Below are 57,671 nucleotides of genomic sequence, written 5' to 3' on the forward strand. Positions count from 1 at the left end.
ATAATAGAAAGATGACTTGCTCATTTGAAGCTAGCGAGATTTTGCAATCTCTTTTATAGTCGATTACTCGACTGTGCTTACTCACTCGTTGTTCAGTTTTCAAAGATCAATCGGCTTGTCCTATCTGCCTTCTTTCAAAAGCAGGAAGTTCAATATACCATAGTTACTTTTGTTTTGCAACTTGTTTTTTTCGAGTTACTTTTGTTATTCCGCATGTCTCAGCGGCAACTTTTATAAGATAACACAGATGCTGTAGCCGAGTCAACCCAATTTCAGATGTATTATATTTACATCTACAGTAACATCATTTTTACACCAATCAACAGAAGAACGCCAGGCACTCCCAATACTGTAGCAGTACCTAAGGTAACAGTATTAATAGGCAGGTCTATATGAGTGTACGTACTCAGTAGACTCAGTACATATAGTAGGAAAGCGGCAACTACTACGTTTAGACCTAGCGAAGCTGCTAACCTACTAGCTCCACGGCTGCGAAATACGATTAACACCAACAGAAGAGAGGAGAGTATCAACACCCCCCAAATTGTATATTTGAGTATCACGTTCTACACCTCCATTAAACGGTCGCTGTCAATTAGACTTACCCCAAGCTTCTTAGCTTGTTTAATAAGCATTTCAAATCGCTTCTCTGCCGCTTCCATTGCATAAATCGTATAATCAATCTGATCCTTGTCCACAGCGAAGTCAAAGTGAGCTTGTGCCGCCACCCAAGTCTGGTGCGCTGAACGTATCTCTTGAATCAACATAATCTTGTCCAATTTTAATTCTTCCTTAACAGTCTTCGCTCGCGGACTCTTAAATCCACGCATGCCTAATAGAGCCGGTTTCATAGGCAAACCTCCATTCCTCCCACAACTGGGTTGATCTATACATATGGGAATTAGGGGATTTTCAGAACTATTACCATGCTTTTGGACAGAAAAAAAGAGAGCTTCTCAGCTCTCCTTACAATTTATGCTTTTATAATTCCCTACGGCCTTCCATCGCTTTCGATAAGGTTACCTCATCCGCATATTCCAAATCGCCGCCAACCGGCAGACCATGAGCAATACGAGTAACGCGTAAGCCGAAGGGTTTGATCAATCTAGATAAGTACATCGCAGTCGCTTCACCCTCAATGTTCGGGTTGGTCGCTAGAATCAATTCCTGCACCGTTTCGTCACCTAATCTCTTGAGCAGCTCCGCGATATGAATTTGATCGGGACCAATGCCCTCCATAGGAGATATAGCGCCATGCAGCACATGGTAGTAGCCTTCAAACTCTTTGGTTCGCTCAAGCGCAACCAAATCCTTGGGCTCCTGCACGACACAGATGACAGAATTATCACGACTTTTATCCTGACAAATTCGGCAAGGATCCACATCGGTAATATTGCAACAGACGGAGCAATAATGCAGGTTCCGCTTTACATTAACAAGCGATTTGGCAAAATCGATCACGTCTTCTTCTTTCATACGAAGAACGTGAAAGGCTAAGCGTCCCGCTGTCTTAGGACCTACTCCCGGCAAGCGGGAGAAGGCATCGATTAACTTCGCTATCGGTTCGGGGTAATACAAAGGAAGTACTCCTTCATGGTACAGAGTCGTTGATTCTACGTTGTCTTAGAACAATCCAGGGATATTCATACCGCCCGTGAATTTGCCCATATCTTTGTTCGCAATTTCTTCTGCTTTGGACATTGCATCGTTAACTGCAGTCAACACAAGATCTTGCAGCATTTCAACATCATCTGGATCTACTGCTTCTGGTTTAATTGTGATGCTTTGAACTTTCTTGTGTCCATTGATGATACACGTTACCACACCGCCGCCAGCTGTTCCTTCAATCATTTTTGTTCCTAGTTCTTCTTGCGCCTTCATCATTTGCTCTTGCATTTTCTTCACTTGCTTCATCATTTGGTTCATGTTATTCATTATAGATCGCTCCCTTATGGTTAGTCTTCTTTGATTGTTACTAGGTCTTCACCAAACAATTGGATGGCTTCAGATATCCATTCTTCTTTGATCACGTTCCCGCGACCATCCTCTGCCACTAATTCCATCTCTTCAGGAGGGGCTTGCGTCGATTCACTCTTCGCATCATCCCATTCCTTACGCATTATGGTTAACAAACGCATCGGTTTCCCAAAAACAGAAGAAAGAACTTGTTCAATAATCACTTTATTCTCTGGCTTCTCGGTCGTATTGCGATGCATCTCATTCTTAAATGCAACGAGTACAACATCATCTAGCATCGCTACCAGATCACCATTAACAAACCAAGCATGAACGGTAATTTTCTTCTCTTTGACATCACCTAATACTTGACTCCACTTTAGAAGCGCGGTCTTCGTCTCGGGACCCTCAGAGGCTTTCAAATAAGGACCCAGCTTAAGCCCCGATTTCTTAGATGGTGCAGAGGCAACGGCCACTCTCGCCGCAGGCGCTTGCTTCGCGCTATCGCCAGAAGCAACTGTCACTCCCGATTTTACCAGTTGTGCTAGTTGATCTTCAAGTTGTTTCATTCTTTGGCTCATCTGAGCAATAAGATCACCTTGTGGGGCGCGCCCGCCTGCCTCCTCCAAAGAACGAACAACCGGACTGCCTTCTGTTCCACGATGGCCGCCGCTTATTTTCATAATGGCGATTTCAAGCAAGGTTTGCGGCTGTACGGAGTATTTCATCTCACTCTGATAATGATTGAGCGTTTCAATCATGCTCATCATTTCGGCTGGAGAGAAGTGACTCGCAATTCCCTTAAGCTCTGCCATATCAAACACGCGTTCCGAAATCACAGGTGAATTCGGTACCATACGCACCATTAGCAAATCGCGGAAATAGTGAATTAAATTTTCGATACACTTATCTGCGCTTTTCCCCTCTTGCATGAAGGTATCAATTAACTCTAGGGCTGCCCCCAGATTCTGTTCCTTAATAAACGTAACGAGTCTCTTAAATTGATCCGAAGCGATACCGCCAGTAATCGACAAAATATCAGTGAGCTGTATCTCCCCTGTCGCAAAAGACGCTGCTTGATCAAGTAGACTTAACGCATCTCGCATCCCGCCATCTGATAGTCTTGCTATATAGTGAAGAGCTTCTTTATCAATGGAAATCTGCTCTTGATCACAAACATACTGTAGACGCCCTACCTCATCCTCCATGGAAACACGACGAAAATCGAAGCGTTGACAGCGCGAAATAATGGTTGCAGGAATTTTGTGAGGCTCCGTTGTCGCCAAAATAAACATCACGTGCGCAGGCGGCTCTTCCAGCGTCTTCAATAAGGCATTGAATGCTTCTGTCGTCAGCATGTGCACTTCATCGATAATGTACACTTTTTGCCTTACTTCCGTCGGCGCATATTTGACCTTATCTCGGATATCTCGAATTTCCTCCACACCGCGATTGGAAGCCGCATCGATCTCTACAACATCCATAACAGCGCCTTCCGTGATGCGCTCACAGGCAGAGCATTGATTACAAGGCTCTTCGGAGGGGCCATTTAAGCAATTGATAGCTTTGGCTAATATTTTGGCTGTACTTGTTTTACCCGTACCTCGGGGTCCGTTAAACAAATAAGCATGGGTTAGACGATTTTCCCGCAAAGAATTCTGCAGCGTTTGTGTGATATGCCTCTGTCCAACAACTTCACGAAACGTCTGCGACCTCCACGTACGATACAAAGCAATGTGTGCCATAGTGTTCCTCTCCAATAATCCCTGGGTGGATTGACTATACCCATTATACTATAACGCTTCGAGGGATGAAATAGAGGATCAGGTATAGGGAATCGTTATGGTGAAGGTCGTCCCGAAACCTTTGGAAGCAACACGAATGGTCCCGCCCATATCATGGATGATACGTTGGCACACGGAAAGCCCGAGCCCAGTACCCGTATCCTTCGTCGTAAAGAAGGGATCAAATATTTTATCAACCACGAACATCGGTATCCCTGAGCCTGTGTCATGAATATCCACACACACATTGCGTTCAATCGTATCTACACGCTCCGAAATCGTCAACAACCCACCATCGGGCATGGCTTCGATTCCATTTTTGCATACATTCAGAAAAACTTGCTTCAAGAGTTCATTATCCGCAATCACTTCGGGGAGATGAGGTGAAGCCTCGTGGTGGAGTTGAACGTTATAGAGGATCGCTTCATTATGAATGACCGGTACAATCTCATGCAGGACCTCCGTAACATGAATACGCTCATACGCGACATGCTTGGGCTTACTTAACATAAGAAATTCATTCACTAGCGCGTTAATCCGATCAATTTCCCCCAGCATCACATCAGTAAAGCTCTGTTCCTTGTCCATGCCACGCTCACCAAAGGTGCGTCGCAGCATCTGTAAGAATCCTTTGATAGATGTTAGAGGGTTGCGTATTTCATGTGCTGTGCCTGCGGCAATCTGTCCGATCATCGCCAGTCGATCACTTCGCCAGACCATTTGTTCCAGTGATCGCATGTTGGTAACATCTTTGAAAATAACATAAGCACCCACTATGTTCCCGTGACCATCTTTCAGAACATTCGAATCGAGGAGTAACTCAAAGCGTTCTTGATTATTCGTCCAGGAAACGGCATGATTGCGGACAATCGCACCATTCAAAATCGTTCTTTGCACGAGTTGATGCTGGCTAGGTACCGAAGCAAAAATCTCATCCAACGACTTATTGCGTACAAGCTCTTTCTCCATCGCCAGCATTTGGCAAGCTCGATCACTTATGTCGGCAAGCCGATAATCCATATCAATTAATAAGACGCCTAAGTTGATATCTTTTAAAAAAGCATCCGAAAAACGCTGCAATAAGTTTAATGGCTGGCTTTCTTCTTTATTTTTAAATGACAATAAATAGATGGTTCTATCCTCTTGTGTGAGCTTGAGCATAGAAAATTGAAAGTAAATCATTCCCCCATTCTTCCCCTTCAGGAAACCATGAGGCCACTCGCCCACATCCATCTCATTGTTAAAATGAAATTCGTATAACTCACGCAAGGATGATCTCACTTTGAAAAATTGAGAGAACGCTACACCCGTAATTTCGTCCACTGCATAACCTGAAACTTTCAAGAGCTGATCCGTAGCAAGTAAGAGCTTCTCCTCTTCATCAACCATGAGCATGCCAGTTTGTATACTATGATTGAACAGTTTCCGTAGTTCGTTCATCGATACCGAGTACATCTGAGGCGAATGAATGGGCATGTCAACAGCTCCTTTAGAATAGCGGTCGCACATCTTTGAATAGCCTCGATAGAGGTTTGCTCATCAAACTACTTCGAGCGGCATCCGTTGGTAGCTATGATGTAAATATTCTCTGTAAAGTCATATTCTTCCTGCAAATAGCAAAAGAAAAAACGCCCTAATTGCTGGCGTTTTGGTTATGTGTTCTTACATATACGGTATGATTACACCGTGCACCTGTTATTGATAAAGGGATACAAGCGAACTCTTATCGTTAGCTCAAATCAGGCAACCCCTCGGCACATGAAACATCTCACTTACGGCTGCTTCCTTCCAGACCTGACCGGGTTCATGAGCATCCATTGCGAAGGACCCGACTCTCAACACCACGTGTAAAAGCCAGACCTCACATCACAGTACCGCTAACAGGAATTCAACCTCGCTACAGCGGATTGCGAGTTACAGGGCACCGCTACCTCCCCGTCTAGCACAGTAAAAATAGTATAGCTGATTCAATGCCAAATAGCAACCTAGGGGGAAAAAGTAACATATATAGGGATCTTTAACGCTAGCTAAAGTCTCTATGCTTACTGCACCATTCGCACGAGTATTTTGTACCGCGGCATATTCGTTTCTAAAGCCATCTGCGCTTGCGAGCGCAGCTCCTCTACTTGCGCCGCCGTCAAGGAGGCCTGAGGTTTGATTTTCACATTGGCCGAAGGACCATTTATCGCAATATTGGTTTTCTCTATGCCTGGCAGCTGAGCAAGCACTGCCTTCATCAAATTCGTGTCATCCTCATAATGATGGTATGTCGGGTTCATCGGATTATTGGGGTTCACATCTGTGATTCCCAACATGCCGTCTTGCTTGTAGTTCTGAACCTTATACGTATCATTCTTCGGTTTCTTATTGTTTCCCGTCCACATTCCACAACCTACTAAACTCGCTACAAGTAAAGCAGTCCCTGTAAGCTTAATTAGACCCTTAAACATAAAAACACCTCCCAATGGACTCTAAGCCTAAGCTTAGGATGACCAAGGGAGGATGTCTTATGCTGATTGGCAATCAAGCAAATGATGCCAATTAGATTCCGTATTTCTTTTTGAACTTGTCGACACGGCCGCCTACATCGATAAACTTTTGTTTACCAGTGTAGAAAGGATGGCAATTGGAGCAAATCTCAACACGAAGATTTGGCTTGATTGAACCCGTTTCGAACACATTACCACAAGCGCAAGTCACTGTGGTTGCATGATAAGTAGGATGAATTCCTGCTTTCATTTGGTTCACCTCTTTCCGCCCTGAATCATTTGCTGAAACAGAGTTAATGGACGTACTACTGCATTGTAGCATACTCGTAAGTCTGGATGCAATCCAAAATCACTCGGTTAATACTTCCACTCACTTGGCTTAAAGCACCGTTGTGAGCGTGCGATCACTGGTGTAGAATTTCGGCGTATGAGAATACGAACCAATAACCACATCCGGTAATTCTTGCTCGAAAATCTCGATCATTTGCTTCATGCCTAACAGTTCTCCCTGAGCCTTAGGGATAATACCCAGGTAGCTCTCGGGGTCGATATTTAGGTTGCGCATCTGAATCAATTTCAATCCGGTTCTGCGGACAAATTCAATCATCGCTTCCACTTCTTCTTCCCGATCCGTGACACCCGGGAACACAAGATAGTTAATGGATGTGATGACCCCTTTGTCTGTTGCATAACGAAGTGATTTCTCAACATTCTTGAGTGTATAAGCTCTTGGCTTGTAATAAGCGTTGTAGTGATCATCCAAAGCGCTGATCGTACTTACACGCATAAGATCAAGACCTGCATCGACAATGCCGCGGATATGGTCCGTAAGGCCAGCATTCGTATTGATATTGATGTAACCCATTTTCGTTTGCTCACGCACGCGCTTAATGGCATCAATAATAATGACAGCCTGTGTGCTCGGCTCCCCTTCACAGCCTTGGCCGAAGGAAATAATGCTGTCCGGTGTCCGCAGATGCTCTAACATGATCTCTGTAATCTCTTCGACCTTCGGCTTGAAGTTCATCCGTGTTTGCGGAGCGACAAAGCCACTTTCATCTGGCTGCTCAGAAATACATCCGAAGCACCCTGCGTTACAGGAGTAAGAGACAGGAACTGCCCCTTCCCAGCGCTGTAGGAACGTGTTCGATGCCGTCAAACACTCGTAACCTAGCGCACAATTCGACAAATGCGCATACAGGCGATTCTCTGGGTATTTGGCTGTTAGCCGTTTTACTTCAACTTCAAGTTCATCCGGGTCACAGTGGATTGGATTCCAGAAGTAAGGATTATCCGTAAGACGCGCGGCAACGTAGAAGCCGTCTTCCTTCCATACCACTGCCGTATAACCGAACAAAGGTAATGCCTTTGTTTTATCGGACTTCACATACCCTGGAAGGAGTAATCTTGTGAAGCCCTGCGGAAGCAAGGCACCAACAGCGTGATAATCACCCTCTACGAGCTTCATATCACCTGTTGCAGCATCAATACCAACCGGGCGTGTGAAGGGCAGACTAACGAGTGTTGAGCCCTCTGGTAATGGGATCAGTTCTTCATCTAATATTTCAGTAATCATTTCTGCATTTCGACCTAAAGCCAAATAATCAGGATGATCAAATACATTTCCTTGTGAATCTGAATAAACCAAGTTCATAACGGTACTCCTCTTTGTACGTTAAAGTAAACGACCACACCGTCTTTCTTGGGTGGATGTCGTTTATCTTAAGCTTAAGATGCTGAGTTTTTGACTTTGCCTTTGCTAGGCCCTGATGACGATCCCGCAGACGGGGATGCCAATGAGTCCAAAAACTCTTGATTCGTCTTCGTATCCGCAAGCTTCTTAATGAAGGCTTCGGTGTACTCATGTGAATCATTCATGCCTTTGCGAAGTGCCCAAATTTTCTCGAGCTCATCCTTGCTGAGTAATGCTTCTTCACGACGCGTCCCTGAGCGACGAATATCGATAGCAGGGAAGATACGGCGTTCTGCCATTTTGCGATCAAGATGAAGTTCCAAATTACCCGTACCTTTAAATTCTTCATAAATGACGTCATCCATACGCGAACCTGTTTCAACGAGTGCTGTAGCAAGGATAGTTAAGCTGCCGCCCTCTTCAATATTACGAGCAGCTCCGAAGAAACGCTTAGGACGATGGAAAGCAGCGGGGTCAACACCACCGGACAACGTCCGGCCTGAAGGCGGAACGACGAGGTTGTAAGCTCTAGCTAACCGAGTGATACTATCGAGCAGAATGACAACGTCTTTCTTATGTTCAACTAGACGCATAGCGCGTTCTAGTACAAGTTCAGCAACTTTAATGTGATTTTCCGGAAGCTCATCAAAAGTGGAAGCTACGACTTCGCCTTTGACCGAGCGCTGCATATCGGTAACTTCCTCAGGACGCTCATCAATCAGTAGAACGAATAGCTCAATCTCCGGGTAATTCGTAGAGATACTGTTGGCGATTTCTTTGAGCAGTAACGTTTTACCCGCTTTCGGAGGTGCAACGACAAGCCCACGCTGACCAAGACCTACAGGAGCAAGCAAATCCATAATTCGCATGGAAATCTTGTTCGGTTCCGTCTCCAGTGTAATCCTAGTATCCGGATACAGCGGCGTTAATGCTGGGAAATGCAAGCGCTCCGCAGCCGTCTCTGGTTTCTCACCATTGACCGCTTCAACTTGAAGCAGTCCGAAATAACGTTCATTCTCCTTCGGTGGACGACACTTCCCAGAAACGATGTCCCCCGATCGCAAATCAAACTTCCGAATTTGAGAGGCTGAAATATAAATATCCTCAGAGCTAGGAAGATAGTTGATGGGACGCAAGAATCCAAATCCTTCTTGCAAAATTTCTAGGACACCTTGCATGAACAGGAATCCGCTCTCTGCTGCTTGTGCACGTAAAATGGCAAAAATAAGTTCTCTTTTTTTCAGCGTACCATAATAGGGAATCTGATATTTCTTAGCTAGTTTATATAATTCAGTAAGCTTGAGTACTTCAAGCTCAGCAAGCTGCATGCTCATGTTTCAACCACCAAACTATTAAATTTTCAATTGGATTCTAGCATTGCCTGTTGTCTGGTACTTTATTCCTCGTTCTCACGCCAAACTTCCGCACCTAGGGAAGATAGATTAAACACTAAATTCTCATAACCGCGATCGATGTACTCCACACCGGACACTTCGGTAACTCCGCCTGTCATTACACTGAGGCCGGCAATGACCAAAGCTGCTCCTGCGCGCAAATCTGTCGCTCTTACTTTCGCTGAACTCAGTTGCGACCCTTCAATGATGGCCGATCGTCCTTCAACTCTTATCTTAGCTCCCATGCGTACAAGCTCTGGAATATGCTTAAACCGATTGCTATAAACATGATCTGTTAATACGCTAACTCCCTTGGCTTGGCAAAGCAGGCTAGACATTGGAGATTGTAAGTCCGTTGCAAACCCTGGGTAAATTAATGCTTTCACGTCTACACTTTCGTAGATCGGCTGACCAACAATACGAATGGATTCATCCATTTCATAAACGTGGACACCCATTTCTTGCAACTTTGCTGTCAATGCTTCCAAATGCTTCGGAATCACGTTGTCTACCGTTACGTCGCCGCGCGTCGCCGCTGCAGCAATCATGTACGTTCCCGCTTGGATACGGTCAGGGATAATGGAGTGACGGCAGCCATGAAGTTCAGAAACGCCATCAATACGAATCGTATCCGTACCAGCTCCCTTGATTTTCGCACCCATCGAATTTAAAAGTGTTGCCACATCTATAATTTCAGGCTCTTTCGCCGCATTTTCAATTGTAGTCAAACCCTTAGCACGTGAAGCAGCTAACATAATATTAATCGTAGCACCTACACTCGCCATGTCTAAATAAATCTTAGCTCCGCGCAATTCCTTCGCACGAATATGAAGCGCACCGTTTTCATTACTTACCACAGCACCAAGTGCTTCAAAACCTTTGATATGAAGATCAATCGGACGCGGTTCGAAGTTACACCCGCCTGGAAGACCTATCGTCGCCTCACCAAATCTCCCCAAAAGTGCACCCATTAAATAATACGAAGCGCGCAGCTTCTTCACTTTGCCATTGGGCATTGCAAGAGGCTTCATCTGGCTTGGATCAATGGTCATACGATCCTCGTTCCAATCGATCGTCGCGCCTAAATCCGTCAAAATTTCTGTATATATAGCCACATCGCTTAAATGTGGAAGATTATCCAACGTTACTGGTGTTTCTGCAAGCACTGCGGCAGGAATAAGTGCAATCGCACTATTCTTTGCTCCACTAATTTGAACCGTTCCCCGTAGTGGGCGTCCACCGACGACCATCAATTTCTCCAACATACTTCTCCCCCTAAACCAGGTGCCTTCTCACTAACCACAAACCCATGAACGACAATCAACAAATCCTACGTATTTCCACAATTATTCGACGAAAAACCACAAAAAAAGGAATTAAATAAATAAGTGCGAGGTAAAACAAACGACTCCGCTTTCCCCTTAGGGTTAAGCACGTTTGTCATCGTTATTTCGAAGCAAAAGAAGGTCGCTTTTACTTGATATCAACAAATAGAAGAAGGAAACGCCCGCAATAACACAGACAGATGGCAACGATTGTCGACCATCCATCTGTGTATTGCTGCATTTCCTATCCTGTCTATACAATTTGGAATTAAGCTTGGTTGCTGCTTCCGAACAATTGAATTTTGGATTTTACTACTTCGATCATAGCGTTACGAGCTGGGGTTAGATATTTACGAGGATCATAAATTTTAGCATCTTTGTTCAGAGCTGCGCGGATGCTTTCTGTGCAAGCCACTTGGTTCTCTGTGTTCACGTTGATTTTGCCAACGCCTGCTGCAATAGATTTACGGATCATTTCGTCTGGAACGCCAGATCCACCGTGCAATACAACTGGAACTGGGATCGCTTTGGAAACTGCTTCAATGATATCAAAGTGAATGTTCGGCTCGCCTGCGTACATACCGTGTGCAGTACCTACTGCAATTGCCAAACAATCCACGCCTGTTTCTTCGTAGAAGCGAATTGCTTCTTCTGGTTTTGCAAGGTTAGCGTGCTCTTCATCAACGGAGATGTCATCCTCAACGCCACCAATTGTTCCAAGCTCACCCTCAACGGATACGCCCATAGCACGAGCTGCTTTAACAACTTCTTTCGTCAAACGAATGTTTTCTTCGAAAGAATAGTGGGAACCGTCGAACATAACAGAGCTGAATCCTGCACGGATACATTTCATTGCTACTTCAAACGAACTACCGTGATCTAAATGCAATGCGATCGGAAGACCGGATTTCTTAGCTGCTGCTTCTGCAAGAGCTACAGTAAACTCGATACCCATATATTTCAGTGCGCCTTCGCTAACACCATAAATGAACGGGGAGTTCAGTTCAATTGCTGCGTCCACAATTGCTTGAGCAAACTCAAGATTGTTCATGTTAAATTGACCAACCGCATATTTCCCTGCTTTTGCCTTAGGTAAAAATTCATTCATTGAAACCAATGCCATGTTTCTCTTCCTCCTAGAACCTCTTTAGTAGATGCGCATACCGCTCTCTGTTCATACCTGAGTTATTATAGCACATAACTTTTCAAATGATAACCAAGCCTTCATTTTTCCACAAACAAAAAAAGACCCTATAACTAGGATCCTACAGCAAAACCACTGCTCGACTCATTATTCAATTGCATATTAACGGCTAGACGCAGCTCATCAATATCAAATGGCTTCGTAAAATGCATAATCGCGCCTAAATCCGTCGCTTCTTTGATCATGTCCAGCTCACCATAGGCCGTCATCATGATTACTTTAATCGACACATCGATCTCTTTCACATGCTTCAAGATATCAAGTCCATCCATACCAGGGATCTTCATGTCGAGAAGTATGAGATCAGGCGAAACATTTCTTACAATTTCCAAGGCCAACTTGCCATTGGAGGCTTGATAGGTATCGTACCCTTCGTTACTAAACACTTCCATGAGGAGTACACGAATTCCATTTTGATCATCGACTACCAATACTTTTTTCTTCATCAGCCAAGTCCCCTCCCGAAAACGAATAACAAGTTCCAATCCTATGAGTCAAGGTATTCGCTATTCATTTTCGTTTTCCTTCCGAGGAGAGCGGTTTTTTGAAAAGTTTTACATAAAAGTTGATTATCAGGAGAGAACCTCCTGCATATCAAGGGAAACTTTTAGCGAGCGATCAATTGAGCAGCCTTTACAAATTCACGGAAAAGCGGCTGAGGACGGTTCGGACGCGATGTAAATTCCGGGTGGAATTGCACTGCTAAGAACCATGGGTGACCTGGAAGCTCTACCATTTCAACCAGACGACCATCTGGTGATGTCCCTGAAATACGCAAGCCAGCGGATTCAATCAATTCACGGTACTCGTTATTAAATTCATACCGGTGACGATGTCTTTCGTAGACAAGCTCATCGTTGTATGTCGTCGCAGCAAGTGAACCTGGCGTCAATTTACAAGGATATAGACCTAAACGCATAGTTCCACCTAGATTCTCGATATCCTTTTGCTCTGGCAATAGGTCGATTACTGGATACGCTGTTGTTGGATTGATCTCAGAACTATTCGCGCCATCCAAGCCACAAACGGAACGAGCGTATTCGATAACAGCAACTTGCATCCCCAAACAAATACCGAAGAAAGGAATTTCTTTCTCACGTGCATAACGAATCGCCGCGACTTTACCTTCGATCCCACGATCCCCAAAACCGCCCGGCACAAGAATACCTTGAACGCCAGAAAGAAGGGAATGTACGTTATGATCATAGATATCCTCTGCGTTGACCCAACGAATGTCAATTTCGGAATCGTTATCGATACCTGCGTGTCCTAAAGCTTCAACAATACTTAGATACGCATCATGAAGAGCAACGTACTTCCCTACGATGGCGATCTCGGTTTTCTTCGTTAAGGATTTGACTTTGCGAACAAGACTTTCCCACTCTGTCATATCCGGTTGGTTCGTTTGAAGCTTCAAGTGATTAACGACATAATCATCTAAACCTTGCTCACGAAGCATCATCGGAACTTCATACAGGGTTTCTGCATCTTTACATTCAATGACAGCAGCAGGATCAATGTCACAGAACAAGGCAAGTTTGCGCTTCATATCTTCTGTCAAAGAGTGCTCTGTACGGCATACAATCACATGCGGTTGAATACCTAAGCCGCGTAGTTCTTTAACGCTATGTTGAGTTGGCTTGGTTTTCACTTCACCAGCTGCTTTGATATAAGGAATCAACGTAACGTGAATGTACATCACATTCTCGCGGCCGATATCATTTTTCATTTGACGAATCGCTTCAAGGAACGGCAAGCTCTCGATATCCCCTACAGTACCACCGATTTCAGTGATAACCACATCGGACCCAGCTTCACGACCTGCGCGAATCACACGCTCTTTGATTTCATTGGTAATATGCGGGATGACTTGAACCGTTCCGCCCAAATACTCACCACGACGCTCTTTGGTAATAACCGAAGAGTACACTTTACCTGAAGTCACGTTCGAGCTTTTGGACAAGTTAATGTCAATAAAACGCTCATAATGACCTAAATCCAGATCCGTTTCTGCACCATCATCAGTTACGAAAACTTCGCCGTGCTGGTAAGGACTCATTGTTCCTGGGTCCACGTTAATATAAGGATCGAACTTCTGAATCGTAACTTTCAAACCTCTGTTCTTGAGCAATCTTCCTAAGGAAGCTGCGGTAATTCCTTTGCCAAGGGATGAAACTACGCCTCCCGTAACGAAAATGTATTTTGTCACTATGTACGCCTCCTTAAAGTTATAAGCTTCCGCTTTAGATTTTGCCAGACTACTGGCATCGTTATAAACATGAAAATAAGTGTGAAAAGGTGCTAGAAAAGCAGGGTGCTTGCTTTCATATCAAACTGACTTCCTAAGCATGAGCTAAACGTTTTCGCTAGAAAACTGGCCTCGTAAGCATAAGCTCTTCGGTGTCGCCAGAACAAAGGTGTAATAGCATTAGCTTCTGCTAAATAAGTGTTTTCATGAACAAATTACAAAAAAAAAGCGCAAAAAAACAAAAAAAAGTGACACCCGTAGTGACGGGGCACTTTTTGAACGCATGCGCGAATTGTTAAGATTCTTTTAAAGCCCATGCAATAGTTTACTCTGAACGCGTAGTGACTGTCAAGACAAGTTATTTGTCGTCTTCATCATCATCCAAATCGTCTTCATCATCTTCGGATTCTTCGTCCAAGTCATCTTCTTCGTCGTCAGCATCGTCGGTCTCTTCGATACCCGCTTCACCAAGATCCTCTTCAATTTCTTCGTCTTCGAAGAATTCAGTATCCTCTTCCGCTTCTTCTTCCTCTTCGGTTTCGGTACCAAATGCATCGTACTCGTCTTCTTCTGCGTATGTATCTTCTTCTTCCGCGTACACGTCTTCATCCAAATCATCATCTTCGTCGTTGATAATTCTAGGACGCTTCGCATTTCCAACCGCATCGTCGGACTTCTCAACTGGATACCAACGCTTCAAGCCCCATAGATTCGTTCCTACGCAAGCAAAACGTCCATCGATGTTGATTTCCGTATATAGTTGGGCAATCACATTCATGACATTATCTTCAGAAAGCCCTTTTATTTTAGCAATTTCAGCCATAAGTTCACGATAGTAAAACGGCGTATTCGCCGACTTCAGCAATTCGAACGCCAAATCCACCATGGGCATTTCGCGTGCTTGCTCTGTGGTGATTTTGAGTGTGTATTCGCTGCTCATCTAAGGCACATCCTTTTCGATCATTTCTTGACTACGTTATCTACCATAACCAATATCTTCATTAAGTAAAACCTATTTTTTCTAAAATTGCAACTACCCCTAGATAAACGACTGCAACGTCTTTCGCGGACAGGTGCATTTAGCAACAAATTTAGCCCATTTCACGTAACCCTCTCGCTAAAAACATCCCATAAAAAGGAATACAGGCGAAGGTCCCCCCCCGCCTGCGACTGTACCCAAAGGAACCGCCAGTTATTGAGCAGCTGTCGTTTCCACTACCTGAGAAAGAGACACTCCTGCCCGCGCCTCTCTATGTATCCTATGTTGAACCTACGCATCTGACACGGCTTTGCACCCATTTATTTCTATAAAGGCGATGACACGGTCAAGTGTGATGACCTGTACATAGGATAGGGGAGATACGAACATACGCTGTAACGGGGGGATGGCACGATGGATACAGCCACCTTTCTTCATCTGCTTCATGAAGATTTAGGTCTTACTAAACAACCAGCAAGAAAGCACCTTATCCATTTCACCTCAAAGACGGATTACTTTGCCTGTAAGTCAGAACTCCTTCGCAAGACGTCTGAACTCCCCAAACTATCCCAGGTTCAAGCTTTGGACATTATACAAGCCTTCTCTTGCATGCTGTGTCCAAATACCAAAATCAGAAGCTTTTCCAGCACGACACGTATCGAAGCGGATACGAAAATATTGATAAATAAAATTAAGGGTAAAAAGACGGTACCCAAACGAGCTAGTATTTTATCCAGCTCACGTACGCGCACGATTCCATGGGGGGTTGATCAAATCGGTGCTCCAGAAATCTGGAGTAAATCTATGGGGCAAAATATTCACGTCGGTGTCATCGATACCGGCATTGACTTTAAGCATCCTGATTTGCGAAACTCCATTTCGCAAGGCATCAACTTATTAAATCGCAGATTGATGCCCCATGATGATAACGGTCATGGTACACATATCGCGGGTACTATTGCGGCAACTGGCCGTAATTCAGGTATTATAGGCGTAGCACCGCGAGCGATCATTCATCCCGTTAAAGCTTTTGACCAAAATGGAAGCGCCTATGTATCCGATATCATCGCGGGTATTGATTGGTGCGTCCAAAACGACCTCGATATTATTAATATGAGCTTCGGCATGAAGACATACAACCCATCATTGGAGCAAGCGGTACTCAATGCTTATTACAGAGGGAAGATTATCGTAGCTTCTTCCGGCAATGACGGCAGAAAGAAAACGGTGGATTATCCCGCTCGCTTTTCCCAAGTCGTCTCCGTTGGCGCGACAACACGAACGGGCCGGATTGCACCCTTCAGCAATCAAGGCGCACAAATCGACATCTACGCACCTGGCGAGCGTGTGTATTCAGCTTGGCTCGGCGGCAAATATAACGAGCTCAGCGGCACATCTATGGCAACAGCGCATGTAAGCGGCGTTATCGCTTTAATGCTGTCGCAGCGATCCATGTCGCCGCAGCAAATCAAGAATGCGCTGCGCCGCTGCGCATTCCCGCTGAACAAGCGCGCCAACGCTAAGTGGCAGCCTGGACAATTGAACGCACCGCGAGCGATCCGCGCAGCGGGGCAAGAGTAATGGCGCTGATGGAACCCCAGCGCATAAACAACGAATAAGCTCCCTCTGACCCATGGTCAAGGGGAGCTTATTCTTGTTGAGCGGGGATTACATCCGCTCAGGGGCAGATACGCCAACCACGCGAAGCGTGTTGGCTAGGGTCGTGCGCAGTGCGCCGAGCAACGCGAGGCGCGCTTGGGTTAAGGCTGCGTCATCGGTGATGACGTAGTGGCCTCTGTAGTAGCTATGGAACTGGCTTGCCAGTTCGTAGACATAGCGGATCATGCGGTGCGGCGTGTACTGCTCAGCCGCAATGGCGATCTCTTCCGGAAGCTCGCCGATCTTGCGCAGCAAGTCGAACTCGGCTTCCGACGTGAGCTGGGACAGGTCAACCTGCTCCAGCGGCAGCACTTGAACCCCCTGCTCTTCCGCCTGGCGGAAGATGCTGCAGATCCGTGCATGGGCATATTGCACATAGAACACAGGGTTCTCATTGGACTGAGATACCGCCAAATCCATGTCAAAATCCAAATGCGAGTCCATACTCCGCATTGCAAAGAAATAACGAATCGGATCTACCCCGACTTCGTCCATCAGGTCCTCCATCGTAACGGCTTTGCCGGTACGTTTGGACATTTTCACCTTTTCGCCATTCTGGAAAAGGCTCACCATTTGGGCGATCAGCACGACAAGTCGATCTGCTTCAAAGCCAAGGGCTGTCATGGCTGCTTTCATCCGTGGGATGTAGCCATGGTGGTCAGCGCCCCAAATATTAATTAAGCGGTCATAGCCGCGTCCAAATTTATTGCGGTGATAAGCGATATCTGGCGTGAGGTAAGTAAAGGAACCGTCGTTTTTGATTAACACACGATTCTTGTCATCCCCTAGCGGTGTCGTGTTCAACCAAGTTGCGCCCTCTTCTTCATAGATATGTCCATTATCGCGAAGCTCTTGAAGCACAGGTGGGATTAAGTTATTGTCATAAATCGACGTTTCGGAGAACCAGTTGTCGAAATGAACACCAAAGCGACCCAAGTCGCGTTTGATTTTGTCGAGTTCTTTCTCAAGTCCGTAAGTACGGAAGTAGGTACGACGCTCTTCGTCCGACAAGCTTAGCAGACGATCTCCTTCAGCTGCCGCAAGATCCGTTGCGAAGCCTTTAATATCTTCACCAAAATAGCCATCTTCTGGCATTTCCGCGTCTTGACCAAGCGCTTGCAAATAGCGTGCCTCGATGGATTTGGCTAAGTTAATGACCTGATTCCCCGCATCATTAATGTAGTACTCACGAGAAACATCATAGCCCGCAAGATCCAATACGTTGCAAAGCACATCACCAACCGCTGCGCCACGCGCATGACCCAAGTGGAGGGAACCTGTAGGATTCGCGCTAACGAACTCTACTTGCACTTTGAGCCCTTGACCCACGTTAGATGCACCATAACGATCACCCAGCTTAGCTACATCAGCAATCACCGGATAGAGGTAGACTTGATTCATTTTAAAATTGATAAAGCCCGGGCCCGCAATTTCCGCTTGCGCAATACTCGCTGCATCCTTGTTCAGGTTAGCGATGATTTGCTCAGCAATTTGTCTAGGATTCAGCTTCGCTATTCGCGTCAACTGCATCGCCACATTCGTCGCGAAGTCACCATGCGTCTTCTCTTTTGGCACTTCGAGAATAATTTCTGGCAGCTGCTCCTCGGAGACGATACCTGCGGTAATAACTGCTTCTTTGATCGCTTGCTTCACTTTTGCTTTCACTTCGTTAAGAACATCCATTTCGTCTTACTCCTCCTGAATTAACAACTTGATTCGATAGGCCCCCGCATGCGTGCCTGATGCATATAGATCATAGCTCCATCTCGTAATTCCGATCCCATGGATCGCCTCCGAGGATAGCTGATGTGTCTCAATTTCCAGTTCCATTCGGAGCTGTGGTGTGTGATAATAGCCCGTCCGCTTCTCTCCGGGAACGAAGGTTTGCTCCGCTTGTACATCTCCTTGGCGAAGAATACGGATCTGATTGTCTTCGAGCTTAATGATCGTCACGGTCCGTCCAAGCTCATTCGGCTCTTCTTCGTAGCGGATATAGGTATGATCGCCTTTGCGGTAAAGATCACCGCGCGCTTTCTGCACGGTGGTTTCGCTCCCGCTTCGACTCTCAATTCGAATCCGCACCCGCTGCTTATCCGTCATGATTCGATAATCCCCTCTTCTTCTGCTACATCCGGACATTGGATATCCGAACGTAGACATGTTAGCTAATAGTTTATATGAAAGGATAAGTAAATTCAATGGATAGGAGCTCAGGCGGATGGCTTGGGCTTGTTTCTGTGGTGGCAAAAGGGATTGAAAAAGCCCCCATGTCCGTCAGGCAACGGAAATGGAGGCTTCTACTGTAGCTTATAGGGTTGGGACAGGCCTTCCCAATTGAACCCACTGCTCTTTGGACGGGCCGTAAGCACCGATAACCGGCAAGCCTGCCAAACGCATCAGAATCGTCAACTGACCACGATGGTGGATTTCATGCTTCAAGAAGCTATACAATGTGGTGCTGATCGTCCACGATTGTCCAAACATCGGAACAACCTCCTGCAGCTTCTCATCCGTCAGTTGCGTCCTGACCGCGTTAAGGATGTTCTCTGTTGTTGATCTGAAGGCATCTGCAATCACAGCAGCTTGCGCAGGTGGCTCACTTACAATGGGCGCTGACTCGAATGCTAAGCCAGTTCCGTACAACATGCCGCGTTCCGCATGCACAAGATGCCAAGCAATATACCCTAGTGGACGGTAGCCATCCGCTTGTGTTTGTTTGAGGGATTCATCCGTTAACGTATCTAATAGCTGCTGAGTTTTGGCGGACTCCATTTGGTATTCGTTGATAAAGCTTTCAATTGTCGTAAACATATATAAAACCTCCTAGGAATGGTGGTACAGGCTCGCTGGAGCTTGATGCTCGTGCTGGTGCTAATGCGATTCATGTCCTGTCCTTGTGTTTATAGTATAGCTAGGAGCTACTGACAGCTGTATGGCAGTGATTGAAATTTGTTTATGGGAGATTAACGTAAGCGAGTTGGGTCGGGTTGGCGGTTGTTGGACCCGTGGCCAAAACGCAAAAAAGGAAGCCGAATAATCGACTCCCTCTTCTATTCAAATCCTATTTATCCGCGATTCCGCAGCTTATTTAATCAAATCTTCAACAAATTTAGGCAATACGAATGCTGCTTTGTGCAAGCGAGGTGTGTAGTATTTCGTTGGGAATTCTGGGATTGCTGATTCTTCCACTTGCAGTGGATCGTGCTTTTTGCTGCCCATTGTGAATGTCCACAGACCACTTGGATATGTCGGGATGTTCGCACTGTACACACGAACGATAGGGAAGATTTCTTTCACGTCGCGATTTACCGTTTGGATCAGATCCGCTTTGAACCATGGGTTATCGGTTTGAGCAACGAAGATCCCGTCTTCTTTTAGCGCATCAAAAATACCTTGGTAGAAGCCTTTGGAAAATAGCTCCACAGCTGGACCTACAGGCTCAGTGGAATCAACCATGATAACATCGTACGTATTTTTGTGATCGTGAATGTGCATGTAGCCATCGTTAACGATAACTTCAACACGCGGGTTGTCCAATTCGCCAGCGATCGTTGGTAGATACTTCTTGGAGTACTCGATAACTTTGCCATCGATATCAACAAGAACTGCTTTTTTCACTTTCGGGTGCTTCATGATCTCACGAATAACGCCGCCATCTCCGCCACCTACAACAAGTACGTACTCTGGGTTCGGGTGAGTAACAAGCGCTGGATGAGCAACCATTTCATGATAGACGAACTCGTCTTTCACCGTTGTCATAACCATACCATCTAGTGTAAGCATTGTGCCCCACTCTTCGGTTTCGATCATGGATAGATCTTGGAAATCTGTTTGCTCTCTTACATATGTTTCTGTAACCTTCGCAGTGATCCCGAAGCTATCCGTTTGTTTCTCCGTGTACCATAATTCCATGAATAACCCTTCTTTCGTTTCTATATTTGGATGAATAATTCCTGATATTCGTCATCTCTAACAGTGTTCCACCAGCCCAAAAAGTCATACGATTTCGGACGTTAATTTCCAGTCCTTTGACATGCACAAATTGTATTATAGTTCATTACCCCCAAAATGCAATAATTTCCTCACCTTTTTGCCTATTAAACAAAAAATATTTACAATTCATTGAATACGGACTGCCATGCTTTTCCATACTGGATAGTAGCGCCTTTGGGCACAGAGAAAGGAGGCATAGCATATGTCCGAGAACGAGAAACCTCGCCAACAACCATCCGAAACACAACCCGCTAGACAAAAAGATGATATTCCTGCTTCTATGCGGTGGATGCGGCGAATCAAGAAGACATTCTCCTTCTTCTTCACCTGCAGCCTGCTGTTACTCATTGGGGCAGCCGTTTTCCTGGTCTATTTGCGCTCCCAAACACTGCCCGTCACCAAAACGATGCAAACCTCTCAAATGTATGATGTCCATGGCGAAGTAATTGACACCTTTTATTCTGGCCAAAATCGGCAGGTCGTTTCCTTAAATGACATCTCGCCTTACTTAATACATGCTACGCTTGCCGTGGAGGATCAACAATTCTACAAACATTTCGGTGTCGACGTCAAAGCGGTAGCACGCGCAGCCATTGTGAATGTCCAAGCCATGGCGAAGGTGCAAGGTGCTGGCACGATCACACAGCAGTTAGCTCGGAATTTATACTTAACGCACGATCGTACGTGGACGCGTAAAATCAAAGAAACGGTATATGCCGTTCAAATGGAAATGCAACTGAGCAAAGACGATATTCTGGCTGACTATTTGAATCAAATCTATTATGGGCACTCCACGTATGGAATTGAGACCGCATCTGAGCTATTCTTCGGCAAGCACGCCAGTGAGCTAACTTTAGCTGAAAGTGCCATGATTGCTGGGGTCCCGAAAGGACCTCGCTACTATTCCCCTTATTATGATCTGCAAAATGCCATGGACCGGCAAAAGATCGTCCTCCAGACGATGGTAAACAGCGGCTTCATTACGCAAAGCGCTGCTGACGCCGCAGCCAAAGAGAAGCTGACGATTCAGCCACTTACCAAAAAGAAGCCTTCTGCAGCGCCCTATTTCAGGGATTATGTACGCAACCTCGCGACGGAGAAGCTTGGCATTACGGAAGAACAATTCGATGAGGGCGGCATCCGTATCTATACCACACTGGATAAGAATGACCAGCAAATTGCTGAGAATGTCATAACGAAGCAGCTCGAAGGCAAGCCCGATCTGCAGGCGGCTCTTGTCGCGGTTGACCCACGGACTGGTGAAATCAAGGCTATGGTCGGCGGACGCGACTATACCGAGAATCAGTTCAACCGTGCGTTATCGAACACGCGACAGCCGGGGTCATCTTTTAAACCTTTCGTCTATATGGTTGCCCTCATGAATGGCTTTACACCTGTCTCCATGGTTAAAAGTGAACCGACGGTGTTTACCTATGATGAAGGGCGGCAGCAATACACGCCACGAAACTTCAATGACCAGTATACCAATGGGAATATCGATATGCGTCAGGCGATTTCAAAATCGGACAACATCTATGCTGTGCACACAATTCTTCAGGTAGGGCCGCAAAAAGTTATCGACTTCGCACGCAAGCTGGGCATTGCTTCGCCAATGAAGCCGCTGCCTTCTCTTGCGCTTGGTTCCTTCCCCGTAAGTCCGTTGGAAATGGCGTCTGCCTTTTCTTCCATTGCCAATCAAGGGTTACACCATGAGCCCACGGCTATTCTACGTATAGAGGATGCGAACGGGCGTATCTTGTATGAAGCGACACCTGCGGAGGAGCAAGTCATTCCCCCTGCGGTTGCGTATGTGATGACCAACTTAATGGAGAGTGTGTTCGAAGAAGGCGGTACGGGCAATCGTGTTGCAAGTACAATCAAACGGCCGATTGCAGGCAAAACGGGCACGACCGATACAGATGCGTGGCTCGTCGGCTTCACGCCTGAGCTATCTACTGCGGTGTGGGTGGGCTATGATAAGAGCCGAGATATTTCAACGGTGGAATCACACCTCGCCTCGCCGATCTTTGCGGATTTCACCGAACAGACTTTGGATGCGATTCCTCCGAAGCTGTTCCCAATTCCTGAGGGTGTAGCGACGGTTTACATTGATCCTGTGAGCGGCAAATTGTCCAATGAAGACTGTCCGAACGCCAAGGTGGAAGCTTTCCTCGCTGGTACGGAGCCTACGACTTATTGTACAGGCAAGCCTGCAAAGCCAGATGCAGCGGGCGGTCAAAAAGACGGCTCCAAAGGCGCTAACGGCTCTTGGTGGAACGATCTGAAACGCTGGTGGAATGATTAATTTACGCCTAAATGAAAACACAAAAAGGCAGTACTAAGCGCGTCTTAGTCCTGCCTTTTTGCTGTCCTAGTATATGAGGTAACATACACTAGGGTCTAGTATACCCGCTTCGACATTGTGTAACAATGGATGACACATAATGTTCATATTCTCCAGATTCGCTACAGAAAGCTTAGGAGAGCGCGTCCTTGAGGCTCTGATCTGAGCGGTTCCACCAGTCTTCGTTATGCTCAATTAGTCTATTGCGAAGCGCTGCGCGCTCACTGTCAGACAATCCTTCTAGAATGAATTTGCGTTTCATAGCGCCATCCATTTTGTTCACATGCTCCGCAAGAATCTTCCATCCGCGGCGAGCTTCCGTATCGATTAACATCTCACAAGCAGACATTCCCGCGTAATAGGCACCTTCTTCTGTGCGATCAACTGCTACCCACACGATCCACGCTTTACGACCATTCGGGACATCCTCTTTGTTCGTGGAGAATTTAATCCCCTTCTCAATCTTACTCTTGGCATGCAGGGTTCCTTCATCCAGATAAGCCTCATCCCCATCAATAATAATACCGGAGACGTTGCTTAGATCAATTGCTCCTGCGCCGAAGCCTTTGTGATTCACTTTTGAACTTACTATATTTAAGGCCAGCTTCTTCTTATCCGCTTCCATAAGGGCACCTTCCACTCTACATAAAGTTAAAATGACGACTTGCTTTCATTGTAGCGAAAGTCATCCCTTAGAACAAGGGGCGGAGTCTTCCATGGCCCTTTCTAACATTTCTTTCACCTCGCAGAAATATTCCCTAGGTTGTCTACATATACATGCTGTAGATGCTTGTTTAGGCGGGGTGAATCTCATGGATATGAATGCTCTATTCAATAGTCGCAAGGTACAGTGGTTTGCTGTCATGCTCCTTGCTGCCGGCGCAGTGTTAATAACGAACACCTTGCTCCCCTCCACATCAAGAGGGACTGTTCCTGTCGTCTCTAAAGAGGTACCTATTGCGAAGACACCGGACATGCAGCCTGCAGATAATGGCAAACCGTTAGAAACCTCAACACCACTTAGTTATCGTATTGCTGAATATCACATGAACGTTGCGTACACACCAGAAACGAGGCAGCTCCAAGGACAACAAACGCTCACGTGGGAAAATCCAGGCAATGTTCCTGTTCAAGAACTGTATTTCCACCTTTATCCGAATGCGTTCGCATCGAAGAAAACGACATTCATGCGAGAATCCGGCGGGAAGCTGCGGGACGATGAAGCGAAGGCAGATAGCGGCGGAAGTATGGAACTGCTCTCGGTAAAATCGGATACGGGTGATGATCTCACTAAGCGGATGACTTTTGTACAGCCTGATGACGGCAATAAGGACGACCATACGCTGCTCAAAATCCCATTATCTAAACCCGTGGGACCTGGTGAAACGGTCACCGTGAAAACCGATTTCCTAGTAAAACTGCCTGCAGCCTTTGCCAGAATGGGGTACGTCGATGACTTCATTATGGCAGGGCAATGGTTTCCGAAAGTTGCCGCCTATGAACGCAAGGGTACAAGAGGCCGCACTGAAGCTGGCTGGAATCTCCATCAATATCATGGCAATTCCGAATTCTATGCGGATTTCGGTATGTATGATGTGAAAATTCAAGTACCCGCCAATTACACTGTGGCGGCTACAGGATTTCCTGTGAAGCCTGCTGTGACGGAAAAAGGAATAAAGACCTATCAATTCTACGCTGAGGATGTCCACGATTTCGCTTGGTCGGCTTCGCCTCATTTCGTCTACGCCGAACAATCTTTCTCTGCTCCACAAGTTCCTGGTGTCAAAATTAAACTGTATCTCGATCCCAATCATCAAGATTTAAAGGATCGTTACATGTATGCGGCCAAAAAAGCACTCTCCCGTTATAGTCAGTGGTACGGAACGTACCCTTACTCTACCCTTTCTATCGTGGTACCGCCTCCAGGTGGAAATGGCGCGGGCGGCATGGAATACCCGACTTTAGTTACGGCTTGGGGTGCTAGTGACAAGGATCCCGACTTAGAACTAGAACGTGTCGTCGTGCATGAAATCGGCCACCAATTTTTCTACGGGCTCGTCGCCAGCAACGAATTCGAAGAAGCCTGGCTGGATGAAGGCTTTACCTCTTATGCAGAGGATAAGGTCATGGAAGCCGAATATGGCGAGGTGCCTAATTTACCTGTCGAATCCAGCTATATAACCTCTCCTAATGGGTTGCAGAAGGATGCATGGGCTTATAAAGGTCATGACCAGTATGCTGAAAATGTGTACACGCGTGGCAAGCTAGTGCTGAAAGCGATTGAGCAACAGGTCGGCACCAAAATGATGGATCGTATCATGCAAACCTATTTCCAACGGTGGCAGTTCAAGCACCCTTCTACGAAGGACTTCCAGCAAGTTGTGGAGGATGTCAGCAAAACAAAGTGGGACGATTTCTTCAATCAATATGTCTATGGTGAGATGATGATGGACTATTCTGTTGAGAGTGTTCAAGTCCGGCCTCAGGGCAATAAAGGTTCCGAAACTTACGAAAGCACAGTCCGCATCGTTAAACTTGGTGGCAACTCACCAGAAGTTCCCGTCCAGTTCCACTTCGCAGATGGGACAACATTAGATAAAACGTGGGATGGCAAGGAAGGCAGTATTGAGTTCAAATTAACACATGCTTCTCCTGTCGACTGGGTGCGCATTGATCCGAAGTACACACTCATTCTCGAAAATAAGCATATCAACAATTTTTATCAGACCCAATTAGATACAAAGTGGCAAATTCGATGGAATCTCGGCATTATTCAGTTCCTGCAAGCCATCTTCGGCTCAGTCGCCTGGTAAGGACTTGGCTTACCCCTCATGACAAACGCTGAGGGTATGCTTACGATGCTGGTTTTCTAAAGAAAACGTTAAGGAGGGACCTCGTTGGCTACCTATATCAAATCAGGCTTCAGGGCAGCTATGGCACAGCCTTTTGCCACAATCATTTTGTTCCTATATCAAATGGGCTGGGGTATTCTCCTGTATAAACTTGTTCAGGGCATACTTGTCCCCCTCATGCATCGCTTCCCTGGCGCCGAGCAGCCGAAGCAGGCATTGCAAATCTTCCTGGCTGAAGGCCAGTTTCAGTTAATAAAAACTGATCTTAGCTATTCCTATTTATGGTGGCTAGCTGCTCTCTTATGTGCTCGCATGCTGCTGACGCCACTCCTAAATGGCGGTGTATATTATTCACTTACGCACGCTCATCAGAATGCAGGCTATCGATTCTTTCGCGGGATGAAAAAACTTATGCTACCGTTTCTGCTCGTGTATCTCGTCCGGATTGCACTTACCCTGTTTCCACTCATCTGGCTGCTACCGAAAGCCTCATATATTCTTGGGCATAGCGGATCCTATGAGCAAGTCATTATCAAGCTTCTGCCTTGGATACTTAGTCTGTTGGTCTACGGCTTTGTCTTGCAGCTTCTCTTTATGTATGTGCAATTCGCCATCGCGGCTAAGCTAGGCATCCTATCTACGGTCATCTCCTTTTTTCGACATTCGCTGCCGATTGTCGGACTGTCCATCATTCTACTGGTGATTACAGGACTTTTAGCAGGGGTAACTGTCACAGCTACCTACATATGGGCTGGACTGATAGCACTAATCATTTATCAGCTGTATCCCCTATTCCACATTTTCATCCAGATTTGGGGGATTTCCTCCCAATATCAACTTCTTTCTGCCAAAATATCCAATTAATATTCAAAAAAACAGCCAATAGGCAAACATTCTCCCCCTCTCGTTGAGATAGGGGCTTTTTTTTGTCTTTTTTCCGAACAATCCGCCTTATTTTTAGCCTTTTTTCAAATGAAAAAAGAGGAATTTCATTGTTTATGACGAATTAAAAGGACTAGCATCAAAAAACCAAATATTTCATGCCGAATTCCTCAGTTTATGGGGAAACGGGGGAACCACTCCGGGTGAATTGATCTTGCAAGACAGGGATCATAGGGAACCTTCAACCGAACCCTCCAGCTAACCTCGTAGGCACCGGAAGGAGACAAGCAGTTGAAGAAAGTTGTTGGTCTTATTTTTAGCCTTGTTTTGTTTTTGAGTGTAAGTGTAGGAAGCGTTTTCGCGTCATCCTCCATGGACAACGCAGTCGAAGATCTCGTAGGAACTCCCTACAAATGGGCAGGAACGACAACCAAAGGGTTTGATTGCTCTGGTTTCACATCCTACTTGTTCAATGGGTTCGGCATCGACCTTCCACACAGCTCCAAATCACAAAACAGCGAAGGCTACTGGGTTGACAAAAAAGATCTTCGTAAGGGCGATCTTGTATTTTTCAACACGGATGGCAGCGGCATATCTCATGTAGGCATGTACCTTGGAGATGGTGAATTCGTTCACTCCGCTACAAATCAAGGTGTTGTGAAGAATAAGTTGAGCGAATCCTATTATGCGAAGCGGTATGTATCAGCCAGACGAGTTCTATGGGATGATATCTACAATCAACTAACTGCTGAATCCAAGTAATATTCTCGGCACAGAATGAAGCCCTGCAAGCGTTGCTCGTAAGAGCGGTTTGTAGGGCTTCATTCATTTGAACGAGAAGATAAGCGTATACTACAATGAATACATATAGGCTTTCGGCCTCCAGGAAGGATAGGAATACATGGACAGAATAAAAGATCTTACGCCCCCACCGTTCCCCGGCATCATTCAATCCATTGATGACATTCGCACAGATATCGGAGAGGCGCATCCGGCAGTCCAAAAGAAAGTAATCAACCAAGTCGACGCGCATGCTAGAGCGTTTATCGCCAAATCACCCTTATTCTACTTATCTACGTCGCATGCGAATGGACTGTGCGATGTTTCACCTCGCGGTGATAGCGCAGGCTTCGTTCGCGTGCTGGATGAACATCGCCTCATCTATCCAGAAAGACTGGGAAACCGTCGACTGGACTCTATGCAAAATATGTTAACCAACCCGCAAGTGGGTCTCTTATTCATCATTCCTGGCGTAGACATGGTGCTCCGCGTCAATGGCCGCGCTTGGCTGACGAAAGATGAGGAGCTACTGTCCACGATGCAGTTGAACGGGAAGTCCCCCATCGCCGCTGTCGGCGTTGAAGTGCAAGAATGCTTCATACATTGCAGCCGTGCCCTCAAGCTGTCAAAGATTTGGGATTCCACTACGTGGGTGCCTGAGAAAGAGCATCCGGACAGCATGGAAATGTTCCGCGCCCATCTAGCATTGAACGGAGTTCCACTAGAAGAATAGGAACAAACAGCCTTCTAACCATAATGTGTAACTTGACATCACATGTTACCCATCCTATAATAACGGCATGTCGTTTTCTAGGGTTCCGCGGTGCACATCGCCGGCTGGTCCGAGAGAAAACACACAGCGGATACGCTGTGGTCACGGAGGGAGAAAAGCCCGGGAGTCTTATCGCGCAAGCGATATTACTTCCGGGCTTTTCTCTGTTTTTTGGTCACACTAACAACGTGTATCCCTAGTTGAAAGGAGTGTAAGTTCATGGCCTGGTTATACTTAGTCATTGCTGGTGTTTTTGAGGTGGTGTGGGCGATCTCATTGAAATTTTCCAATGGATTCACGCGACTCGTCCCCTCCATCGTTACGATTCTTGGCATGATAGTTAGCTTCTATTTCTTAGCCGTAGCGACCAAAACGCTTCCGATCGGAACAGCTTATGCAGCTTGGACTGGAATCGGCGCAGTCGGTGCTATTATCATTGGCACGATGTTTCTCGATGAACCAATCAGTTTGCTTCGTATCTTGTTCATGGTTCTGATCCTGGTCGGTGTGCTCGGGTTGAAATTCACGTCAGGGCACTAATAAGTGTAGAGCACTTAGCCCCCGCTCAATCGTGTAACAACGTTGATGTCTAGAGGTACGGTGATTTCTATTTGATCGTATAACTTACGTACCACAAGCTGCCACCTACAAAGATACGCAAATGCTGGGACAAAGGACGAAAAATATCATTCAACTCTTCGTAGCTATAATAATTTTTGAGAATATCATGCTTGGAACCGTCGGCTAGCTCACGCCTTTTGTAAGTATCCTCACTATCCGCATGGGTTATGAGCTCGCCGCCTCTTCCAGGTACATACACGTTATCCGCAATAAACACCTGTGCCCCGCTGCCCAACCGTTCATGTAAGCCCTGCAAAAAGCTGTCGATACGATTGCGTGGAATATGCGAGAACCAGAAGTTCGCCAGCCCGTAATCAAACTCCCCTCGTACCTCAGAGAGTTTGTACGCATCTCCTTCTATAAAGGTGGCATTCCCCTTAGGCCATGTCTTCGACTCCGCGATGCGCAACACTTCAGGGCGTATGTCTACTCCAACAAGCTGGGCCGCAGTTTCAGATGCTATGTGTGTCCAATAGCCCGTGCCGCAGGCGATTTCCAACACACGGCGTCCTACTACCTGTTTCTTAATCATATCGGACAGAACGCCCAACTCTTCTTGGTACTCCGCATCCTCGCGGTGATAAATCCGTTCATACTCCTCTGCTCGTGCGCCATAATAGGCTTGCATGCTCAGCTTTTCTTGGTCCAAAAGCGTCTGCTTCTCCTTCACGTCATGAAGGATACGATGTCTCGCCGATAGCAAATCCGCAAAAATCGCGCCGCCTTGCGCAGCGTAATTCGCTAGCAGCCCCTGCGTCGCCATGACGATCAACTGTGTCATCGATAAGCCCGTGTCTTCGGCCATTCGTTCCAGGTCGGACTTTACTTTCTCAGGCAAATAAACGGAGAGTCGCTTCGTCTTGTCTTGTTTGTCTTCCATGGTTATCCGCCTCCTTTTTGAATATAATAACACATAATATGTGTCATGTTAACATTTATTATGTTGTATTAAAACCACTTCCACTCAAATACGAAAAAAGCCGAGCCCCATCCACAGGATGAAAGCTCGACTCTATTACATCAACTGGCGCTCCTCGCCATAGCGGCGCTTGAGCTGGTTCAAGAAAAATTGCAGCGAAAGGAATAATAACGCAAAGCTTGTGCCCGCGCTGAGAATAATCCACGGGTGCAGTCGAATATAGCGTGCGCCGTAAGCGATTAGCGACAACCATTCACCGGAGGTACTGATCGTGATCTGGAAGCCAGCTTCCTCGTCCCCAATCGTTTCGGTACCACCGAGTACGATATTGAATACGGCTAGCTGCCCCAGCAGGAACAGCACCTGCATGAACTCGCTTAAGAAGATGAACATCATTTCATTCCGCATCGAGGGGAAAATATGCCGAAGCGTCCGATGCCAGAACGAACCGCCCATGAGTCGGGATGCTTCGATAAACATTTTGCCACTATAATAGCGTGTGCGATCTGCGATCTGATGTGCCAACGGGAATATACCGATCAGTGTAATTAAGGTTATAAAGGTGATGCTGAACAATAGCTTATTGTGAGGATCCGCTTTGGCCCCAAGATCGAGCCTTAACCCATAATACATCCCCGCTAGCGGTGGGTACAGGAATATAAAGGCCGGCACCGCCGCAACTGCCCACTGTAAGGACCGAAGAAGGCCGCGCCCTCGGCCCGTCATCCCACTCCACAATCCCCATGGCAGCGCCACTGCAAGACGTAGCAGAGTTAACGCAAGAGCCGTGCCTAGCGTGTATTTCAACCCATTTAATAACAAGCTGAGCATATCGAAGCCACGATGATCCGTGCCGAGCAGGAAGTTGCTATTGGGCGCATAAGGTGGGATGGCGTATCTAGTTTTACCATCCTCTTGATATTGGATCATGTTGATCTTGTCCTCTGGTGATATCCCATGCGGCTTCAACCAGGACCCGAACACCATCACAATCAGAAATAACGCCAAGAAAGCGATGGAGATATAAAAAGCAGTAGAAGGACGCTTTCTCATGGTCTAGCCACCTCCTCAGCTTGTACCACGAAACGTTTTCGCAGCAGCGCATAGAGAACATGGAAAGCCATCGCAACAATACCAAGCACAACACAGATTGCAGACATAGACGTGATTCCCTGGTAAATCGGCAAAATGATGAAGCCCCCCAAGCCCCCAATGCCACAAATCGCCTCGGCGACGGCCATACTGGCTAGGGCTAGTGTCGTTGCTCTAGGCAATATAGCCAGCACATCCTCCATCACATTCCGCAGCACATGAGAGAAGAGTACCTCGCGGCGCGTCAATCCTTTGGCCAAGGCGGTAACGACGTAATCCTGCCCTAGCTCCCGTGCAATGGCAACACGAAGTGTCCCATAAATCGTCACCGACGGAATCAACGCAATTGTCAAAAACGGAATGAGGAACGGTGTTCTATCTCCCACCTGAACGATCAGCAGCACATAGTGACCGAGAAGCTTCGTTGCGTAAATAGCCCCTAATTGAATAAGCACAATCAAGAAAAAGTCCGGTAATCCCACTAACAGTGCATGCAGGCCATCTAGCAGAACACCGATTCGTCTTGAGATCGAAGCCCACAGCGCAAATAGCATACTAAGTAGAATAGCGAGCAATAAGCCTGGTATGAAATAGGTGCAGGTTTTTAGAAGCATTTTAGGAATGGCTTGCGTGACAGCAACCTCTTTGCGTGTATACGGATCTCGATATTTACCAAAATCACCATGCAGGAATCCCTTAAGCTGGTCTTTGACGGTGTAGCCATAATAGCGCCACGATATGATCGGCTGTTCTAACGGAACGACCGAAGATCTTAACACACCTTTGATCGTCATAGCTGTTCCCTGATACTCCCAGAACTTGCCATAGGGGACCTCGATTAGCCCCGCTTTCTCATTCAAAACCTTACTGCCTGGCAGCATCTCACTGACCTTTTGCATGTTTATGCTAGAATTGACTGCCACTTTGATCTGGTCAGGTTGAACGGACAGAAACATCTGCCGAATGTTACTCAGCAAGAAAATACCGATTAGCGTAATTACACCCAGCAATAGCCATCGTCCTATTACCTTCAATCCGTGCCACCTCATTTATTATTTACCTTAGGTAAAATAGTCATCGTATTGTCATAGTTTATCATGAAGGTTTTGGACAGGACTAGTCTAATCTATTGAAAAAGAAAAAGCCCCCACCTCCCCAAACGAATAGGAAGGTGAAAGCTTCTACAAACTTACGAGCTGAACTGCGCCTGATGCAAGCGGCTATACACACCGCCTACGGCGATAAGCTCCTCATGCGCGCCTTGCTCGGTGATGCCCTCTTCGGTCACAACGACAATCCGATCCGCGTTCTTGATCGTCGCGAGTCGATGCGCAATGACGAGCGTCGTGCGGCCCTTCGACAGCTCCGCCAAGGACTGCTGGATCGCCGCTTCGGTCTCGGTATCTAGCGCTGATGTCGCCTCATCTAAGATGAGAATCGGCGGATTCTTCAAGAACATGCGCGCGATCGCGAGGCGCTGCTTCTGCCCCCCGGAGAGCTTGACGCCGCGCTCTCCGATCACGGTATCCAGTCCCTTCGGCTGGGACTGAATGTAGTTCTGCAGCTGCGCGCGACGCGCAGCATCCCAGATCTCCTCATCCGTCGCGCCCAGCTTGCCGTACGCAATGTTCTCCCGCATCGTGCCGGAGAACAGGAACACATCCTGCTGCACGATGCCGATTTGGCGGCGCAGCGATTCCAGCTCGATATTGCGAATATCGAGTCCGTCAATGGCGATGCTGCCCTCGCTGACATCGTAAAAGCGCGGCAGCAAGGAGCAGATCGTCGTTTTGCCTGCGCCGGATGGACCGACGAATGCGATAGTTTCACCTGCTTTGATCGACAAGTTGATGTTGTTCAACACACGATCTTCATCCCCGTAACCGAAGGATACGCTATTAAACTTAATTTGACCCTCGAGGTGGTCGACTTTAATTGCATTCGGATGATTCGCTACCTCTGGCTCGGTGTCGATAACCTCAACATAGCGTTTGAAGCCAGCAATTCCCTTCGGATAGCTCTCAATAACGTTATTGATTTTTTGAATTGGGCCTAAGAATACGTTCGTTAACAGAACAAACGCAATGAACTCCCCATAAGAGATTTGCTTGTCGATAACGAACCACGTGCCACAGATAAGCACGAATACCGTCACGGAACGCATTAAGATGTAGCTTAATGAAATGTTCCACGCCATGATTTTATAAGAAGCCAGCTTCGTCAATCGGAATCGCCCGTTGTTCACTTCGAACAATTTCTTCTCATGTGCTTCATTGGCGAAAGCCTGTACCACACGAATACCACCGATGTTGTCTTCCACTCTTGCATTAATATCAGCCAGATCGCCCATCATGCGACGGAACGTTTTTGTCATTTTCTGATTAAAATACACCGCAATCCACAGCAGGAACGGCACAATGACGAACGTTAGCAGCGCAAGCTTTACATTAATTTGCAGCATCAGCAACAGCGCCCCAATGAGTGTCATCACGGCAATAAACAAATCCTCTGGACCATGATGCGCCACTTCGCCGATCTCAAGCAAATCATTCGACATTCGCGACATGAGCTGCCCCGTTTTGTTATTATCATAGAACCGGAAGCTCAATTTCTGCAGATGGGTGAATAGCTTTTTCCGCATATCCGTTTCAATGTTAATCCCCAGCATATGTCCCCAGTAGGTAACGACAAAATTCAGCAGTGTATTCAGTGCATAGACGGCCAATAATCCGACGCACGCCCAAATAATCCATGTCCAATTTCCTGCAGGAAGCAATTTATCGATCACCTGGTTGACGGCTAGCGGGAAGCCTAGCTCCAACAACCCAGCCACCACTGCACAAGTAAAATCCAAGATGAATAAGTGCTTATAGGGCCGATAGTACGAAAAAAACCTTTTCAACATGTGTCTACTCCACCTTTCCTTTACATATTATACCTGAAATCCTCCACAAATAGGCAATTGCCAGAGGACATGTATCCACTATTTTCATATGAATAGGTATAACTTATTCTGGCTGTGGAGGCATGGAATCATGTTCAGCAACGCGATGGATACGCGAACTGCCATTCGCCTTTCAGCGATGTGCGGTCAAAGCTATACCCAACTGGAACAAGGAACGGAAGCTGTCATCTTACCTGCTGCCTATCGAATCGTTTCTCCTATCACAGCGAATGCCGCTTTTGGCGGGCGTGAGCTATTTGGTTTTATTGCAGAATCCGACAGTCAAATTGTGATTGTATTTCGGGGTACTTCCACCACTTCAGATTGGATCTCGGATGCTATTGCTAGACAGACCGATTTCCCCTATGCCAAAGATGGCGGTCTTGTGCACCAAGGGTTTCTAGATATTTACGAATCTGCACGGAAACCTATTCTAACGTCAATGAGCAAACTTTCTGCACACAAACAACTTTACCTGACAGGGCACAGTCTCGGTGGCTCGCTCTCTACGCTATGTGCTGCTGATTTGGCAACGAACACCAAGTTCAAGGACCCAGCTGTGTATACCTTCGGTTCACCAAGGGTCGGCAATACGACTTTCGCCAAGCAATTCAATCGCAAAACAGGACCTCACTATCGCGTATACAATCGCAACGATATGGTGCCCTCCCTGCCGCCTCTTGTTTATAAATCGCCTCGTACGGGTGATCTCTATCACTATATCCATGTAAAAAGAGGCGTCGAGCTAGCCTTTCCAACGGGTTCGTTCGCGGGAAATCATGCAGTTAGCAGCTATTATACAGAGCTCGCTAAGCTTGATCCAAAATATGCGAAGCTGATCTGCACCAAAACATCGGGCTTCTGCCCGAACTGAAAGAGACTATGGGAACTGGCCCATAGTCTCTTTTTTAATGAAAAAGCTTATACGGCATCCTCTTTCACAGCGAAATGCTTCTGTATCAAAGCAATTTGACCTGAATGAATCCCTGTGTGGTACATTAATCTTCCCACTGCTTCTAGCGGTGTCGAAGGTCTCATCGGCGAATCTACTGGCACGGTCCAAGCTTCTTCAGGCAAGGCGCGCATCGCTTCAATGAGGTGGTTGTTCGAAGCTGTAAGATCATCAACTAGCTCCTGCAGGTTCGTGAAGGCAGCCTTGCCCTTCGCGCCGCCAGGGCCGCCACTTGTAGATAATTGGATGCCTTCTGGCATTTTCACACCGAAAAACCAGTTCGCAAACATATACTCAACTTCAGCATTGTGACGAAGCATATATCCAATCGAGGCTGAACCCAATTCGAGGGTCAAGTCCGCTTCCGGGAGCTTCTGGACTGTTTTATGAAAACGACCTTGAATCGCATTCCAAATCGGCAATACCGTTTCAAAACTCATAGTAAACGCTCCTTCAGGATTCTATTAGGATGATTTTGCAGGTTGGTGGCCATCTCTGGCTACGTGTTCGAATCTAGTTGCTGCCAAGTCGAGGTCAAAGGCTTGACCGAAGCCAGCTACATAGCGTCCCTCTAGCGTTGAGAGCTCGAACAAGGAGAAGTCCAGCGTTTTCAACACGTTAATCATTTGCTTGCCAAAACGCTCACCGAACAAGTCGAAAATATCTTCTTTTTCTTCATTTCCAATATTAATAGCTGTACATACGAACCGAGCACGTTGTCTAGCAAAAAGATTCTCTGTGGAGTTTTCGTCTTCAATTAGCATCACATCAACGGAAGGATTCGTCTCCATATAGCGGAAATGATTTGCGATTCTACTAATATAGATGTACAGCTTACCGTCCTTCTTTACAAACGGGGCATAGGAAATGAACGGCTTACCGTTCTCATCCACCGTGCTCAACATTAGCGTTTTCAAACTATCTGCGAATTTCAAATACTGGAGTTTGCTGATTTCTTGATCCAATTGTTTCATTCGGAAGCACCCCTGCTTTCTTCAAAATATGTACGCGGGGACCCAGACCAGGAGCCCCCTGTTGAATATCGGATTCTACATCGTAGACCTGTCGGAGCAGTTCGCTCGTTAACACATCTTGCGGCTTGCCGTATTGATAACGTTCCCCGTTCTTCAGCACACAAATGTAATCGCTGTACGCGCTCGCATGGTTCAAATCGTGCAGAACCATGACCACGGTGAGATTCAGTTCGCGATTTAATTTACGAACCAGCTCTAGTACATCCAATTGATGCGCTATGTCCAAATAAGTGGTTGGCTCATCAAGCAGCAATACCTTAGGCCGCTGTGCCAATGCCATCGCGATCCATGCACGCTGCGCTTCCCCACCGGATAAAGAGTTTACGATGCGATCCTTGTAAGGAAGCAATCCCGTTTGCTCTAGTGCCCAGTGAATGATCTCGTAATCTTCCCCATTAAAACGTTCGAACCACTTCTTGTGGGGCATTCGCCCGTAGCCAACAAGTTCTTCAATTGTCATGTCCGCAGGACTTGTGTTCGATTGACACAGCATGCACATGATACGCGATACCTGCTTCGTACTGAGCGATTGCAGCTCTTGCTGCGCAATACAGACACGACCGCTATCGCATGGGATGAGTCGTGAAACGGCTTTGAGTATGGTTGATTTCCCTGATCCGTTGGGCCCGATGATCGAGACCACTTCCCCCTCTTTTACATCTAAAGAGAAGTCATTCACAATCGTTTTTTCCCCATATCGAATGGTTAAGGATTGTACATCAAGCACGGGCTGCCTCCCCCTTTCGCATCAGATACAGGAAGTAAGGTCCCCCAACCATCGCCATCACAATGCCTGAAGGTATTTCTAATGGAGCAAATACAGTGCGTCCGAGCGTATCAGCTACTAGGAGTATGAACGCTCCAAGCACGACACTTAAAGGCAGTATAAAACGATAATTAGAGCCGACTAGCATGCGTGAGATGTGTGGAACGACGAGTCCTACAAACCCGACAAGTCCTACCGTGGAGACAGAGATAGCTGCCAGATAGACTGCGACGAAGGATAGGGTGAACCGGATACGCGTCAGGTTCTGCCCTAAGTTATGCGCAGCCTGTTCTCCTAATCGCAAGATGTTTGCTTGGCGAATACATAAGAAGGCTATCACCCAGCCCACGACTGAATAGGGTACAATCGTCTCCACACTGCCCATTCCCTTACCGGAAAGGCTGCCGTTTAGCCATTGTAGTGCAGCCGGCAGCTTATCACTATAGAGAATAGAGAGAAGTCCAATGACGCCGCCGAAGACAGCATTGACCGCAACACCAGATAGGATAACTCTGATGGGTGCAAAGCCGCTTCTTTTACTCCACGCCCACACATAGACCATAAATGCTGCGAAGGATCCTCCAATAATGGCACCTAACGGGATCAAGTAAGATAGGGATGGAAAAACAAGAATAATGAGCAGTACAGCAACCGCTGCACCACTCGATACGCCTGTCAGCCCAGGATCAGCAAGTGGATTAAGCAGCACAGCCTGGAGCAAAGCGCCAGATGCCGCTAAGTTAGCTCCAATAATTAAAGCAAGAAAAACGCGTGGGATACGGATATCCCATAGAATCGTATGATTGGAGCTATCACCGGATCCGAATACGGTTAGAATCGTATCCATAGGTGAAATACGGACGCTGCCAAAGCCGATAGATAGCAACGTGCCTACGAGAAGCAGAACACACGCAATCCCTATATAAGTGATGTTTCTTTTCTGCTTCTCGACCACGACGGCATTCCCCCGGCTTTATTTATACAGAATTTGCGCTAAATCTTTGAACGCTGCAGGTGCATTAACGATAGATGCGATACCGAATAAGTTGTAATCTAGTGGTTTGAATTTACCGTTCTTGAACGCATTCAACTTCTCCCAAGCGCCGTTCTTCTTCAAGTCCTCTTCTAATTTCTTCGATACTGCCGCAGGATCACCATGGGCTACCAACAAAATCGCATCCGGATTTGCCGTTACGATACTCTCCATGTTCAGTGGAACGTAAGCTTCTTTCAATTTCAGAACATCCGACACCACGTTGGAAGCTCCTAGTTGTTTCACCAAGCTGCCAGTGAACGTATTTTCGTTCATGAACATCAGGGATTCAGCGGATCCGAAGAGGATTAGTACTTTCGGTGCTGTTTTACCTTTACCCAGCTCACGCGCTGCGTTTTCTTCTGTCGTTGTTTTCTCAAGAAGAGCTGTAGCTTTCGCTTCTTGCTTGAACAATCTTCCTAGTACAACTGTAGAAAGTTTGAGCTCATCTAAGGAATCTACAGGAATGTAAGCTGTTGGCAGCTTTGCCGGCTGGAACTTTTTCTCTAGACTATCTTTAAGGGAGGATGGTGAAAGAATGACATCAGGCGTTAGTTTGGCAATTTGCTCTAAATCAGGGGCATGGGAGCTACCGATTTTCGTTACATTCGCATAAGCTGCTGGCATTTTGCTCGTTGTCGTTGGCACACCAACCGGCATAACACCAAGCTCATTGAGAATTTCGGAGATGCCCACGGAGACAGTAATGAGTTTGGAAGGGTTTTGCGTTTTGAACTGCGCGAGAAGCTCAGCAGCTTTCGCTTCATCAATGGCAACCTTCGGTGCTGCTGTTGGTGCCACAGTTGGAGCTTGTGTTGCGGCTGCTTTGGCTGCAGCAGTCGCTGCTGGCGTTGCAGCTGGTTGCGTTGAAGTTCCTTGGCCGCAAGCGACTGTCAACGAGAGTAAAAGTACGGCCATACCTATCTTTATAGATGCCTGTTTCATCATTTTTAAATCCCCCTATGTAATTGATAATGATTTTCATTCTTATTATAGTGATAATGATAATTGTTTTCAATAAGAATTTTTATATCATATTTTCATCTGTGATCTTTCGCTAGATTTCAACATGCAAAAAACCGCGAAGGTGCGATTTCGCTACCCTTCACGGTCTATTTGGGATTCTTATTTTCCTTATTCGAGCTCTGTAAAAAGTGCCGACGACAAATATCGCTCACCTGTATCAGGGAGGATAACGACGATCGTCTTCCCTTTATTCTCAGGTCGTTTCGCCAGTTGAACAGCGGCATAAGCTGCAGCACCTGACGAAATCCCGACGAGCAGCCCTTCGCTTTTGGCTAACTGGCGAGCCGTCTCCATTGCTTTCTCATTGCTCACAGAGAGGATTTCATCGACAATAGCCCGGTTAAAATTATCCGGTACAAAACCAGCACCGATCCCTTGAATCTGGTGCACACCCCGAGTGCCGCCGGACAGCACAGGGGAGTCCGCAGGCTCCACAGCCACAATTTGAACATCAGAATGGCGCTGTTTTAGAATCTCTCCTACCCCAGTAATCGTGCCTCCTGAACCTACACCTGCCACAAAAATATCAACCTGCCCGCCCGTATCTCGCCAAATTTCTTCTGCCGTTGTGGTCCGATGGATTTCAGGGTTAGCTGGATTGCTGAACTGCTGAGGGATGTAGGCACTTGGCAGTTCAGCAGCTAATTCCTTAGCTTTACGAATAGCACCTTGCATACCTTCAGCAGCTGGCGTGAGTACAAGTTCTGCGCCTAGGGCTCTAATGATTTTGCGGCGTTCCTCGCTGAACGAGTCCGGTAATACAATAATCAAGCGGTAGCCTAAAGCAGCCGCTGCAAAAGCGAGACCAATACCCGTATTTCCACTCGTCGGCTCAATAATGACCGTATCTTGATTGATCTTCCCCCTGCGTTCCGCATCCTTCAGCATGCCATAACCGATACGATCTTTCACACTTCCCGCAGGGTTAAAATACTCCAGCTTCGCGATAATTCGCGCTTCAAGTTCTTGTCGTTTATTGAAATTCCAGAGCTCAAGCAGCGGTGTATTCCCGATGAGTTCTGTTAAATTATTATATATGTTAGGCATGTGAGACCTCGCTTTCACGGGTTTGTAATTAAACCTATACGTTTAGTTGGATAAATAAAGTATAACACCTGCTGAAAGGGATATTAAATCAATAATCCTGATGAATGGGTGCGGTATTCTCTTATATTCGGTTCGTAGATTTGATATACTACCAATTAGAGACGAGGAACGTCCTTTTGCCCATATGGCGAGAGGGCGTTTTTTTATTTTAATCAGAATGGGAGGTCGAAGGGCATGGCATTTGATTTAGATCATCAAGCTTTTATGGAGAAGCATACTGCACTTCGTAGCGGTGAAAGAAGAGGACGTCTTCTGCGGGGACATAACTATGCGGAGAAACTTTTTCTTCAGCATGTGTGGTATCCTTTGTTTCAACATTTTGACCATTTGCATCCTGAGTATGAGATCTACGATTGGAATCGAAAATCGCAATTTATCGATTTTGCGTATTTGACTCCTTTCGGTCGTTTTGGGATTGAATGTGATGGTTATCAAAGTCATGTGAAGGACATGGACCGAGAGAAATTTAGCTACTCGTTGAATCGAGAAACTTTCTTGACCGGCATGGGTTGGAAAATGATCCATTTCTCCTTTGACGATATTCAGCATCGTCCTGACGTTTGTCGGATGCTACTGCATATGGTGATCGGCCCACGGATGATTCGGCATGGAGCGACGAGCTTGACTACGCTTTTGGAAAAAGAAGTGCTCAGACTGGTCTGGCAGTTAAGCGGTCGGGTGAGGCCGAAGGATGTCGTCGAACAGTTCGATGTTGATTTCCGAACCGCACGCAAGCGGCTCCAAGCATTAGTGGACAAAGGATATTTAACACCTATAGTCCGAGGATCGAATATTCGCTATTACGAGCTAAAAGATGTTTCGCTGGAACATTTGTAAGGAAAGGTAAGGCCGTGTATCTACGCCATTTTTCTCAGCCAAGCCAATTATAGCTATTCAAGTCACCACGACATTCTAGCCAGTCGACTTCTTCCTAGCTCGTACAGACTCCGGTAACTTCTTCTAGTTTCTTCTAGATTTCTACAAGTCCCTACTAACTCCTACTAAAACCTACTTATCCCTACTCCCCTCCCCGCTCCATTGGATTTATACAGTTAAATGCTATATTTGATAGCTAAATTTGTTGTTTCATTGGATTAATACAATAGTCGGCCCTAAAATCGAGTGATTCTATGCTCTTTTTGAGTATTTGAGTGGATTAATCCATTCAAGGTTGGTTTTTGGAGATCAAAAAAGGGATTCTACTGGATTTATCCAGTGGGGGGGGGCGAGAGAGAGGCTAAGGAAAGCGATCATGTTGGGCTTGCTCGAGAAAGCTACTAGGGAAAGGGGGCTTGTCAGGCTTGAGAGTGAAGGCTGCTAAGGAAAAAGGTTCTTATCGGGCCGCGCGAAAGCAGCTAAGAAAAGGGTGTTGTCGAACTTGCTGAAGAAAGCAGCTAACAGATACTCTAATGTAGGTGGCTAGTTGTAAGTTGGGAAGATCGGCATATTAGGACGACCCTGGCGTGAACATATGGTACACTGATTTGAGATGATGACCATCTTAAATAGAGCGCAAGGAGTACCGATAATGAAACTAGTATCTTGGAATGTTAACGGCTTAAGAGCCTGTGTGAATAAGGGGTTTTTGGATTATTTTAAAGAGGTGGATGCAGATCTCTTCTGCTTGCAGGAAACAAAGCTACAAGAGGGGCAGATTGACCTCGATCTAGGAGAGGGCTATAAGCAATATTGGAACTATGCAGAGAAAAAAGGATATTCCGGCACGGCTGTCTTCTCGAAAGTGGAGCCCCTTTCTGTCCGGTACGGAATTGAAGAAGATTCCGAGCCTGAGGGTCGCATCCTGACACTAGAATTCGAGAACTTCTATCTCGTAACAGTGTATACCCCGAATGCGAAGCGCGATTTATCCAGGCTGCCTTACCGGCTAGAGTGGGAAGATCGCTTTCGCGACTATTTAGCCGGACTTGACGCAGCGAAGCCTGTCTTGGTTTGCGGTGATTTGAATGTGGCCCATAATGAAATAGATTTAAAAAATGCCAAAGGGAACCATAACAACTCCGGATTTACCCTCGAAGAGCGTGGCAAAATGACGGATTTATTAGCAGCAGGCTTCCTCGATACGTTCCGGCACTTGTATCCAGAGAGAACAGATGTGTACTCATGGTGGTCCAATATGCCTGGCGTTCGTGCTCGGAATGTGGGCTGGCGGATTGACTATTTCCTCGCATCTGTTCGATTAGCACCTCAGATTACTGAGGCATCTATTGCCTGTGATATTCTAGGGAGCGATCATTGTCCTGTGGTTTTGGAGTTGGATTTAGCCTAGAGAGTTGGCTGATCTAATCCCCGACTTAAGGAGGAGCACACGTTCCGACCTTGGTCGCTTCTGGGAATAACCTCCTAAGTGGTAAGATCGAATTAACAAGAATTCGATGTGCTGCGAGGGATGCAAAGTGAAGAGAAACCGAAGAAGAAGAAGACGGAATTGGGTGTTTGGCATTCTAGCTTTTCTAGCCGTTGGGATCGCGGCTTATGCCTTGTTACTGTATGGCAACCCAGACGATATCAAAGATCAAGGCTTCGTTACCCAAAAAGGTAACATGCCTGATCTCTGGTATACCGTGCTATGGTTCCACGCGGTTTCTGGTGGTATTGCGCTCGGCATTGGTTGGCTGCAATTCATGAAGAGAATTCGACTCCAAACACCGAGTGTCCATCGCGCGATTGGCTATGCCTATGCAACGTTGATTACAGTAGCAGGTTCGACAGGTCTCTACATGGCTTATTACACTAGCGGTGGCTTGAGTGCTCAGCTTGGCTTCGGAGCCCTATCTCTCATGTGGTTGTACACACTTTACCAAAGCCTAAGGAGCATCATTGCTGATCGCAACCCACGCGCGCACGGTCAATGGATGTTACGCAATTACGCGTTGTCCTGCGCAGCGATCTCGCTTCGTATCATGATACCGTTAGCCGCTGTATTCTGGGGTCTTACGGATACGAATGATACCTTCGGCGTCATTGCTTGGATTTGTTGGCTGCCAAATTTACTCATCGCGGAAATGATCATTCGCGCTGGGATTCGCAAGTATAATAGGAGTAAAGGAGTGATGTTGTTATAAAAGTAAAAATGAGCCACGATACTCTTCCGCTTATAGAAGACACGGCACTTATAACAGCCTGTTTTCAACCGCTCATCCTCGCCTATAAAGAAATTCAAACCCGAGGCGAAGATTTCACCTCTGGGCTATTTCAAGAGCTTACGCCAGGCCAACAAGCCCTGTTTGCTTTCTGGACCTATTATACCCATGCCATCAAATCACAGGCTGATTTCTATTGGTGGAGTGCCTACTTCCTAGCTCAGCCGGCAAAATGGGCAGGTGTTCAAAGCGCGCTGCGCTTTTTCGAAGACAGCTGCACGTTGCCTCTTGTCGAGCGCATGGAGACGCTCCTGAAACAAAGAAATCACCCGAGGAATATCACGAATTTTGATATTTCTGCAAGTGATCTCGACCATGATTCGGATCTGTTATCAGAGGTCAGTCCGTTGTATGCGGCCTTACTAGAAGCTTCGGAGATCACTCAGCAAGGTATCGCAACCTACATCCGAAGCCATTCTGATGCGTTTGTAGCCTTAAGTTGATTCAGGATTAACCGCAAAAAGCGAATGAATATTCCCATCCGGATCAGCAAAAAAGGCTGTTACGTGTCCCCATGACTTTGCTTTTGGCTCCATAATCGCAGTAGCCCCTTTCGAAACATACTCCCGATATAGTGCTCCCACTTCTTCTGGTGAGTCACATTGAAAATTGAACTCGTAGGCTTGCCCTCTGCGCTCTTCCAGAAATGAAGGATGATCATTCGTATTATCGGCCATAAGCGGAGTCGAGCAGATCGCTAAACGGACGCCGTTATTTTCAAATTCAACATACGCCGCTTCTTCCACCACAATTCGAAAGCCAAGCACATCATGATAAAAACGAGCTAGTCGTGCAACATCTGTCGATAACATGGTGATACCTTCTAATTGAATTTTCATATTGCGTGCCCACCGTCCCTCATCTATTTCCTAAAATTGTATCACGCACATATAGATGGGATCAAGTGTTCCTATTCAATAAATCCTACTCAGCCAACAATCCCTTAATAACTGTCCGCATCTGATCTTCCGTTAATGTGCCTACTCGGTTGTAGGCAACTCTTCCCTGCTTATCTACAAAAATAGAAACCGGAATGGATCGAAGTTTGTAGGCTTGTGTGACCTTTTTATCAGGATCGAGCAACACACGGAAGGAATACGGATGTTCTTTCAGATAATCGCTTACCTTTTCATGACTTTCTCCGACATCAATAGCCAGCATGACGATATTGTCATCTTTGTAATCGTGATAGACCTTCTCCATGTCCGGCATTTCCTTGATACACCATTTGCACCAAGTCGCCCAGAAGTTGATATACACGTTCTTGCCTTTCAGATTGCTTAAGGTTACCCGCTGCCCATGTAAATCCGTTACGGTGAAATCAATCGCATTCTCCCGCTCCTGAGCATCGAGTAATAGCGTATTGGGCGCTGTTGCCCCCTCTGTGCTCTCCGTATTTGCATCCACCATCTGCAAGCTGGAAGTTTGCACCACCGCCTCTTCACTAATGCTATATGCGCTGGTTAAAAAGGAAAGGGATTGATTAATCGTCTCCATCCGATTCGTGAAAACAAGAACGCCCATAAAGATCATAATGATGCCGCTGATAACGGAGAAAATGGGCAAGTACTTGGAAACCTTTTTCAACAATCGGGATAAATGTTCCACTAAAAAGGCCGAAAGCACAAAAGGCACCGCCATACCTAGTGAATAGGCTGTGAGCAGTAGGACTCCCTTTTGGATGGTTTCCATGCTGCCCGCATAGATGAGAATCGTAGAGAGCATCGGACCGATACACGGTGTCCATCCGATAGCGAAGGCCATCCCTACCAGGAACGGACCGGTTTTTTTCACAGATGGGCCGCTAGTTAAGAACCTTTTTTCGGAATACAACCATTTAATCTTAAATATCCCTGTCATATGTAGCCCAAAAAGGATGATAACCACGCCGCCAATCTGCCTGAAAATCGATAAATTGGACGTAAATAATTTGCTGATCGAGCTTACGGAAATACCTAAACCTATAAACACGAGGGAGAATCCCAATATAAAGAATAAGGATTTATAGACAACATGACTCTTCCCTTTATTTGTAACCATATCAGGTATAGAAGAGCCTACAATATAGCTGAAATACACAGGAATGAGCGGAAGAACACATGGGGATATGAATGAAAGCAGCCCCGCTGAAAATGCCAAGATGAAATCCAAATCGCCTCTCCTCCCCTGTTCGTTTTAACCAAAATGGGCAGCCTTGCGGCTACCCATTTCACCTCTTATTTAAGTAAGTTGTATAACACTTGAGCGGCTTCAGCTCTTGTGGATAGGTTTTGCGGGTTAAGCTTAGCGTTATCCCCTGTTAGGATTCCGCTCTCAACAAGTGATTTGAACGCTTCTTGTGCGAATCCTGCGATTTGGCCCGCATCCGAGAAACTAGACAATGTAGCTGCCCCATTCCCTTTTGGAAGCTTATTCAGTACACCTAACGAGCGATGTAAAAGCGTGAACAGCTCCTCACGAGAGATGCTTTGATTCGGCGCGAATTGGTTGTCGCCAACACCACCTGCGATGTTCAGACGTTTAGCAGCCGCCAAATATGGCGTGTAATACGTGTTACCTGCATCTGCGAAATTGTCTTTCGCGTTCTCTTCCGGCGCTATGCCGTATGCTTTTAATAGAAGCGTAATGAACTGTCCTCTTGTCAGCTTGTCATTCGGACTGAAATGAGTCTCGTCTGTGCCGCCAGCAATCTTATTGGCTGCTAGGAAGTTAATCGCTTGATGGTGCCACGCTGACTCTGGCACATCTACAAAGGCAGATTTCGTGTAAGTAATAGCAACATCCGTTGCTGGACTTGGGTTATACCCATATTTGGCTGCATATCTAACTTGATATTTACCGGTGGATAATCCTGTCGTTTCTGTGGCTTTGGCTGCTGTGTATTTGGTTGTTCCCGCAAGTTTATATTCCAACTGCGCAGTTGTGCCTGTTATTTTTCCATCAAGACTCAACGAAGTCGTTGCTGCTGCAGTGCCAAGACCTGTAGGTGCTGCTGCTTGTTCCAAATTCAAGTCAATGATCGTGGATGGACTTGGCTTGAAGCCAGCTTTAGCTGCAGTCCTCACGTAATAAGTACCTTGCGTAAGTCCTGTAAGGGACGTACCCGTTACTGGTGCATAAGCTTTGTCTTCTGCACGTTTGTACTCAAGAGCTGTAGACGTACCGCTGATTTGGCCATCTTTGCTCGTATCTGACTTCGGAGCTTTTCCTGTCAGTCCTGTTGGAGCTGCTTGATCAGCTGCACCTTGCAGTTCTGAGAAGGCACGATCTAGCGCCTCAATGTAGTTGTTGTAATTGACACCTTTTTTACCATTCAGTTCATAGTCAGGTTGAATATCTTTCCATGTATACATTAACTCAACATGATCAAGAATTGGGGCTGGTTTGCCTTGCGCATCTTTATGATCCTTATTGTAAATAAAGAAGTAAGGCACTTGCAGCTTGTTAGCTACATGATCAACGCCATTCGCGTCCTTGTAGCTGACGTTATTGCTTGCTTTTGCATAAAGAGTTTCGATATTCGTTAAGTAGGTATTAACCAGATCTACGTAACGATCGGAAAATAAAGCACCCGTTGCACGGATTTGAAGGAAATTGCTGCTATCCGTTCCTACAGGCACATCTGGCGTACCGCCAATGCCTCCGTCCAGCTTCGTATCCCAGTTATACACTTTGGTTACATTGTATTTCTTCGCATATTCATTGACATACTTCGCAACTGCCCGTGTATTAGGGCACCAAGAGCATCCGAATAGGAAAACATAGTTCCCTTCGCTTTTCAACACTCCATTAAGCTCGTCATAGGTTACTGGATCAAGCACGATGTCTTTATCTGCTTCACCAAAAATCGTTTCTCCAGCGAATTCGTTATAAGAGGAGGCAATATAGTTGTTGTTATTTTGATCGGCTTGCAAGCCAGCTTTGAGATTAGCTGGAACAGCATCAAATGCCGCGCTAACTTTGGCTTTATACGCATCCACTTTGGCTTTATCCACAACACCATTGGTTAAAAGTGCGTCAATTCCCTCTACCGAAGAAATGATCGGTGCGTTGGCAGCGCCATTTTTGTTATTTTTGTTGTACACGAACAAGTACGGGGTTTGAATCTTTTGAGCTGTACCTGTCAGGGTTTTGGTAACGAGGTTAGGCGCTTTGCCTGACGTCACATCATTGCTGTAAGTGACACTTTCCGAACCCTCGATTTGTGTGCTGAGATTCGTTAAATACTTATTAACCAGATCGACATAACGTCTCGAGATTGGATTGTTGGCGGAGTCTGCGATATCTGTAGCAGGGTTTGCACCATCTAACCGCGTATCAAAGTTATAGACGGACTTGATTCCCTTCGCTTGTGCCACCTCGTTTATGTATCCAACAACAGCTTGTGTATCTTTACTCCAGGCACCACCGAATAGGAATACATAAGTTCCTTCGGAGTCTAGCAAATAATCAAGTTCATGATAGGTTGTTGTTTTAAAAACGTTCTTATCGTCAACGAGATTATCATATTTTTGATTGAAATAACTTGTATAAGTGCTGTTGAGTGGTGCTGATGGCGTTGATGATGCTGCGGCACTTGCTTGGTTCGTATGTAAAAAAGGTAAAACTAGCGTAGCAGCCAGAAGCAGCGTTAAGGCTTTATTCGTAGTCGATGATTTAGTCATGGTATTCTCCTCTGTGTTAGTTTCGTTAGTGTATGGCTCCGATTAGCAACCCTCTTCTTCGATGTCGCAGTTCTCTTCATCTTGGGCAGCAGGCGCAGGAGTTGCAGCCGCTTTAGCAGGCGCCGGTGTAGCTGCTGGCTTCACTTGAGCAGGCTGTGGAGTCTCAGCCACGGCAGCTTTAGGCTCTTCTTTCTTCACAGGTTCAGCCGTTGGTTTAGGCTCTTCCGCTTTTGTGGCGACTTCTGCTTTTTTCGTTTCAGTCGCTGTGGATACGGCTGCTGTTTTTACTTCAGGCGCTTTCGTATTCACGGCAGTAGTTGCCGCAGTGTTTGTTGTAGGTGCAGTTGTGGCTGCCGGTGTTGCAGCAGCAGCTTGCGTCTGTGTCGCTTCCACAGCTGGTGTTGCGGCTGCTTGCGGCTTAGCTTCAGCAACTGCGGCTACCGCAGCTTGAGACGGGATCTCCACTTTCGGTGTTGCCGAAGGAGCTTGTGTTGTTGTCACAACAGCCGTTGTTCCATTATTATCTGTGCTCTTCGAAGCGGATACGGTGACCGCATAGATGACAATAAGTACAGCAATCGCTGCGAGTATTGCCAATAATTTAAATTTTGATAGTCCAATGTTAGCCATGTTTGAACATCCCTCTCCTTCTTAGGTTTAATGAGTAAAGTTGCCATCATGCCGAATTGCCTCTTGGCTGTCATCCTCCTTCTGGTTGTTGAGAAGATAAAAAAAAGAGACACAACAAAGAGCGATTACATCTGCTCCCGTTGAATCTCTGGCTGTCCAGTAGATCACATTCGATATTCAGTTGAGATACATACGACATGCGTGAATCTCAATGTAAACATATCTTAAATGGCATTGATAGTTATGTCAATCATTTTTTAATTAATTCCTATCGGTTTTGTTGGAATTAAAGAATTCACCCGTAATTGAGGCTTTTTTGTCTCCCTGTCGACAAACAGAAAGTCAGCATGTCGGTGGTAGAATAACAATGTATATCAGCCGCACTATCACTTCTCATTAGCCAATAACTGGAAAATATCCATCTATTTTGACATAAATCAGCTATTTATTTTGAATAGATGGAAAACGTACAGTTAATTCTTCGCATTCTTCCGTTTTTGACAGCTAGCCTTACAATTAACTACGTTTTTTACAGCTAAGTTGAACAAAAGTGCGTATTCGAGCAAAAATAACTGTATGTTATCCAGCTAATGACTCCAAACTCCAGAGACTGAGGCTCACGCTTTCTAATATGGCAATTCATGCCCCTCCAAGTAAGCTTTCAAATTGTCCAATGACATCGCATACCCTTCTTCGGTCGGCTTCGCCTGCTCTTGGGTCTCATACCCCGTCTCGGTGATCGTTACACGTGTGCCATCGCCTTCCGCCGCGGTGAGAAATGTCGTGATCATCTCATAATCCGGCACACTGAACTCCCAACGCAACGCGAAGCGTTGCTGCAGTTCAACTGCCTCGATGATCGCTCGCAAAGTGACAACCTCCGTCCCTTCGTGGTACTCATTCGGTACATGGTGAAAGTAGACCTCAGCTCCCGGCGAAAGCTCGGCAACGTCCCATGGCGAGCCTGGCGAGTACCACTCCGTTAGTTGCTCGCCTTCCGTCACTGCTTGCCATGCACGCTCCAGCGGAGCTTGAATCCAAATGCTTTGGACGACTGTAAACTGTTCCATACCAACTTTTCCTCCCTATAAATTCTGCTGAGTGACGCCCGTTGCTGGATCAAAGGTCAGCATTTTCGTGCCGATTTTATCAATAAAGAACCGATCGTGGCTAACCGTAATGACTGCACCAGGGAAATGAATCAACGCCTGCTCCATAACTTGAATACTCATGAGATCAAGATGATTCGTCGGCTCATCCAAGATGATGACCGCGGCGCCGGAGAGAAGACACTTCGCAAGCGCGACCCGTGCCTTCTGACCACCGGACAAGTTGCCAATAAACTTGCTGAGGTCCATCTCCGAAAATTGCAGCATGGCGAGGAATTTGTTCACCTTTTTCCGCGGCGCATCTAGTCCAAGGCCGTACGTATTCACCGCATGGCTAACGGTATCCTTAGGATTGAGCTCCTCCCACATCCGGTTAAAATACGCGTAGCTGACGCCTTTTTCCCAGATCACCTCGCCGGACTCCGGCTTCTCCTGTCCCGTAAGCACCTTAATGAGCGTGGATTTCCCGCTTCCGTTAGGGCCTACGACGACTAGGCGGTCTTCCTTTTGAATATCGAAGCTGACGTTCTCAAAAATGGTCCGACCCTCGTAGGTCTGCCCGATATCTTTCACCTCGCACAGCTTGTCCGGAAACCGCAGACGCTCATAAATATCCGTGATCAGCACGTTGACGGGGTGAGGCTCGATCCGTTTCTTGTTATCTGCTAGCTGGCGCGATAGACGGTCCTTGGACATTTTCTTACTGGCACGGCTATCAATAGCCTCCGCCTCCATAAGGAGCAGCTCTTCTTCCCACTCAAATTGGCGGTCGAGCTCCTTTTTGCGCATCTTCTTTTTGCGAATATAATCCGTGTAATTGCCCTCGTACTCTTGAAAACGATAGTTCTCGATTTCGATCACTTGCGTAACCACTTTGTCGATAAATTCCCGATCATGGGAAATCAGTACCATCGCACCTTTGAACCGATACAGCCATTGCTCCAGCCAAGCAATCCCTTCAATATCCAAGTAATTCGTCGGCTCGTCCAGCAGGACCACATCAGGTTGCTCTATGAGCATTTTGGCAAGCGCCGCACGGTTTCTCCAGCCGCCGGACAACTCATCAACAGGTTGATGTCGTGACCGCTCATTAAATCCAAGCTTCGTAAGAACGGTGTTGATTTCAACAGATACGTTCCACCCATCCAAATGCTCCATTTGCTCAAACAGCTCCGCCTGCCGCGTTAACAGCTTATCCATCTCGCCGTCATCTGTGACAGTACCCAGCTTTTCTCCAACTTCCTGCAATTCGCGTTCAATCAGCGCAACCTGCTCGAAGCACATTTCCAACTCTTGCTGCACGGACAAGCTGCCCGTCATTTCCGAGAATTGCGAGAAGTACCCTATTTTAACCTGAGGATCTATCTCAACCTTGCCTGACGTTGGCTCTTCTTTTCCCATGATTAGTCTAAAAACCGTCGATTTTCCGGCACCATTCCGTCCGATCAGTCCGATTCGTTCACCTTGACTCACCTTCCAATAAATATCGCGAAAAATCATCGCGTCCTCATATTTCTTCGTCACGTTCTCCAAACGTATTACACTCATAGCTATCCCCTTTGACCTGCATCATTCATTCTAGGCTGATTATATCACGTTTAGCTTCACGACATTTTTTAATAAATGGTGTATTGTATAATTGACTTCATGTATAGTATAAGTTACATTGTGTATAGATCATTTTACTAATGGTAAAATTAAACATACAGGAGGCACGGAAGAATGTCTTATCAGGAGAAAAAGCATATCGTCTCATTCATGAGCACGCTATTCATTTTTGGTTTCTATTGTTGGTATGTCTTTCAAAAGGTTCAGGACACTAGCATGGATACGACGGAAACCTTTCACTTTTGGGCCGCAGCCATCTTAATCTTAATTCCAATAACCATTGTTGCCAAAATCATCATTACGATCATTTTTAATATTGTCTATCGCCTTACGACCAAAGAAGTGGAACCCTCCTTCACCGATGAACTTGATAAACTCATTGATTTGAAAGCAACTAGAAATTCGCATTATGTCTTTACGCTTGGTTTTCTCTTAGCCATGGTATCGCTGGTGCTAGATATGACGCCTACTACGATGTTTACTATTCTTATCTTCTCCGGTTTCTTCTCCGAAATGGCCGGTGTATCCACACAGCTCTACCTCTATCGGAAAGGAGTTTAAGATGGGCAAAAGTCTGTTCAGCAATCACATACGGAAATTGCGATTTAACCATGATGAAATGACACAACAACAACTGGCAGATAAAGTTGGGGTAACAAGGCAAACGATCGTCGCCCTCGAACAGGGTAAATACTCCCCTTCCTTGGAGTTGGCTTTTCGGATTTCCCGTGTCTTTCAATTAACACTAGAAGATGTTTTCTTTATTGAGGATGAGCAGGTGTGAAAACGATCTTACGATAATCGAGCCAGGAGGGATACGAATGAAAGCCATCGTATGTACCAAGTACGGAGCACCTGAGGTTCTTCTGCTGAGGCAGGTTGATAAGCCAGAACCTAAGGACAATGAAGTGCGCATTAAATTGCACGCGGCCATAGTCACTCCTTCGGATTGTGCTTTTCGCAAGGCTGACCCTTTTATCATCCGATTGATGTATGGTCTGCGCAGGCCCAAACATACGATACTCGGCGTGGAATTCGCTGGTGAAATTGATGCCACGGGTAAAAGCGTCACGTCCTTCCGAGCTGGCGACCGCGTATCTGGCATAAGTCCTACTACTTTCGGTGCCTACGCGGAGTACGTTTGTTTGCCTGAAGCTGGCACACTGGCTAGTCTCCCAGTTAATGCGAGCTTTGAAGAGGCTGCAGGCCTCTGTGACGGTGCCTTAACAGCATTGGTATTCCTCCGTGATACGGCACGGCTTCAGCAGGGACAAAAGATCTTGATCAACGGAGCATCCGGAGCCGTAGGGGCTTACGCCGTACAACTAGCGAAGTATTTCGGAGCAGAGGTGACAGGGGTGTGCAGTTCCACGAATGCAGCATTCGTGAAATCGTTGGGGGCTGATCAGGTTATTGACTATACGCAGGAGGATTTTACAAAAAGCGGTCAGTCGTATGATGTTATTTTCGATGCGATAGGCAAACGTTCATTCACACAATGTAAAGACTCGCTTTCTGCCAAAGGCGTCTATCTCATTACCGTTCCATCACTGGGCATCATGCTTCAGATGTTATGGACATCCAAGCTTAGCAGCAAAAAAGCCAAGTTCACAGCCGCGGGCTTACAGCAAAAGAAAGAGAATCTGGCTTTTCTCGGGAAGCTTTTTGAGGCAGGTCACGTGAAAGCCGTAATTGATAGACGCTATCCACTCGAAATGATGGCTGAAGCTCATAGCTATGTGGATACAGGGCGTAAGAAGGGGAATGTGGTGATTACGTTTGGGGAGCATCCCCTCACTCCAAATTAGCAAACAACTGCTGCGTATACTCCTTAATTACCGCGGACACTTCAACATCCTTCTTCGTAATGCGCCACAGGTAGTTCGGGTATTTTTTATATGTGCCAATCGGTATCGAGACGACCCCGTTCTTGAATTTCTCTGGCATCGTATTCACGATGTAATCCGTCGCAATGGTAATCGCATTGCCGCGGCTAACCATTTGCATGATGGCTTGCGTGTTGTTCGTTGTCAGGGCAATTCGATTGCCTGAATCTCCGGAAATCAATTCCGCTGCAATTCTTTCTATATAAGCATCTTTATAAATAACGAATACTTCATTATGTAACTCGGAGCCAGTTATGGCAGTTAAAAATCGCAGAGGGGATTGTTTATTCACGACAATGACCGCTTCCCCGCGAATCACTGGCTCCCAAGTGAACGAATCGTCCTGACTCTCCCGTGACAAAGAAACGAACCCCATATCCGCTTCCCCTTTCATCACCTGATTCATCACCGCTGTATTATCGCCCTCCAAAAGTTGAACATTAATATGCGGGTAGATCCCCATAAAGGTAATCGTGGTGTCCGTCACTAATGAAACCATGCCAGGTATCGTGGCAATCACAATATTCCCTGTATTGATGGATTTGTATTGGGAGAGCTCATTTCTCATATTTCGCACATTCGTCAGTATGGTACGTGCATATTGCCTAGCTTTAAAGCCATCCTGTGTAAGTGCAATGCCTTTTTTGGAACGAGTAAACAACGTAACTCCTAATTCAATTTCTAGCTGGCTAATGGATTGACTTACGGCTGGAACAGTAATCCCATGCTTCTTGGCCGTTTCTGTGAACGAACCCGACTCCGCCGAATCAATGAAATATTGAAGTTGTATAATATTCAAAAAAACATCATCCTTAACTTTTTGTTTAGTCAAATAAATTAAACTTAAATATATTTTATCATTTGACAGTGGTATTATACAGTAACCATCTCAACCTTGCCGAAACCACTTAGATGAAACTTAGTCTTTCGAATAATTGTTTGGATTAAGGGAACATCATTAACGACGATTATCACTCACAATAAACGACCGCACCGTCTTTCTATGACGATTGTGTTTATTTATTCTATATTGCAAAGGAGAATTACCATTGAAAAAAACCAACATTTTTCAAGTATTCGCAGGTGAATTTCGCCGCTTTATTAAGAACCCCATGATGATCATTACCTTTATCGCTGTCGCATTAGTTCCTATTTTATATAGCGGATTCTTACTGAAGGGCACTTGGGACCCTTACGGCCAATTGGAGAAACTTCCAATCGCTGTGGTCAATATGGATCAGGGCGCTGATTTTGAAGGCGAATCCCGCAATGTGGGCAATGAATTTATCGATGAATTGAAGAAAAACAGCTCATTTGCGTGGGGATTCATGAGTGCAGAGGAAGCCGCACTTGGGATGAGAAATAACCATTATTATGCCACGATTACCGTTCCACCTTCATTTTCAACAGATGCCGCTTCAATAACAAGCTCGACACCGAAGCAGGCAGAGATTATTTTCGAATCCAACAGTTATTACAACTTTGTTGCCGGTCAGATTGGGGAAAGCGCGACGAAGGAATTAAAAAACAAGCTATCTCACACATTGACGGAAGCTTACTCTACAAGCATTCTTTCTGAGTTCGAAACGATTTCAAATGGGCTCAGTGAAGCAGGAAAAGGAGCCTCCGAGCTCCAGGCTGGGGCACAAACCTTAAGTGACGGGATTCATCAAGTCAAATCCAACTTAGTCATCCTAGCAGATGGCACCAAACAATTAGACGACAGTGCTGGTTTACTTCAAAAAGGAGCCACTAGCCTTAGCTCAGGTGCATCGGAAGTTAGCAAAGGCGCCGCTTCTCTGGCGAGCGGAGCCAACCAATTGCAAGACGCAGGCGCTCAGTTAGAGCAAGGCGCTCAGAAAGCAGCAGCAGGCACCTCTTCCTTGGTAACAGGGCTACAAGCCTCTCAAACCGGAGCCGAACAATTGGCTTCTGGGCTTGCCGCCTCTGCCAAAGGCAGCACGCAAGTAGTCGATGGGCTTACATCAGCCGTAAGTGCCAGCAATAAGCTGGAAGACGGCTCCGCACAGGTCGCCTCGGGTCTTGAAGCCTTCGTCGCAGCGCATCCTGATTTGGCTTCGAATGCAACAATGACGAAGCTCATCGCAGCCAGCAAAGAAGTCGCAGAAGGCAACAAAAAGTTGCATGATGCGGAGTCGAAGCTTCTCACAGGCAGCCAGTCAGTGGCATCTGGCACAGAAAAGCTCGTCACTGGCGCTGAGAAGCTCCGTGACAGCCAAAAACAATTAGTTGCTGGAGCAACGCAGCTACAAACGGGTGGGCAGCAGCTTGCAGATGGCCTGCACACCTTTAATGCCAACTTGCCGCAGCTAGCTGCGGGCGCCACCAAGCTGCAAAGCGGCGCGGCGCAAGTCAGCACAGGAGCCGGAGATCTGGCAAGCGGCATGACGCAAATGACAGCAGGCATTCATAAAGTGGCAAGTGGCGCCGCGCAGTTGAATGAGGGTGCGACTGCGCTTGACACAGGTGCACCGAAATTAGTCGATGGCAGCGGCCAGCTAGCGTCGAAATTAAACGATGCCGCGGCGCAGACAGCTGCTGTCAAAGCCGATGACAACACGATCAAAATGCTGGCAGAACCCGTTAAGATTACAGCCAATGACGATCGTAAGGTATCGATCTATGCGAACGGCATTGCCCCTTACTTCATTTCTATGGCGTTATTTGCAGGCTCGCTCGTGTTCACAACGATCTACGCAGCTAGAAGCACGTTCACCCCAGGTGCTCACGGGTTCCGGTTGCTGGTTAGCAAGCTTTTAACCTTTAGTTTGATGAGTATTTTCCAAGCTTTGATTGCAACGACTGTTCTCACTTATGTCTTAGACCTGAAGGTACAGAGCATTCCCTTGTTTTATATCTTTACCTTCGTCGTTGGCCTAACTTTCATGCTGATCATTCAAATGCTCGTCACATGGCTCGATCAACCCGGTCGATTCGTCGTATTGCTGCTGATGATCTTACAGTTAGCTTCAAGTGCGGGGACTTATCCACTAGAGCTATTGCCTGATTGGGCACAAGCTCTGCATCCTTGGCTGCCGATGACTTATGCTATTCAAGGTTTCCGGTACGTCATTTCCAGTGGTCAGTATGCGGAGATGTGGCATCAAGTGGGCTACTTGAGTATCTACTTGGTAGCTGCTTTGATACTAACCAGCGTTTATTTTCTCACTCGAAAAAAGAAAGATAATAACGATGAGGAACAATTGATGCCTGTTACGGTCTAATAAATTAGAAAAGGCTAGAAGCCACCTTCGAGGTGATTTCTAGCCTTTTTTTGTAACCTTTACCGGATATCCTGCTTCATACGAGCCTGTTTCCTAACTAACTTGCTGTTGTTGGCCCGGGGGCTTGCGCACAGCTCTTCTACGTACTGATCAAATATCTCTGCGAGTACTTCATACTGGAACCCAGTCTTCGCACGTTTATAGCCAGCTGCTATTAGGCGATCTCTAAGCGGCTGATCCTTGGACAATTGGAGAACGCTTTCTACAATTTCCGCATGTGAATCTGGATTAACGAGCAGCCCCGTCACCCCGTCAAGCACCGCCTCCAGAGCTCCACCTGACCTTCCAGCTATAACGGGTACTCCTGCCGAGGCTGCTTCCAAGTAGACGATCCCGAAACCTTCGGCATCCCCCTTATCCAGCTCTCGACACACCATAATAAACTGGTCTGCCACGTTATAATATTCGTTCAAACTTTCACTTCCGCTGATACTTCCAATGAAAATAACCGCATCTTCGACGCCATTCACCTGTACAATCTGTTCAAGTCGTGCTCGATCGGGACCATCTCCGATAATGACATATACAGCATTGGGAATCTGCTTCAGTATTTCGGGCATGGCCTCAATGACACGATCCTGTCCCTTCCTAGTGACAAGCCGACCGACAGATAAAATAACGTACTTATCTTCAAGTCCATGACGTCGGATCAGCTCCGCATTGGCAGCTTTTTGATCAAAAACAGCCTCCACACCAGGATGCACAAGACGAATACGTGAAGGATCGACGCCATAATCTTCTACCAGTTTTCTGGTAAATATACTATTCGTCAACACGCCGTCTGCATGAACCAATATTAGCTTCACAATTTGATTTAGGCCGATAAATCGACGAAACATCAGCATATCCATGCCATGCGTGGAAATGACATACCGGCGTTTGCCAAAAATCCGAAACAACAGACCAATGAAACCGATTAGCACATATCCGTAGACCGTAACATCAGGCTCTTCCACCATCATCATTCTCCTCACATGACGAAAAAGTCGCCCCCAGCTCAGAATGTGTGCACGCTCATTACGCATGAATGCTCCACGCACTGTCCGAAAGGATTGTTGACCATCGAAAGCATCGCTGCCCGGATACGCTGGAGCGAGAACTGTAATCTCATGTTTCGTATGCTTAGAAAGGTTATAGTAATAACTTTGCATGCCACCAATTCCAGGAGGGAACACACCAGCAACAAGTACGACTTTTTTACGATTCATAGCTTCTCACCTTTCGAACTAGTCTGTTGGCCACTTGAATGACGGCCCAGAATGTAATTTCAGCCATCACATTCCATAACCGTGCTAGGACCGAAATGTTCAGTGCGGCCTCCGCACCTAGCTTATGTGATAAAAAATAAACCAAGAAGCCCTCCCTAACACCAAGCCCGCCAGGAAGTGGACTTAACAATCCGAGCAGCCAAGAAGTGGCGAACGTACCTGCCGCATAGAATACGCTAATTCGGCCAGCTC

The 57,671-nt window shown here is 46.4% G+C and carries 55 protein-coding genes, 1 other RNA gene and 2 riboswitches (1 of these 58 running past the window's edge); of the genes, 16 read left to right on the top strand and 40 right to left on the bottom strand.

Annotated features, from left to right (window positions below; all coding sequences use genetic code 11):
* Positions 1-293: 293 nt before the first annotated feature.
* From AC58QM_RS22535 to rpoE, 16 genes are all read right to left on the bottom strand, one after another.
* Positions 294-563, bottom strand: a complete 270-nt coding sequence (locus tag AC58QM_RS22535) for a pro-sigmaK processing inhibitor BofA family protein (RefSeq protein ID WP_497287115.1) — start codon at positions 561-563, stop codon at positions 294-296.
* 3 nt (positions 564-566) lie between these two features.
* On the bottom strand, positions 567-851 hold the full coding sequence (locus AC58QM_RS22540; RefSeq protein ID WP_497287116.1) for a DUF2508 family protein: 285 nt from the start codon (positions 849-851) through the stop codon (positions 567-569).
* 130 nt (positions 852-981) lie between these two features.
* On the bottom strand, positions 982-1,578 hold the full coding sequence (recR, locus tag AC58QM_RS22545) for a recombination mediator RecR (protein WP_056621953.1): 597 nt from the start codon (positions 1,576-1,578) through the stop codon (positions 982-984).
* A gap of 45 nt (positions 1,579-1,623) precedes the next feature.
* Complete coding sequence (locus AC58QM_RS22550; protein ID WP_028555044.1) at positions 1,624-1,935, bottom strand: YbaB/EbfC family nucleoid-associated protein; 312 nt, start codon at positions 1,933-1,935, stop codon at positions 1,624-1,626.
* A 20-nt stretch (positions 1,936-1,955) separates the two neighbouring features.
* Positions 1,956-3,701, bottom strand: coding sequence for a DNA polymerase III subunit gamma/tau (gene dnaX / locus AC58QM_RS22555; RefSeq protein WP_497287117.1), 1,746 nt, complete (start codon positions 3,699-3,701; stop codon positions 1,956-1,958).
* Between the two features lie 78 nt (positions 3,702-3,779).
* Entirely contained in the window at positions 3,780-5,216 is a 1,437-nt protein-coding gene (locus tag AC58QM_RS22560) for an ATP-binding protein (RefSeq protein ID WP_497287118.1), read from the bottom strand.
* A gap of 208 nt (positions 5,217-5,424) precedes the next feature.
* Positions 5,425-5,688, bottom strand: an RNA gene (gene ffs, locus AC58QM_RS22565) — signal recognition particle sRNA large type.
* A gap of 94 nt (positions 5,689-5,782) precedes the next feature.
* A complete protein-coding gene (locus AC58QM_RS22570) occupies positions 5,783-6,190 on the bottom strand; it encodes a hypothetical protein (RefSeq protein ID WP_497287119.1) in 408 nt (135 codons plus the stop codon).
* A gap of 91 nt (positions 6,191-6,281) precedes the next feature.
* Positions 6,282-6,479, bottom strand: a complete 198-nt coding sequence (gene rpmE / locus AC58QM_RS22575) for a 50S ribosomal protein L31 (RefSeq protein ID WP_056621960.1) — start codon at positions 6,477-6,479, stop codon at positions 6,282-6,284.
* Between the two features lie 129 nt (positions 6,480-6,608).
* Entirely contained in the window at positions 6,609-7,883 is a 1,275-nt protein-coding gene (locus AC58QM_RS22580; RefSeq protein WP_310501895.1) for a radical SAM family protein, read from the bottom strand.
* A gap of 74 nt (positions 7,884-7,957) precedes the next feature.
* Positions 7,958-9,256, bottom strand: coding sequence for a transcription termination factor Rho (gene rho, locus AC58QM_RS22585; RefSeq protein ID WP_497287120.1), 1,299 nt, complete (start codon positions 9,254-9,256; stop codon positions 7,958-7,960).
* Positions 9,257-9,318: 62 nt separating this feature from the next.
* The gene (murA, locus tag AC58QM_RS22590; RefSeq protein WP_310501909.1) at positions 9,319-10,578 is read right to left on the bottom strand and encodes a UDP-N-acetylglucosamine 1-carboxyvinyltransferase; all 1,260 of its coding nucleotides are present in this window, start codon (positions 10,576-10,578) and stop codon (positions 9,319-9,321) included.
* Positions 10,579-10,909: 331 nt separating this feature from the next.
* Positions 10,910-11,764: a class II fructose-1,6-bisphosphate aldolase gene (gene fba / locus AC58QM_RS22595; RefSeq protein ID WP_310501893.1), complete on the bottom strand. Its 855-nt coding sequence runs from the start codon at positions 11,762-11,764 to the stop codon at positions 10,910-10,912.
* 134 nt (positions 11,765-11,898) lie between these two features.
* Positions 11,899-12,291, bottom strand: coding sequence for a response regulator (locus AC58QM_RS22600; protein ID WP_056621969.1), 393 nt, complete (start codon positions 12,289-12,291; stop codon positions 11,899-11,901).
* Between the two features lie 161 nt (positions 12,292-12,452).
* Positions 12,453-14,054 (bottom strand): CTP synthase, encoded by a 1,602-nt coding sequence (gene pyrG, locus AC58QM_RS22605; RefSeq protein ID WP_497287121.1) that lies wholly within the window; start codon positions 14,052-14,054, stop codon positions 12,453-12,455.
* Positions 14,055-14,451: 397 nt separating this feature from the next.
* Positions 14,452-15,033, bottom strand: a complete 582-nt coding sequence (gene rpoE / locus AC58QM_RS22610; RefSeq protein WP_497287122.1) for a DNA-directed RNA polymerase subunit delta — start codon at positions 15,031-15,033, stop codon at positions 14,452-14,454.
* A 453-nt stretch (positions 15,034-15,486) separates the two neighbouring features.
* Here rpoE and AC58QM_RS22615 point away from each other — a divergent pair, with 453 nt between their 5' ends.
* A complete protein-coding gene (locus AC58QM_RS22615; protein WP_497287123.1) occupies positions 15,487-16,653 on the top strand; it encodes a S8 family peptidase in 1,167 nt (388 codons plus the stop codon).
* An 87-nt stretch (positions 16,654-16,740) separates the two neighbouring features.
* Here AC58QM_RS22615 and argS read toward each other — a convergent pair whose 3' ends face one another.
* From argS to speE, 4 genes are all read right to left on the bottom strand, one after another.
* The gene (argS, locus tag AC58QM_RS22620; RefSeq protein ID WP_497287124.1) at positions 16,741-18,414 is read right to left on the bottom strand and encodes an arginine--tRNA ligase; all 1,674 of its coding nucleotides are present in this window, start codon (positions 18,412-18,414) and stop codon (positions 16,741-16,743) included.
* Positions 18,415-18,420: 6 nt separating this feature from the next.
* Complete coding sequence (locus tag AC58QM_RS22625) at positions 18,421-18,831, bottom strand: YwiB family protein (RefSeq protein WP_497287125.1); 411 nt, start codon at positions 18,829-18,831, stop codon at positions 18,421-18,423.
* A 207-nt stretch (positions 18,832-19,038) separates the two neighbouring features.
* Positions 19,039-19,542: a DinB family protein gene (locus tag AC58QM_RS22630; protein WP_497287126.1), complete on the bottom strand. Its 504-nt coding sequence runs from the start codon at positions 19,540-19,542 to the stop codon at positions 19,039-19,041.
* Positions 19,543-19,815: 273 nt separating this feature from the next.
* A complete protein-coding gene (gene speE / locus AC58QM_RS22635) occupies positions 19,816-20,643 on the bottom strand; it encodes a polyamine aminopropyltransferase (protein ID WP_057311106.1) in 828 nt (275 codons plus the stop codon).
* Positions 20,644-20,926: 283 nt separating this feature from the next.
* On the opposite strand from speE, the gene AC58QM_RS22640 reads away from it, so the two are divergent.
* Positions 20,927-23,029, top strand: coding sequence for a transglycosylase domain-containing protein (locus AC58QM_RS22640; protein ID WP_497287127.1), 2,103 nt, complete (start codon positions 20,927-20,929; stop codon positions 23,027-23,029).
* A gap of 172 nt (positions 23,030-23,201) precedes the next feature.
* Here AC58QM_RS22640 and AC58QM_RS22645 read toward each other — a convergent pair whose 3' ends face one another.
* Complete coding sequence (locus AC58QM_RS22645; RefSeq protein ID WP_497287128.1) at positions 23,202-23,693, bottom strand: YwhD family protein; 492 nt, start codon at positions 23,691-23,693, stop codon at positions 23,202-23,204.
* Between the two features lie 193 nt (positions 23,694-23,886).
* Here AC58QM_RS22645 and AC58QM_RS22650 point away from each other — a divergent pair, with 193 nt between their 5' ends.
* The 5 genes from AC58QM_RS22650 (at position 23,887) to sugE (ending at position 28,894) form a co-directional block, all read left to right on the top strand.
* Positions 23,887-25,881 carry a M1 family metallopeptidase gene (locus tag AC58QM_RS22650; protein ID WP_497287433.1) on the top strand — a complete coding sequence of 665 codons (1,995 nt, stop codon included), beginning with the start codon at positions 23,887-23,889 and terminating at the stop codon, positions 25,879-25,881.
* A gap of 84 nt (positions 25,882-25,965) precedes the next feature.
* Complete coding sequence (locus AC58QM_RS22655) at positions 25,966-26,784, top strand: hypothetical protein (RefSeq protein ID WP_497287129.1); 819 nt, start codon at positions 25,966-25,968, stop codon at positions 26,782-26,784.
* Positions 26,785-26,951: 167 nt separating this feature from the next.
* Positions 26,952-27,090: riboswitch (cyclic di-AMP (ydaO/yuaA leader) on the top strand.
* 3 nt (positions 27,091-27,093) lie between these two features.
* Entirely contained in the window at positions 27,094-27,564 is a 471-nt protein-coding gene (locus AC58QM_RS22660) for a C40 family peptidase (protein WP_497287130.1), read from the top strand.
* Positions 27,565-27,703: 139 nt separating this feature from the next.
* Positions 27,704-28,315, top strand: coding sequence for an MSMEG_1061 family FMN-dependent PPOX-type flavoprotein (locus AC58QM_RS22665; protein ID WP_497287131.1), 612 nt, complete (start codon positions 27,704-27,706; stop codon positions 28,313-28,315).
* 66 nt (positions 28,316-28,381) lie between these two features.
* A riboswitch (guanidine-I (ykkC/yxkD leader) is annotated at positions 28,382-28,483 on the top strand.
* Between the two features lie 90 nt (positions 28,484-28,573).
* The gene (sugE, locus tag AC58QM_RS22670) at positions 28,574-28,894 is read left to right on the top strand and encodes a quaternary ammonium compound efflux SMR transporter SugE (protein WP_310501882.1); all 321 of its coding nucleotides are present in this window, start codon (positions 28,574-28,576) and stop codon (positions 28,892-28,894) included.
* 67 nt (positions 28,895-28,961) lie between these two features.
* On the opposite strand, the gene AC58QM_RS22675 is transcribed toward sugE, so the two are convergent.
* From AC58QM_RS22675 to AC58QM_RS22690, 4 genes are all read right to left on the bottom strand, one after another.
* Complete coding sequence (locus AC58QM_RS22675; protein WP_497287132.1) at positions 28,962-29,855, bottom strand: methyltransferase domain-containing protein; 894 nt, start codon at positions 29,853-29,855, stop codon at positions 28,962-28,964.
* Between the two features lie 135 nt (positions 29,856-29,990).
* Entirely contained in the window at positions 29,991-30,947 is a 957-nt protein-coding gene (locus AC58QM_RS22680) for an ABC transporter permease subunit (RefSeq protein ID WP_497287133.1), read from the bottom strand.
* Positions 30,944-32,020 carry an ABC transporter permease subunit gene (locus AC58QM_RS22685; RefSeq protein ID WP_497287134.1) on the bottom strand — a complete coding sequence of 359 codons (1,077 nt, stop codon included), beginning with the start codon at positions 32,018-32,020 and terminating at the stop codon, positions 30,944-30,946. Before AC58QM_RS22685 ends, AC58QM_RS22680 begins: the two co-directional genes overlap by 4 nt.
* Before the next feature lie 155 nt (positions 32,021-32,175).
* The gene (locus AC58QM_RS22690; protein ID WP_497287135.1) at positions 32,176-33,891 is read right to left on the bottom strand and encodes an ABC transporter ATP-binding protein; all 1,716 of its coding nucleotides are present in this window, start codon (positions 33,889-33,891) and stop codon (positions 32,176-32,178) included.
* A gap of 130 nt (positions 33,892-34,021) precedes the next feature.
* Here AC58QM_RS22690 and AC58QM_RS22695 point away from each other — a divergent pair, with 130 nt between their 5' ends.
* Positions 34,022-34,804 carry a lipase family protein gene (locus AC58QM_RS22695; protein WP_497287136.1) on the top strand — a complete coding sequence of 261 codons (783 nt, stop codon included), beginning with the start codon at positions 34,022-34,024 and terminating at the stop codon, positions 34,802-34,804.
* Positions 34,805-34,851: 47 nt separating this feature from the next.
* On the opposite strand, the gene AC58QM_RS22700 is transcribed toward AC58QM_RS22695, so the two are convergent.
* From AC58QM_RS22700 to cysK, 6 genes are all read right to left on the bottom strand, one after another.
* The gene (locus AC58QM_RS22700; RefSeq protein ID WP_497287137.1) at positions 34,852-35,322 is read right to left on the bottom strand and encodes a DinB family protein; all 471 of its coding nucleotides are present in this window, start codon (positions 35,320-35,322) and stop codon (positions 34,852-34,854) included.
* A 24-nt stretch (positions 35,323-35,346) separates the two neighbouring features.
* Positions 35,347-35,856: a HugZ family pyridoxamine 5'-phosphate oxidase gene (locus AC58QM_RS22705; protein ID WP_497287138.1), complete on the bottom strand. Its 510-nt coding sequence runs from the start codon at positions 35,854-35,856 to the stop codon at positions 35,347-35,349.
* Positions 35,801-36,643, bottom strand: coding sequence for an ABC transporter ATP-binding protein (locus AC58QM_RS22710; RefSeq protein WP_497287139.1), 843 nt, complete (start codon positions 36,641-36,643; stop codon positions 35,801-35,803). Before AC58QM_RS22710 ends, AC58QM_RS22705 begins: the two co-directional genes overlap by 56 nt.
* Positions 36,636-37,637, bottom strand: a complete 1,002-nt coding sequence (locus tag AC58QM_RS22715; protein WP_497287140.1) for a FecCD family ABC transporter permease — start codon at positions 37,635-37,637, stop codon at positions 36,636-36,638. Before AC58QM_RS22715 ends, AC58QM_RS22710 begins: the two co-directional genes overlap by 8 nt.
* A gap of 18 nt (positions 37,638-37,655) precedes the next feature.
* Positions 37,656-38,663 (bottom strand): ABC transporter substrate-binding protein, encoded by a 1,008-nt coding sequence (locus AC58QM_RS22720; protein ID WP_497287141.1) that lies wholly within the window; start codon positions 38,661-38,663, stop codon positions 37,656-37,658.
* 186 nt (positions 38,664-38,849) lie between these two features.
* Positions 38,850-39,788, bottom strand: coding sequence for a cysteine synthase A (cysK, locus tag AC58QM_RS22725; protein ID WP_497287142.1), 939 nt, complete (start codon positions 39,786-39,788; stop codon positions 38,850-38,852).
* Positions 39,789-40,022: 234 nt separating this feature from the next.
* On the opposite strand from cysK, the gene AC58QM_RS22730 reads away from it, so the two are divergent.
* The 4 genes from AC58QM_RS22730 (at position 40,023) to AC58QM_RS22745 (ending at position 43,452) form a co-directional block, all read left to right on the top strand.
* Complete coding sequence (locus AC58QM_RS22730; protein ID WP_497287143.1) at positions 40,023-40,685, top strand: putative endonuclease domain-containing protein; 663 nt, start codon at positions 40,023-40,025, stop codon at positions 40,683-40,685.
* Positions 40,686-41,376: 691 nt separating this feature from the next.
* Positions 41,377-42,135, top strand: coding sequence for an exodeoxyribonuclease III (locus tag AC58QM_RS22735; protein ID WP_497287144.1), 759 nt, complete (start codon positions 41,377-41,379; stop codon positions 42,133-42,135).
* Between the two features lie 127 nt (positions 42,136-42,262).
* Entirely contained in the window at positions 42,263-42,931 is a 669-nt protein-coding gene (locus AC58QM_RS22740; RefSeq protein WP_497287145.1) for a DUF2306 domain-containing protein, read from the top strand.
* 8 nt (positions 42,932-42,939) lie between these two features.
* Positions 42,940-43,452 carry a hypothetical protein gene (locus tag AC58QM_RS22745; protein WP_497287146.1) on the top strand — a complete coding sequence of 171 codons (513 nt, stop codon included), beginning with the start codon at positions 42,940-42,942 and terminating at the stop codon, positions 43,450-43,452.
* Here AC58QM_RS22745 and AC58QM_RS22750 read toward each other — a convergent pair.
* The 6 genes from AC58QM_RS22750 to AC58QM_RS22775 all read right to left on the bottom strand — a co-directional run bounded on the left by AC58QM_RS22750 (position 43,444) and on the right by AC58QM_RS22775 (position 50,960).
* Positions 43,444-43,848 (bottom strand): VOC family protein, encoded by a 405-nt coding sequence (locus AC58QM_RS22750; protein ID WP_497287147.1) that lies wholly within the window; start codon positions 43,846-43,848, stop codon positions 43,444-43,446. The two genes, AC58QM_RS22745 and AC58QM_RS22750, sit on opposite strands and share 9 nt — an antisense overlap.
* 85 nt (positions 43,849-43,933) lie before the next feature.
* Positions 43,934-45,160 carry a redoxin domain-containing protein gene (locus tag AC58QM_RS22755; protein WP_497287148.1) on the bottom strand — a complete coding sequence of 409 codons (1,227 nt, stop codon included), beginning with the start codon at positions 45,158-45,160 and terminating at the stop codon, positions 43,934-43,936.
* Between the two features lie 65 nt (positions 45,161-45,225).
* A complete protein-coding gene (locus AC58QM_RS22760) occupies positions 45,226-47,673 on the bottom strand; it encodes an S-layer homology domain-containing protein (protein WP_497287149.1) in 2,448 nt (815 codons plus the stop codon).
* Positions 47,674-47,715: 42 nt separating this feature from the next.
* Positions 47,716-48,303: a hypothetical protein gene (locus tag AC58QM_RS22765; protein ID WP_497287150.1), complete on the bottom strand. Its 588-nt coding sequence runs from the start codon at positions 48,301-48,303 to the stop codon at positions 47,716-47,718.
* 626 nt (positions 48,304-48,929) lie between these two features.
* Positions 48,930-49,373 carry an SRPBCC family protein gene (locus AC58QM_RS22770; protein WP_497287151.1) on the bottom strand — a complete coding sequence of 148 codons (444 nt, stop codon included), beginning with the start codon at positions 49,371-49,373 and terminating at the stop codon, positions 48,930-48,932.
* Positions 49,374-49,388: 15 nt separating this feature from the next.
* Complete coding sequence (locus AC58QM_RS22775; protein ID WP_497287152.1) at positions 49,389-50,960, bottom strand: ABC-F family ATP-binding cassette domain-containing protein; 1,572 nt, start codon at positions 50,958-50,960, stop codon at positions 49,389-49,391.
* A gap of 174 nt (positions 50,961-51,134) precedes the next feature.
* On the opposite strand from AC58QM_RS22775, the gene AC58QM_RS22780 reads away from it, so the two are divergent.
* From AC58QM_RS22780 to AC58QM_RS22790, 3 genes are read left to right on the top strand one after another with little or no spacing between them, the layout of a single operon-like run.
* Positions 51,135-51,581, top strand: coding sequence for a hypothetical protein (locus tag AC58QM_RS22780; protein ID WP_497287153.1), 447 nt, complete (start codon positions 51,135-51,137; stop codon positions 51,579-51,581).
* A 1-nt stretch (position 51,582) separates the two neighbouring features.
* Entirely contained in the window at positions 51,583-51,804 is a 222-nt protein-coding gene (locus AC58QM_RS22785; protein WP_497287154.1) for a helix-turn-helix transcriptional regulator, read from the top strand.
* A 37-nt stretch (positions 51,805-51,841) separates the two neighbouring features.
* The gene (locus AC58QM_RS22790; protein ID WP_497287155.1) at positions 51,842-52,828 is read left to right on the top strand and encodes an NAD(P)-dependent alcohol dehydrogenase; all 987 of its coding nucleotides are present in this window, start codon (positions 51,842-51,844) and stop codon (positions 52,826-52,828) included.
* Here AC58QM_RS22790 and AC58QM_RS22795 read toward each other — a convergent pair.
* Positions 52,815-53,705 carry a LysR family transcriptional regulator gene (locus tag AC58QM_RS22795; protein ID WP_497287156.1) on the bottom strand — a complete coding sequence of 297 codons (891 nt, stop codon included), beginning with the start codon at positions 53,703-53,705 and terminating at the stop codon, positions 52,815-52,817. The two genes, AC58QM_RS22790 and AC58QM_RS22795, sit on opposite strands and share 14 nt — an antisense overlap.
* A gap of 250 nt (positions 53,706-53,955) precedes the next feature.
* On the opposite strand from AC58QM_RS22795, the gene AC58QM_RS22800 reads away from it, so the two are divergent.
* Entirely contained in the window at positions 53,956-56,151 is a 2,196-nt protein-coding gene (locus AC58QM_RS22800) for a YhgE/Pip family protein (protein WP_497287157.1), read from the top strand.
* A gap of 59 nt (positions 56,152-56,210) precedes the next feature.
* Here the strand turns inward: AC58QM_RS22800 and AC58QM_RS22805 are convergent, their stop codons facing one another.
* Together AC58QM_RS22805 and AC58QM_RS22810 are read right to left on the bottom strand one after the other, a co-directional pair.
* Positions 56,211-57,419 (bottom strand): glycosyltransferase family 4 protein, encoded by a 1,209-nt coding sequence (locus AC58QM_RS22805; RefSeq protein WP_497287158.1) that lies wholly within the window; start codon positions 57,417-57,419, stop codon positions 56,211-56,213.
* A protein-coding gene (locus tag AC58QM_RS22810; protein ID WP_497287159.1) for a flippase-like domain-containing protein crosses the window boundary here: on the bottom strand, positions 57,409-57,671 show its end. 727 nt of this gene lie beyond the right edge of the window; 263 of the gene's 990 nt are visible here — the last part of the coding sequence; the start codon falls outside the window, past its right edge — the gene reads right to left on this strand; its stop codon occupies positions 57,409-57,411. The genes AC58QM_RS22805 and AC58QM_RS22810 overlap by 11 nt, the downstream gene beginning before the upstream one ends.

This window comes from Paenibacillus sp. J22P165 (genome assembly GCF_059692015.1).

Bases quoted from the DNA above. Each gene is read 5' to 3' on its own strand.
- AC58QM_RS22625 (WP_497287125.1), bottom strand. From the start codon at position 18,831: ATGACGGATAAGCAGCGGGTGCGGATTCGAATTGAGAGTCGAAGCGGG.
- AC58QM_RS22700 (WP_497287137.1), bottom strand. From the start codon at position 35,322: ATGAGTTTTGAAACGGTATTGCCGATTTGGAATGCGATTCAAGGTCGT.
- AC58QM_RS22785 (WP_497287154.1), top strand. From the start codon at position 51,583: ATGGGCAAAAGTCTGTTCAGCAATCACATACGGAAATTGCGATTTAAC.
- AC58QM_RS22705 (WP_497287138.1), bottom strand. From the start codon at position 35,856: ATGAAACAATTGGATCAAGAAATCAGCAAACTCCAGTATTTGAAATTC.
- dnaX (WP_497287117.1), bottom strand. From the start codon at position 3,701: ATGGCACACATTGCTTTGTATCGTACGTGGAGGTCGCAGACGTTTCGT.
- AC58QM_RS22680 (WP_497287133.1), bottom strand. From the start codon at position 30,947: ATGAGAAAGCGTCCTTCTACTGCTTTTTATATCTCCATCGCTTTCTTG.
- speE (WP_057311106.1), bottom strand. From the start codon at position 20,643: ATGGAATTATGGTACACGGAGAAACAAACGGATAGCTTCGGGATCACT.
- rpmE (WP_056621960.1), bottom strand. From the start codon at position 6,479: ATGAAAGCAGGAATTCATCCTACTTATCATGCAACCACAGTGACTTGC.
- AC58QM_RS22790 (WP_497287155.1), top strand. From the start codon at position 51,842: ATGAAAGCCATCGTATGTACCAAGTACGGAGCACCTGAGGTTCTTCTG.
- AC58QM_RS22695 (WP_497287136.1), top strand. From the start codon at position 34,022: ATGTTCAGCAACGCGATGGATACGCGAACTGCCATTCGCCTTTCAGCG.
- AC58QM_RS22750 (WP_497287147.1), bottom strand. From the start codon at position 43,848: ATGAAAATTCAATTAGAAGGTATCACCATGTTATCGACAGATGTTGCA.
- rpoE (WP_497287122.1), bottom strand. From the start codon at position 15,033: ATGAGCAGCGAATACACACTCAAAATCACCACAGAGCAAGCACGCGAA.
- AC58QM_RS22550 (WP_028555044.1), bottom strand. From the start codon at position 1,935: ATGAATAACATGAACCAAATGATGAAGCAAGTGAAGAAAATGCAAGAG.
- cysK (WP_497287142.1), bottom strand. From the start codon at position 39,788: ATGCCTAACATATATAATAATTTAACAGAACTCATCGGGAATACACCG.
- AC58QM_RS22630 (WP_497287126.1), bottom strand. From the start codon at position 19,542: ATGTTTACGACAATTGAAAGCTTTATCAACGAATACCAAATGGAGTCC.
- sugE (WP_310501882.1), top strand. From the start codon at position 28,574: ATGGCCTGGTTATACTTAGTCATTGCTGGTGTTTTTGAGGTGGTGTGG.
- AC58QM_RS22645 (WP_497287128.1), bottom strand. From the start codon at position 23,693: ATGGAAGCGGATAAGAAGAAGCTGGCCTTAAATATAGTAAGTTCAAAA.
- AC58QM_RS22770 (WP_497287151.1), bottom strand. From the start codon at position 49,373: ATGGAACAGTTTACAGTCGTCCAAAGCATTTGGATTCAAGCTCCGCTG.
- AC58QM_RS22640 (WP_497287127.1), top strand. From the start codon at position 20,927: ATGTCCGAGAACGAGAAACCTCGCCAACAACCATCCGAAACACAACCC.
- AC58QM_RS22805 (WP_497287158.1), bottom strand. From the start codon at position 57,419: ATGAATCGTAAAAAAGTCGTACTTGTTGCTGGTGTGTTCCCTCCTGGA.
- AC58QM_RS22775 (WP_497287152.1), bottom strand. From the start codon at position 50,960: ATGAGTGTAATACGTTTGGAGAACGTGACGAAGAAATATGAGGACGCG.
- AC58QM_RS22580 (WP_310501895.1), bottom strand. From the start codon at position 7,883: ATGAACTTGGTTTATTCAGATTCACAAGGAAATGTATTTGATCATCCT.
- AC58QM_RS22615 (WP_497287123.1), top strand. From the start codon at position 15,487: ATGGATACAGCCACCTTTCTTCATCTGCTTCATGAAGATTTAGGTCTT.
- fba (WP_310501893.1), bottom strand. From the start codon at position 11,764: ATGGCATTGGTTTCAATGAATGAATTTTTACCTAAGGCAAAAGCAGGG.
- AC58QM_RS22730 (WP_497287143.1), top strand. From the start codon at position 40,023: ATGGCATTTGATTTAGATCATCAAGCTTTTATGGAGAAGCATACTGCA.
- AC58QM_RS22765 (WP_497287150.1), bottom strand. From the start codon at position 48,303: ATGGCTAACATTGGACTATCAAAATTTAAATTATTGGCAATACTCGCA.
- AC58QM_RS22540 (WP_497287116.1), bottom strand. From the start codon at position 851: ATGAAACCGGCTCTATTAGGCATGCGTGGATTTAAGAGTCCGCGAGCG.
- AC58QM_RS22600 (WP_056621969.1), bottom strand. From the start codon at position 12,291: ATGAAGAAAAAAGTATTGGTAGTCGATGATCAAAATGGAATTCGTGTA.
- AC58QM_RS22780 (WP_497287153.1), top strand. From the start codon at position 51,135: ATGTCTTATCAGGAGAAAAAGCATATCGTCTCATTCATGAGCACGCTA.
- rho (WP_497287120.1), bottom strand. From the start codon at position 9,256: ATGAGCATGCAGCTTGCTGAGCTTGAAGTACTCAAGCTTACTGAATTA.
- AC58QM_RS22650 (WP_497287433.1), top strand. From the start codon at position 23,887: ATGAATGCTCTATTCAATAGTCGCAAGGTACAGTGGTTTGCTGTCATG.
- AC58QM_RS22720 (WP_497287141.1), bottom strand. From the start codon at position 38,663: ATGATGAAACAGGCATCTATAAAGATAGGTATGGCCGTACTTTTACTC.
- AC58QM_RS22760 (WP_497287149.1), bottom strand. From the start codon at position 47,673: ATGACTAAATCATCGACTACGAATAAAGCCTTAACGCTGCTTCTGGCT.
- AC58QM_RS22690 (WP_497287135.1), bottom strand. From the start codon at position 33,891: ATGTTGAAAAGGTTTTTTTCGTACTATCGGCCCTATAAGCACTTATTC.
- AC58QM_RS22745 (WP_497287146.1), top strand. From the start codon at position 42,940: ATGAGCCACGATACTCTTCCGCTTATAGAAGACACGGCACTTATAACA.
- argS (WP_497287124.1), bottom strand. From the start codon at position 18,414: ATGGATGTTCTTAACGAAGTGAAAGCAAAAGTGAAGCAAGCGATCAAA.
- AC58QM_RS22665 (WP_497287131.1), top strand. From the start codon at position 27,704: ATGGACAGAATAAAAGATCTTACGCCCCCACCGTTCCCCGGCATCATT.
- AC58QM_RS22675 (WP_497287132.1), bottom strand. From the start codon at position 29,855: ATGGAAGACAAACAAGACAAGACGAAGCGACTCTCCGTTTATTTGCCT.
- AC58QM_RS22570 (WP_497287119.1), bottom strand. From the start codon at position 6,190: ATGTTTAAGGGTCTAATTAAGCTTACAGGGACTGCTTTACTTGTAGCG.
- AC58QM_RS22735 (WP_497287144.1), top strand. From the start codon at position 41,377: ATGAAACTAGTATCTTGGAATGTTAACGGCTTAAGAGCCTGTGTGAAT.
- AC58QM_RS22560 (WP_497287118.1), bottom strand. From the start codon at position 5,216: ATGCCCATTCATTCGCCTCAGATGTACTCGGTATCGATGAACGAACTA.